44 protein-coding genes (1 of these 44 running past the window's edge) are annotated in these 57,671 nt (G+C 65.1%); 29 read left to right on the forward strand and 15 right to left on the reverse strand.

What is annotated here, in order from left to right; all coding sequences use genetic code 11:
- The 9 genes from BMX85_RS28645 to BMX85_RS28675 all read left to right on the forward strand — a co-directional run.
- The coding region (locus BMX85_RS28645; RefSeq protein WP_090327646.1) for a type VI secretion system Vgr family protein at nucleotides 1–2,418 on the forward strand (2,418 nt) is incomplete at its 5' end.
- Nucleotides 2,415–4,145 (forward strand): hypothetical protein, encoded by a 1,731-nt coding sequence (locus BMX85_RS28650; RefSeq protein ID WP_090327649.1) that lies wholly within the window; start codon nucleotides 2,415–2,417, stop codon nucleotides 4,143–4,145. The genes BMX85_RS28645 and BMX85_RS28650, both read left to right, overlap by 4 nt.
- A 5-nt stretch (nucleotides 4,146–4,150) precedes the next feature.
- On the forward strand, nucleotides 4,151–5,176 hold the full coding sequence (locus tag BMX85_RS28655; RefSeq protein WP_090327651.1) for a PoNe immunity protein domain-containing protein: 1,026 nt from the start codon (nucleotides 4,151–4,153) through the stop codon (nucleotides 5,174–5,176).
- Nucleotides 5,177–5,352: 176 nt separating this feature from the next.
- Complete coding sequence (locus BMX85_RS31245) at nucleotides 5,353–6,018, forward strand: type VI secretion system Vgr family protein (protein WP_229210714.1); 666 nt, start codon at nucleotides 5,353–5,355, stop codon at nucleotides 6,016–6,018.
- 127 nt (nucleotides 6,019–6,145) lie between these two features.
- Nucleotides 6,146–6,727: a DUF2345 domain-containing protein gene (locus tag BMX85_RS31250; RefSeq protein ID WP_229210722.1), complete on the forward strand. Its 582-nt coding sequence runs from the start codon at nucleotides 6,146–6,148 to the stop codon at nucleotides 6,725–6,727.
- On the forward strand, nucleotides 6,724–7,980 hold the full coding sequence (locus BMX85_RS28665) for a hypothetical protein (RefSeq protein ID WP_090327654.1): 1,257 nt from the start codon (nucleotides 6,724–6,726) through the stop codon (nucleotides 7,978–7,980). Before BMX85_RS31250 ends, BMX85_RS28665 begins: the two co-directional genes overlap by 4 nt.
- Nucleotides 7,981–7,985: 5 nt before the next feature.
- On the forward strand, nucleotides 7,986–8,309 hold the full coding sequence (locus tag BMX85_RS30290) for a hypothetical protein (protein ID WP_143068093.1): 324 nt from the start codon (nucleotides 7,986–7,988) through the stop codon (nucleotides 8,307–8,309).
- 14 nt (nucleotides 8,310–8,323) lie between these two features.
- Nucleotides 8,324–9,301: a PoNe immunity protein domain-containing protein gene (locus tag BMX85_RS28670; protein WP_090327659.1), complete on the forward strand. Its 978-nt coding sequence runs from the start codon at nucleotides 8,324–8,326 to the stop codon at nucleotides 9,299–9,301.
- Between the two features lie 120 nt (nucleotides 9,302–9,421).
- Nucleotides 9,422–9,688, forward strand: coding sequence for a Wadjet anti-phage system protein JetD domain-containing protein (locus tag BMX85_RS28675; RefSeq protein WP_177196906.1), 267 nt, complete (start codon nucleotides 9,422–9,424; stop codon nucleotides 9,686–9,688).
- A 36-nt stretch (nucleotides 9,689–9,724) separates the two neighbouring features.
- Here the strand turns inward: BMX85_RS28675 and BMX85_RS28680 are convergent, their stop codons facing one another.
- Complete coding sequence (locus tag BMX85_RS28680; protein WP_090327818.1) at nucleotides 9,725–10,723, reverse strand: hypothetical protein; 999 nt, start codon at nucleotides 10,721–10,723, stop codon at nucleotides 9,725–9,727.
- Nucleotides 10,724–10,987: 264 nt separating this feature from the next.
- Between BMX85_RS28680 and BMX85_RS28685 the strand changes: the two genes are divergently transcribed.
- Entirely contained in the window at nucleotides 10,988–11,728 is a 741-nt protein-coding gene (locus BMX85_RS28685; protein WP_229210715.1) for a substrate-binding periplasmic protein, read from the forward strand.
- Between the two features lie 4 nt (nucleotides 11,729–11,732).
- Here BMX85_RS28685 and BMX85_RS28690 read toward each other — a convergent pair whose 3' ends face one another.
- Genes BMX85_RS28690 through BMX85_RS28725 form a run of 8 tightly spaced genes read right to left on the reverse strand, consistent with a single transcriptional unit; the run spans nucleotide 11,733 to nucleotide 18,101 of the window.
- The gene (locus BMX85_RS28690; RefSeq protein WP_090327669.1) at nucleotides 11,733–13,010 is read right to left on the reverse strand and encodes an NAD(P)/FAD-dependent oxidoreductase; all 1,278 of its coding nucleotides are present in this window, start codon (nucleotides 13,008–13,010) and stop codon (nucleotides 11,733–11,735) included.
- Nucleotides 13,007–13,330, reverse strand: a complete 324-nt coding sequence (locus BMX85_RS28695) for a c-type cytochrome (protein WP_090327673.1) — start codon at nucleotides 13,328–13,330, stop codon at nucleotides 13,007–13,009. The genes BMX85_RS28690 and BMX85_RS28695 overlap by 4 nt, the downstream gene beginning before the upstream one ends.
- Before the next feature lie 26 nt (nucleotides 13,331–13,356).
- Nucleotides 13,357–14,130: a sulfur oxidation c-type cytochrome SoxA gene (gene soxA / locus BMX85_RS28700; RefSeq protein WP_090327678.1), complete on the reverse strand. Its 774-nt coding sequence runs from the start codon at nucleotides 14,128–14,130 to the stop codon at nucleotides 13,357–13,359.
- Entirely contained in the window at nucleotides 14,127–14,453 is a 327-nt protein-coding gene (soxZ, locus tag BMX85_RS28705; RefSeq protein ID WP_090327682.1) for a thiosulfate oxidation carrier complex protein SoxZ, read from the reverse strand. Before soxZ ends, soxA begins: the two co-directional genes overlap by 4 nt.
- The gene (locus BMX85_RS28710; RefSeq protein WP_090327687.1) at nucleotides 14,453–14,902 is read right to left on the reverse strand and encodes a SoxY-related AACIE arm protein; all 450 of its coding nucleotides are present in this window, start codon (nucleotides 14,900–14,902) and stop codon (nucleotides 14,453–14,455) included. Before BMX85_RS28710 ends, soxZ begins: the two co-directional genes overlap by 1 nt.
- Nucleotides 14,899–15,393: a sulfur oxidation c-type cytochrome SoxX gene (soxX, locus tag BMX85_RS28715; RefSeq protein ID WP_229210716.1), complete on the reverse strand. Its 495-nt coding sequence runs from the start codon at nucleotides 15,391–15,393 to the stop codon at nucleotides 14,899–14,901. The genes BMX85_RS28710 and soxX overlap by 4 nt, the downstream gene beginning before the upstream one ends.
- 12 nt (nucleotides 15,394–15,405) lie before the next feature.
- Entirely contained in the window at nucleotides 15,406–17,601 is a 2,196-nt protein-coding gene (locus BMX85_RS28720; RefSeq protein WP_090327693.1) for a xanthine dehydrogenase family protein molybdopterin-binding subunit, read from the reverse strand.
- Nucleotides 17,598–18,101, reverse strand: coding sequence for a (2Fe-2S)-binding protein (locus BMX85_RS28725; protein ID WP_090327697.1), 504 nt, complete (start codon nucleotides 18,099–18,101; stop codon nucleotides 17,598–17,600). The genes BMX85_RS28720 and BMX85_RS28725 overlap by 4 nt, the downstream gene beginning before the upstream one ends.
- Before the next feature lie 186 nt (nucleotides 18,102–18,287).
- On the opposite strand from BMX85_RS28725, the gene BMX85_RS28730 reads away from it, so the two are divergent.
- A complete protein-coding gene (locus BMX85_RS28730; RefSeq protein ID WP_090327701.1) occupies nucleotides 18,288–18,914 on the forward strand; it encodes an OmpW/AlkL family protein in 627 nt (208 codons plus the stop codon).
- A 9-nt stretch (nucleotides 18,915–18,923) separates the two neighbouring features.
- Here the strand turns inward: BMX85_RS28730 and BMX85_RS28735 are convergent, their stop codons facing one another.
- Nucleotides 18,924–19,847, reverse strand: coding sequence for a LysR family transcriptional regulator (locus BMX85_RS28735; protein WP_090327705.1), 924 nt, complete (start codon nucleotides 19,845–19,847; stop codon nucleotides 18,924–18,926).
- Nucleotides 19,848–19,961: 114 nt separating this feature from the next.
- Here BMX85_RS28735 and BMX85_RS28740 point away from each other — a divergent pair, with 114 nt between their 5' ends.
- The 3 genes from BMX85_RS28740 (at nucleotide 19,962) to BMX85_RS28750 (ending at nucleotide 22,686) form a co-directional block, all read left to right on the forward strand.
- Nucleotides 19,962–20,558, forward strand: coding sequence for an NADPH-dependent F420 reductase (locus tag BMX85_RS28740; protein WP_229210717.1), 597 nt, complete (start codon nucleotides 19,962–19,964; stop codon nucleotides 20,556–20,558).
- A gap of 88 nt (nucleotides 20,559–20,646) precedes the next feature.
- Nucleotides 20,647–22,251 carry a methyl-accepting chemotaxis protein gene (locus BMX85_RS28745; protein WP_090327713.1) on the forward strand — a complete coding sequence of 535 codons (1,605 nt, stop codon included), beginning with the start codon at nucleotides 20,647–20,649 and terminating at the stop codon, nucleotides 22,249–22,251.
- A gap of 21 nt (nucleotides 22,252–22,272) precedes the next feature.
- Nucleotides 22,273–22,686 carry a hypothetical protein gene (locus BMX85_RS28750; RefSeq protein ID WP_090327716.1) on the forward strand — a complete coding sequence of 138 codons (414 nt, stop codon included), beginning with the start codon at nucleotides 22,273–22,275 and terminating at the stop codon, nucleotides 22,684–22,686.
- Nucleotides 22,687–22,708: 22 nt separating this feature from the next.
- On the opposite strand, the gene BMX85_RS28755 is transcribed toward BMX85_RS28750, so the two are convergent.
- The 3 genes from BMX85_RS28755 to BMX85_RS28765 form a co-directional block, all read right to left on the reverse strand.
- Nucleotides 22,709–24,337 carry a methyl-accepting chemotaxis protein gene (locus BMX85_RS28755; protein ID WP_090327721.1) on the reverse strand — a complete coding sequence of 543 codons (1,629 nt, stop codon included), beginning with the start codon at nucleotides 24,335–24,337 and terminating at the stop codon, nucleotides 22,709–22,711.
- 209 nt (nucleotides 24,338–24,546) lie between these two features.
- Complete coding sequence (locus tag BMX85_RS28760; protein WP_090327725.1) at nucleotides 24,547–24,906, reverse strand: DUF4148 domain-containing protein; 360 nt, start codon at nucleotides 24,904–24,906, stop codon at nucleotides 24,547–24,549.
- Nucleotides 24,907–25,063: 157 nt separating this feature from the next.
- Nucleotides 25,064–26,062 (reverse strand): aldo/keto reductase, encoded by a 999-nt coding sequence (locus BMX85_RS28765; protein ID WP_090327728.1) that lies wholly within the window; start codon nucleotides 26,060–26,062, stop codon nucleotides 25,064–25,066.
- A 104-nt stretch (nucleotides 26,063–26,166) separates the two neighbouring features.
- Here BMX85_RS28765 and BMX85_RS28770 point away from each other — a divergent pair, with 104 nt between their 5' ends.
- Together BMX85_RS28770 and BMX85_RS28775 are read left to right on the forward strand one after the other, a co-directional pair.
- Entirely contained in the window at nucleotides 26,167–27,075 is a 909-nt protein-coding gene (locus BMX85_RS28770) for a LysR family transcriptional regulator (protein WP_090327732.1), read from the forward strand.
- A 30-nt stretch (nucleotides 27,076–27,105) separates the two neighbouring features.
- The gene (locus tag BMX85_RS28775) at nucleotides 27,106–28,848 is read left to right on the forward strand and encodes a M20/M25/M40 family metallo-hydrolase (protein ID WP_090327736.1); all 1,743 of its coding nucleotides are present in this window, start codon (nucleotides 27,106–27,108) and stop codon (nucleotides 28,846–28,848) included.
- A 396-nt stretch (nucleotides 28,849–29,244) separates the two neighbouring features.
- Here the strand turns inward: BMX85_RS28775 and BMX85_RS28780 are convergent, their stop codons facing one another.
- Complete coding sequence (locus BMX85_RS28780) at nucleotides 29,245–30,552, reverse strand: thioredoxin family protein (protein ID WP_090327740.1); 1,308 nt, start codon at nucleotides 30,550–30,552, stop codon at nucleotides 29,245–29,247.
- Entirely contained in the window at nucleotides 30,549–31,367 is an 819-nt protein-coding gene (nudC, locus tag BMX85_RS28785; RefSeq protein WP_090327748.1) for an NAD(+) diphosphatase, read from the reverse strand. The genes BMX85_RS28780 and nudC overlap by 4 nt, the downstream gene beginning before the upstream one ends.
- A gap of 206 nt (nucleotides 31,368–31,573) precedes the next feature.
- Between nudC and BMX85_RS28790 the strand changes: the two genes are divergently transcribed.
- From BMX85_RS28790 to BMX85_RS28850, 13 genes are all read left to right on the forward strand, one after another.
- A complete protein-coding gene (locus BMX85_RS28790) occupies nucleotides 31,574–42,745 on the forward strand; it encodes a beta strand repeat-containing protein (RefSeq protein ID WP_229210718.1) in 11,172 nt (3,723 codons plus the stop codon).
- A gap of 251 nt (nucleotides 42,746–42,996) precedes the next feature.
- The gene (locus BMX85_RS28795; RefSeq protein ID WP_090327757.1) at nucleotides 42,997–46,209 is read left to right on the forward strand and encodes an O-linked N-acetylglucosamine transferase family protein; all 3,213 of its coding nucleotides are present in this window, start codon (nucleotides 42,997–42,999) and stop codon (nucleotides 46,207–46,209) included.
- 14 nt (nucleotides 46,210–46,223) lie between these two features.
- Nucleotides 46,224–47,114, forward strand: a complete 891-nt coding sequence (locus BMX85_RS28800; RefSeq protein ID WP_090327760.1) for a glycosyltransferase — start codon at nucleotides 46,224–46,226, stop codon at nucleotides 47,112–47,114.
- Nucleotides 47,111–47,533 (forward strand): sugar 3,4-ketoisomerase, encoded by a 423-nt coding sequence (locus BMX85_RS28805; protein ID WP_090327764.1) that lies wholly within the window; start codon nucleotides 47,111–47,113, stop codon nucleotides 47,531–47,533. Before BMX85_RS28800 ends, BMX85_RS28805 begins: the two co-directional genes overlap by 4 nt.
- Complete coding sequence (locus BMX85_RS28810) at nucleotides 47,530–48,636, forward strand: DegT/DnrJ/EryC1/StrS family aminotransferase (RefSeq protein ID WP_090327767.1); 1,107 nt, start codon at nucleotides 47,530–47,532, stop codon at nucleotides 48,634–48,636. Before BMX85_RS28805 ends, BMX85_RS28810 begins: the two co-directional genes overlap by 4 nt.
- Nucleotides 48,633–49,376 carry an N-acetyltransferase gene (locus BMX85_RS28815; protein ID WP_090327771.1) on the forward strand — a complete coding sequence of 248 codons (744 nt, stop codon included), beginning with the start codon at nucleotides 48,633–48,635 and terminating at the stop codon, nucleotides 49,374–49,376. The genes BMX85_RS28810 and BMX85_RS28815 overlap by 4 nt, the downstream gene beginning before the upstream one ends.
- 21 nt (nucleotides 49,377–49,397) lie before the next feature.
- Nucleotides 49,398–52,211, forward strand: coding sequence for an O-linked N-acetylglucosamine transferase family protein (locus BMX85_RS28820; RefSeq protein WP_090327774.1), 2,814 nt, complete (start codon nucleotides 49,398–49,400; stop codon nucleotides 52,209–52,211).
- 117 nt (nucleotides 52,212–52,328) lie between these two features.
- Entirely contained in the window at nucleotides 52,329–53,102 is a 774-nt protein-coding gene (rfbF, locus tag BMX85_RS28825) for a glucose-1-phosphate cytidylyltransferase (protein ID WP_090327782.1), read from the forward strand.
- Nucleotides 53,099–54,178 (forward strand): CDP-glucose 4,6-dehydratase, encoded by a 1,080-nt coding sequence (gene rfbG / locus BMX85_RS28830; protein ID WP_177196907.1) that lies wholly within the window; start codon nucleotides 53,099–53,101, stop codon nucleotides 54,176–54,178. Before rfbF ends, rfbG begins: the two co-directional genes overlap by 4 nt.
- 32 nt (nucleotides 54,179–54,210) lie before the next feature.
- A complete protein-coding gene (gene rfbH, locus BMX85_RS28835) occupies nucleotides 54,211–55,536 on the forward strand; it encodes a lipopolysaccharide biosynthesis protein RfbH (protein ID WP_090327790.1) in 1,326 nt (441 codons plus the stop codon).
- A 2-nt stretch (nucleotides 55,537–55,538) separates the two neighbouring features.
- A complete protein-coding gene (locus BMX85_RS28840; protein ID WP_229210719.1) occupies nucleotides 55,539–56,507 on the forward strand; it encodes an NAD-dependent epimerase/dehydratase family protein in 969 nt (322 codons plus the stop codon).
- Nucleotides 56,508–56,523: 16 nt separating this feature from the next.
- On the forward strand, nucleotides 56,524–57,330 hold the full coding sequence (locus BMX85_RS28845; protein WP_090327795.1) for a transketolase: 807 nt from the start codon (nucleotides 56,524–56,526) through the stop codon (nucleotides 57,328–57,330).
- On the forward strand, nucleotides 57,327–57,671 hold the start of the coding sequence (locus BMX85_RS28850; protein ID WP_090327798.1) for a transketolase family protein. The gene runs 582 nt beyond the window's last position; 345 of the gene's 927 nt are visible here — the first part of the coding sequence; it begins with the start codon at nucleotides 57,327–57,329; its stop codon lies beyond the right edge, outside the window. The genes BMX85_RS28845 and BMX85_RS28850 overlap by 4 nt, the downstream gene beginning before the upstream one ends.

Below are 57,671 nucleotides of genomic sequence, written 5' to 3' on the forward strand. Positions count from 1 at the left end.
GACCACAGCGGCAGCTTCAAGCCCAACGCCCAGGCCAGCATCGCCTTCAGCCAGCCCGGCGCGACGATGCGGGAGGACACGCTGGACCGCTGGCGTACCGAGCTGCGCCTGCAAACCAACGCCATCGAGCTGAGCAGCTGGGACTACCGCTCGCTCGACACCCGCCCGGTCGGCGCCGCCAGCGCGGACGGCGGCGACGGCGCCCCGCTGGTCAGCCGCGACGCGCCCGGCGCCTACGCCTACCAGTCGCGCGAACAAGGCCAGCGCATCGCCGACAACCAGTTGCAGGCGTTCGAGGCCGGCAAGGAAATCCACGTCGGCGCCGGCACCGTGCGCACGCTCGCGCCGGGCACCACGTTCGCCCTCACCGGCCAGGCCCAGTTCGATCTGGCCGGCAGCGACGACGAGCGCAGCTTTCTTGTCGTCCGCACTGTGCATCTGATGCACAACAATCTCAGCGCGGACCTGAAGTCCAGCCTGATGCAGCGGCTCGGCGAAGGCCTGCTCGATGCGCTGATCGGCAAGGAGGAGAGAACGAGCCTGCACGCGGTAGGCAAGGCCATCGGCGAGCGGCCTTTGTACCGGGTCCGCATCGACGCGATCCGCAGCAACATTCCTTACCGCTCCAGCGGCACGGACGCCCACGGCCAGCTGCTCCATCCGCGCCCCACCATCCACGGCCAACAAACCGCCATTGTGGTCGGCCCGCCAGGCGCGCCGATCCACACCGACCGAGATCATCGCGTGAAAGTGCAGTTCCACTGGCAGCGCGGGGCGCAAAGCCACAGCCGCCTTCAACACCCCATGCCCGACGGCCATACCGGCGCGCCCGGCGACGACCAGGCGGGAACGTGGGTGCGCGTGGCCACGCCGATGGCGCCGGTCGCCGGCGCCAACTGGGGCAGCAGCGCCCTGCCCCGCATCGGCCAGGAAGTATTGATCGATTTCCTGGAGGGAAACATCGACCGGCCGGTAGTACTTGGCACCGTCTACAACGGGCGCGGCCAGGCCGACGCCCAGCACAATCAGGTGGCCGGCGGCGCCGGCGTGGCGACCGGCAACGCGCCGGCGTGGTTCCCCGGCGAGGGCGGCGGCCACGCGCACCCAGCGGCGCTGTCGGGCATCAAGACGCAGGCGATCCAGTCAAGCCAGGGTGGCAGCGGCGCCTACAACCAGTTGGTGTTCGACGACAGTCCTGGACAATCGCGCGTGGGTCTGCAGCGCCACGCCACCGCGCACCAGGGCACGGCCGAATTGAACCTCGGCCACTTGCTGCATCAGAGCGACAACCAGCGGCTGAAGGCGGCCGGTTTCGGCGCCGAGCTCAAGACAGAGCACAGCATCGCCGTGCGCGCCGGCAAAGGCGTGCTGCTGTCGACCGACGCGCGTGGCAGCGCCACCGGCAGCCAAATGGACTCGAAAGAGGCCATCACCCAGCTGGAGGAAAGCTTGCAGCTGCAAACCGACCTCGACGAGATGGCGCAGAAGCACAGCACGCTGACGGCCGGCGGCAAGGCGCCCGCGCCGGGGCCGGCCAAGCCGCTGCCCGCCATCGCCCAGCTCCAGCGCAGTATGGAGGTGCTGGGCGCGGTGGAGTCGGACGTGACGGCCTACAGCGAACCGCATCTGCAATTGAGTTCGCCTGCCGGGATCGCAGCGAACACGCCGGCCAACGCGGTGCTTGGCGCCGCCGGCACGAGCCTGACCGCCGGCCACGATATCAATTTCGCGTCGCAGCGCAACAGCTACGCGAGCGTGAAGGAAGGCATCAAATTCTTCACCTACGGCAAGGCGACCAGCGCGCAGAAACCCAATCAGGAGATCGGCATCCGCCTGCACGCGGCCAGCGGCAAGGTCAGCAGCCAGAGCCAGGCCGACGAGACCAGACTCACGGCCGACAAGGCGCTCACGGTCACCAGCACCGCCAAGGGCATCACCGTCGCCGGCAAGCAGCATGTGCGGATGACCGCGCAAGGCGCCCATCTCAAGCTTGAGGGCGGCAACATCGAGCTGCACGGGCCGGGCAAGATCGAGTTCAAGGCCAGCATGAAGGAGTTGACGGGGCCGATGAGCGCGTCCCCGACGCTGCCGGCCTTGCCCAAAGCGGGAAACATCAACCAGGCGATCGAGTTGAACCTGCATTACGGCGACCTGGAGCCGGTTCTGAACGCTCCGTACAAGATCACCTTCGCCGATGGCACATCGCGCAGCGGCAAGCTTGATGCGAAGGGGCATGCCCGTCTTGAAAATGTCCCGCCAGGCGAGTACCACGTCGAATACGGTGAAGATGAGCGGCCATGGAAAGCACCGCCGCTGACGCCCGATCCTCAGCTTCTACAAGCACGGCAACAGAAAGACCAAGCAGCCGCATTGCTGGAAGCGGCAAGGAAAAAAAATGAAACAGGCGGTATGACATGAGCCAGGGCTTTGTAGACGACGTCGTCGAGTTTTTCAAGGATTTGATCCTGGGCGACTTTGAACAGGATCAAGGCAAGGCCGCCATGATCGTGGGCGGGGCCATCTCCCTGATTCCGGTGGTCGACCAGATCATGGACGTGCGCGATGTGTCGGGCATGATTTATCGCGTCGGCAGAAAGGGCGTAGCGCGCGCTGACAAAGATGACTGGATCGACATGGCGCTGGCCGCGTTCGGCTGTATTCCCGAAGTCGGCAGCCTGTTCAAGACGATCGTCAAGCCCATACGCAAATACCGCAAAGAGGCCGGTGCCGCCGCAGCCGGCGGCAACGTGATGATCGAGGCCATGCTCGGCAAAGGAAAGGGCGCCGCGATCAAATTCATGAAGACGTTCCAATGGGCTCAAAACACCGAGTTGGCCATCCAGACGGCGATGGGTGCGCTGGACAACTGCGTCGCGCTACTGACTATCCTGTCGACACCGCATTGGTGGTTGCCCACGGACTTGCAGCATCTGGCACGTGACCTGAAACCGCAAGTCGAGCGCGTGCGCGGGCCGCTCAAAGTCGGCATCGCACAGGGTGCTCAAGCGCTGCAGGACATGATCAAAGACATGCTGGGCGAGGACGCGCTGTGGGTAGCGAAGAAAGTGGCGACAGCGGCCACGGTGGTTGGCAATCCCGCCGCCAAACGGGATCACCGGACAGGCGCTGCACATCCCCACAGCGCCACGCCTCATCCGAGCTCGACCAGATCGGCGCGGAGCGGTTCCACAACCACCACGGCAAAAGCAAAGGAAACGACGTCGCCGGGCAAAGGCAAGGAGCACAAGCCGGTCGCCGACTCCAGCCGTCAAAGCACCGACGGCGGCAGCGCGCCTGTCAAGCATACTCAGCGGCCGATACGGCAACTGCTCTCTAAACTAGAGTTCGGACCAAAAGGTTTAATCGGCGAGCATATGGCCGATTATTACCACATGGAACATGTGCTGGGCAAAGCCGGTGCTTGGCCACATGGCAATATTCACGGCCAATGGCGGTCAAATTATCCGCGCATTGTGGGGCCTAATAATAAAGACGAACGTCCAAGCGAACTGGTCCCAGAAGACCTTGCAAAAGTACGCGTGCACGGCGTCGACACAATCTGGCAAACTAACGAAAACACTTATCATTTTATTGAAGCCAAGTTCAGCGAAAATGCCTATAGTTTGCATTACCGCCTCCAAAAAAACATAAAAAATGGAAGCATCCCTGAGCCGCCGGCCACGCTCAACGACAGGGAGCAGCTGTTGTGGAGCTTACTCGCTGAACCCAAAAAGGGCACGCAAATGGGAAAAGGATGGATTGTAGCAAGCACTAAGACAACCTCAATGCAATCGATTAGCAATTTAAAAAATCGCTGGGTGTACCTTATGTTTGCTCTTCCTTCCACTACCAATCCCTTCGCCAACGCTGTGCACGTGAGCACGATGAAGTTGAGTGTCGCGCCTGGCGCTGGGGATCATCTTGCGGCAATGTTTGAATTAATATCTTCAAATGATTATTACAATATAGAAATTCATAACAAGCACAAGGGGACTCATGGGATATCGGAAACATTTCATTATGCCGAAATAGATCGAATTGCTAAAGCTCGCACCAACGTCAAATTAAAATCGAACAATACAGCTTCCCAAGAAAAAGCCCTGGAAGCCAAAAAGCCAAGCCCGGTTAAGAAAAGAAAGATTTGAAAATTATGAATAATACACCTTTTCATGAGCGCCGCCGACAGCAATTTTTATACGAAGAGCTTTATGAGAAGACGCGCGCAAATCAGGTTAAATTAATCAATGGCCAACTAGAAAACAAACTAACTGCGGAGACGGCTGAAGACCATTCTATCGTTCATCGATTTTTATATTTGGAATCGTTCTGGATCTGGATGCTCGACTACACCGCAGGCGTTCCAATTAGTGAACTGGCACCACGAATAATTGGCATAGTGGACGCGTTCGAGGAATGGAACAATATCCATCAACCATTCTTAAAGGAGGCGGCGCTGGAGTTCCCGGAATACGGTTCCTACGAATACCACGCGGCACCGGATTTCTCCATCTTGTTCGATTATGAAGATACCCTCCAGCTCTTGAGTATTGCCATATTACTGCGTGATCTACGCGCAATCAAACGCATAATTCACATACTACGCAGCCACCGAGGACAAGATGGCTTGTTTGAGCAATTAATTGGTGGATATATTGAGGATGACATTGCGCTGTCTTCGTGCGTGCTCGGGGACCCGTACGACATCCTATTGCAAGTTTTCTACGAAGAGGACGAACAAAAAACACTCGACCTGCTTAATAGGTATCTCGAGCAATGGTATTCCGCAATGAAGGATCACCCACGCTGGTACGACGAGCATCTCAATATCAATAAGGAAGGCTACGCAGGCTACTATGGCTACTGGGCGTTTGAAGCGGCCGCAGTGGTCTACCTCCTAGACCTGAATGACAGTCAAATCAACCATTTAGTCTATCCAAAAGACTTAGTGGATTATGCTCGAACATTGCGGGAGCAAGACCGCTACACGAGCTTGGACACCGAAACCCCAACCCGCCCTGGCCGTGTCGAGGGCGGCCAGCCGTGCGCCCAAACAGGTTTTTGGGAAACGCCGGCTAAATCAAATAGTCGCAGGCACTTCAAGCAAGGCGACATCATGCCCGTGTTTGAAAATTCGGAATATGGGTACACGATCTGGCAGTGGAGTGAGGAGCAATAGCACTCGAAAGAGATAGCGGGAAAAATGGCAAAAAGAACCATTGATCCACAAAAAGATCTGCCATTTCATAAGCGTTCGACGGCAATGTCACCGCCAGTCCGGTGGTGCTCGGCAGCGTCGACAACGGACATATCCGAGCGGCCGCTCAGCACAATCAGGTGGCCGGCGGCGCCGGTGTGGCGACCGGCAACGCACCCGCGTGGTTCCCCGGCGAGGCCGGCGGGCATGCGCATCCGGCGGCGCTGTCGGGCATCAAGACGCAGGCGATCCAATCGAGCCAGGGTGGCAGCGGCGCCTACAACCAGTTGGTGTTCGACGACAGTCCTGGACAATCGCGCGTGGGTCTGCAGCGCCACGCCACCGCGCACCAGGGCACGGCCGAGTTGAACCTCGGCCACCTGCTGCACCAGAGCGACAACCAGCGCCTGAAGGCGGCCGGTTTCGGCGCCGAGCTCAAGACCGAGCACGGCGTCGCCGTGCGCGCCGGCAAAGGCGTGCTGCTGTCGACCGACGCGCGTGGCAGCGCCACCGGCAGCCAGATGGATTCGAAAGAGGCCATCACCCAGCTGGAGGAAAGCGTGCAGCTGCAAACCGATCTCGACGAGATGGCGCAGAAGCACAGCACGCTGACGTTCGGCGGCAAGGCGCCCGCGCCGGGGCCGGCCGAGCCGCTGCCCGCCATCGCCCAGCTCCAGCGCAGCAAGGACTTGCTGGGCGTGCTGGGCGCGGTGGAGTCGGACGTGACGGCCTACAGCGAACCGCATCTGCAATTGAGTTCGCCTGCCGGATCGCAGCGAACACGCCGGCCAACGCGGTGCTTGGCGCCGCCGGCACGAGCCTGACCGCCGGCCACGATATCAATTTCGCGTCGCAGCGCAACAGCTACGCGAGCGTGAAGGAAGGTATCAAATCTTCACCTACGGCAAGGCGACCAGCGCGCAGAAACCCAATCAGGAGATCGGCATCCGCCTGCACGCGGCCAGCGGCAAGGTCAGCAGCCAGAGCCAGGCCGACGAGACCAAACTGACGGCCGACAAGGCGCTCACCTTCGCCAGCACCGCCAAGGGCATCACCGTCGCCGGCAAGCAGCATGTGCGGTTGACCGCGCAAGGCGCGCACCTCGAGCTTGAGGGCGGCAACATCGAATTGCACGGGCCGGGCAAGATCGAGTTCAAGGCCAGCATGAAGGAGTTGACAGGGCCGATGAGCGCGACACCATCGTTGCCGGCCTTGCCGCAGGCGGCCGATCTTGATAACTCGATCGAGATCCTGTTCCATTACGACGACCTGGCGCCCATTCCCGGCGCCGCCTACAAGGTCACCTTCGAGAATGGCACCGTGCGCGAAGGCAAACTCGATGACAAGGGGCACGCTTTGCTGACCGGCACGCCACCGGGAGAGTATGTAGTCGAGTACGGCGACGATCCGCGTCCGTGGAAGCCGCCCGAGGAAGAAACGCCGGCGTATAAGAAGCCGGACTTCAAGGCCGCGATGGATGCGGAGATGGAACGCGAGCGCAAATTGCGTGAGCAAAGTCAGGGGTGGGTATGAGTCTCGTCGACGATTGCATGAAATTCCTCGAAGACCTGATCATGGGCGACTTCAACGAGGACCAGATGGTGTCGGCCCAGATCATTGGCGGCCTGATCTCGTTGATTCCCGTGGTCGACCAGGTGATGGACGTGCGCGATGTTTCGGGCAGCCTGTACCGGATCAACAAGCAAGGCGGCTTCGCCAAGGCGACGATCGATCAAAAGATTTATCTGGGCTTCGCCGCGTTCGGCGTGGTGCCGGAGGTGGGCAGCGCGTTCAAGACCGTATTCAAGCCGCTGTACAAGGAACGCAAGGCGCTCAAGGGCGCGGTCAACAGCGGCGTGGCGATGATCGAACGCATGCTGTCGAAGAAAAAAGGCGGCGCGCTGGCGTGGGTCAAGGCGCTGGACTGGGCCGGCAACACCCAGGCGGCGATCGTGCAGGCGAACATGGCGCTGGAGAGCTGCATCGCGCTGCTCGACTATATCGGCCAGGGGCATTGGTGGTGCCCGGACCATATGGAACAATTGGCGCGCGACGTTTCGCCGGGGATCAAGAAAATGCGCGGGCAGTTAGCCGGGCCGATACGGGAGGGGTCCGGGTATATCAAGGCGTTCATCACCGATCTGTTGGGGCAGCATGCGGCGGCCGTGGTGATGACGGTGGCCAGCAATGCTGGGAGTATTCCGCGTGGTGGGCATCATGGGGCCGGGGCCAGTGGGGCCAGGGGCGCCAGCGCTAATAACCATTTGCGGGTGGCCGACAAGCCGCGACTGAATGGGCGTACCACTACCGGTAAAATCGCCAACGTGGTGCAGCGCACGGCTTTTCAGGCTTACAAGGGATTGGAGAACGCCGCTAAAGGCTTGCCGGGCGAGCATATCGTCGACCACCATGTTATCGAGCACAAGGGCTGGGGACTTAGCTGGAACCGGCATGACATGATTGGAGGCCCTGGCAAAAAAGCCGCCGGTTGGCAAAGCGAATTCAAGAAATTAAATGACAACGAGGTACCGCTGTATCTGTGTACACCTAGCGTACATGTGCTGACCAACGGTATCGACTCACTTTGGCTAACCAATCGTCCAAGGCCACACCAGTTCGCCGTGGTGGAAGCGAAGGCAAGCATGAGTCCGGCCGCGAAGCTGTTGAGTATGCTGGGAGAAGCCAAAGGGAGCGCTGGTAATTCAGGAGGAACAGTCGATCGAAAAAAAAGAACGGATCACCAAGCGGCAACGCATCTGCCCGAGGTCCCAAAGCGGGCATGGTGATGCAGATGAGCCGCACATGGATTCTGGACCGCATCGATAAGGATTTTTATCGATATAAAAGCCAGATTTCTAGAGGTGGATCGAATTATTCCCGCCATGTATTTCTCGTCTCCCCACTCCAAGCATCGGAGCACATTATCGCAATGGAAAAAATCATTCAGAACGGTCTTGTCAGCAATCCGGTGGGAGCGCAAAAATATGCGAAGGAACACAACCGCCATGATGTTCAAAGAGAATTCGGCGAAGGCGATCTTGATGCGGCAGAGGCCGAATACAAAACTACTGGCAAGCCAAGCAGACGTAAAAAGTCCAAAAAAACTAAAAAATAACAAGGAATAACTACATGAGAAAACTAGAATTCGCGGAAAAGCGCCGGCAGGTTTATCTTGACGAAGAGAGCTACCTCAACACGGTGGCCCAGCTAGAGGCTGAGAATACCATCGAGTCCCCAAAAGATTTGCCTCTCATAGACAGATGCCGAGATCTGCAGCTGTCAGCATTGGATAGCTGGACAATTTTTCAATTGCGTTATACGGCGGGGGAAAGTCTAACGGCATTAGCCAATTCCCTGGACAATATCGTGCTGGGATACGAGCGCTGGATCGAGTGTTTGGATGATCTTCCAGACGGTGACTACCGGCCACCGTTCATCATGAACGATATGATCGACACATATGTCGATTATCTAAATATGGCAGCGGTCGCAATCCTATTGCGCAGGGAGGATTTAGTGCCGAGAATTTGCGCGTTCAATGAAGGAACTGATTTTGATCGCGTTGACGCCGTCCTAGAAGAGCTTTTCAAGCATTTCCTACCAGATCGTCCATGGCTTGACTATCTACTGTGGAAAAAACAGTATGAGAAGCTACTGGATGTAGTCGACAGCGATACCCCGGAAGAGATGGCAACAGAAATGCGCCAGTATGTGAAAAAATGGTATTCCAGTATGAAAGGAAAAGCGCATTTTTGGGGGAAGCATGAAAAGATAAAACCAGAATTTACACCGTATTTCGGATATTGGGCCATGTGCGCCGGGGTCTTCACTTATCTCTACAATATTGACGACTCATCCTACCGTGACGAGACGGTGTATCCTAAAGACCTTGTCGATTACGCGCGCAGCATCGCGAGCAACGATGCAACGCAACAGACCAACACGAAGCCGTCACGCGTAGGGGGTGGTGAACCCTGTCCGAAGTCAGGCCAGTGGTTTTCGCCGGCAAAAGCGGCAAGCCAAGCGCACTTCTCCGCAGGCACCGTCATGCCAGACTTCCCGGATGCACAGTATGGCCTGACGATTTGGCAGTGGATCGGACCGTGAGAAAATCGATGAGGCGTCAAGGCCTTACAGGTAGGGCAACCAAGGCGGTCAGCCGCTAGACACAACACCATGCAAAATATAAGTGGCGGGTGGCGGGTGGCGATAGCGCGGGTGTGGCGGATGTTGGATGAAGCGACGATGTTGCGATTTTCGACGTTGTGGACGGAGGAGCAAACGCAGCATGCGGCGGATGATTTTTCCGCGCTGACAAGGGAGGAGCGCGCCGTCTGCGGCGCACTGCGCAAAAATACGTGGGGGCAAAAGCTGCGGTTGCAGCCGGAGCGGATCGGTTGGGATGTCGCGTGGCCAACGCTAAAAGAAATGGTTCATTCATCGATGATGGCCGTCGACCGCCAGTCCGTCCGTGATCCACGTAGGGCGGATTAGGCGGCACGCCGTAATCCGCCACGAGCCGCCAACAACTTACTTCGTGACACGCTCCCAGCCAGCCCGCACCGCTTCCTTGAACTTTTCCCAGTTCGACTGCGGATAGGTGTTCTCCCAGGTCGTGCGCAGCTCGGGCTCGGCGTGCTCCCACGGCTTGTCCTTGTACGACGGGCTGCCGGCCATCGATTCGCCATACTGATACGCCGGGTTGTATTCCTGGTACGTGCCGCCGGTGTACGTCTTCTCCCAGTGCGAGCGGAAATATTCGTCGCCGTCGCTGTCGCCGCGCAGGATGTTCAAACTATCCTGGTTGGCTTTGCTGTCAAGCTCGTCAACACGCTCGCCACGCAGGATATTCAGGCTGTCCTCGTTCGCGCCGGCGGCCACATCGCGCGGATAAATCCGCATGCCGCTGCGCTGCACCGTGCGCTGTCCCTCGGCCAACGGGTCGCCGGTGAACGGGCCGTCCGGCGAGATCATCTCGCCGCGCTGCAGCGAGCCTTGCGTCAGCATGCCCTGCTCGGAGCGGACGAACTCGACCGCCTCCTCGCGCGGACGGATGCCGTGCGGCTCGGGCGCGCTCTGCAGCGCCGGCTCCGGCGTGCTTTGCAGCGCGCCGTACGACGTCTGCTGCATGCCGGTGCCGCTGCGCAGGATTTCCGCGCCGGTCCAGCCGCTGGCGCGCCACATGGTTTCATGCTCGTCGATGTCGATCGGGTTGAAATCCTCGACGATGTCGGCGGCCAGGTCGGCCTTGGCTAGGTCCTCGGATTCGACGGTGAGCACCGTGTGTCCACGGTTTAACGCTTCCGCGTAGACGTGGCGGTCGGCGTGCTCACGTCCTATCAGGTCGCTGAACATCTGCTTGATGTTGCCCAGGATCGACGCGTCGTCGTCGATGCGCGCGCGGCCGGCGGCGCTGCCGGAATCGGTGATCTGGATGCTGCCGCGATCGAATCCATTCAAGATCAGTTCTTCCTGAGCTTGGGTGGCCTCGGCGCGGGTTTCAAATACGGCTGCCAATGTATGGGTCATGATGGGCTCCTCGGTTAAACGCATGGGGTCGATACGAAAAACCAGTCTACGTGGTAAGCGGCAAACTCAGCGCCCGCTTGCCTCTAGGAAAACCCTGCGCCATTTTTGCGTAAGGGCAAACGGCACTGGCCGCCACGGCGACGCTGTCGACTGTCATCGGAGAAGTTCACGGCGGCGATCAGCGAAGGCTGGGATCGCATGACATCCTGATAAGGTCGCGTCGGCTTTATAATGGGGAAATACTTTCATTCAGGATAACCGGACATGCTGAAAACCGCCCAGCGCATAGCGGCCACGTTGTTGACGATGTTGCCGCTATGCGCCTCGACCACCGCGCACGCCGCGCCGGGGGAGTACATCATGATCGCGCCGCTGGACCAGGCCATGCCGATCGTGCGCTTCGAGAACGGCATCCTGACGGGCGGCATCCTCAAGGACCTGGGCGACGCCATGGCCAGGCGGCTGGGGCGGCGCGCGGTCTATCTCAGCGTCGACGTGCCGGGCGTCAAGCAGGTGCTGACCAGCGGCCGCGCCGACGGCATGTGCTACGTGATGCCGTTCTGGATCGACGGCGACTACAACTGGAGCACGCCGCTGCTGCCGGACACCGAAATGGTGGTCGCGCGCGGCGACGCGCCGCAGATCGCCTCGCTGCGGGCCTTGCGCAACAAGCCGGTCGGCACGGTCGGCGGATACCGCTATCCGCGCATCGAGCAGGTGCTGGGCAACGGGTTCAAGCGCGTCGATGCGCTCACGATCGAGCAGAACATCCAGCAGATCTTGGCCGGCAAGACGCAGTACGCGGTCATCGGCGAGACCACGATGTCCTACCTGCAGCGCCAATATCCGGCGCTGCATTTGCGTCCGGAGCTGGTTTTTATCAATTTCAAGGCGCAATGCGCGTTCTCGCGCAAGTCGCAGGTGCCGTTCGAGCAGGTCAATAGTGTCATTGAGACCATGCTCAAGGATGGCAGTATCGAGCAGATTTTGGCCCGTTACCGGTAAGCCGTCACGCGCCCAGGGTATCGGCCCAGATGTTGCGCGCCCAATTCATCGCGTACTCGCCTTCCAGCGCGCTAGGACCTGTCGACACGCCTCCCGAGCCTGACACCACCAACAGCGTCTTCTGCTCCGCGCTGTAGGCGTGAACCGAGGCGACATGGATCACATCCTTGTCCGACACGAAGCTGTAGCAGGTATTGGTCAGCATCGGATGCGGGTCGGGGGCGCGGCCGTTGAGCATATCCACCACCGCCGCCGCGCACACCTTCGCATGCTGATTGGCCATGTGCGCCGACTTGGGCATCAACGGCGACACCTGGATAGCATCTCCCAGCACGTGGATATTCTTCGACTGCGTCGATTCGAAACTGAGGAAGTCCACCCCACACCACCGGCCGTTGGCGTTCGCCAGGCCGCTGCGCACCGCGATCGTCCCGGCCCGCTGCGGCGGAATCACATTGAGCACATCCGCCCGCACCCGGTCCCCCAGTTCCGACACCGCCGTGCGCGTGGCCGCGTCGATATCGGCGGTTCTAAACGATGGCCGGTATTCGATGATGCCGCCATACCGCTCCTTCCACACCTTCTTGAACAGCGGCCCCTTGGACACCACATCGTCATTGGCGTCCAGGATCAGCACTTTCGATTTCGGTTTATAGCGGCTGAAGTAAAAAGCGATCTGCGAGGCGCGCTCGTACGGCCCCGGAGGACAGCGATACGGCGCCGGCGGAATGGTCACCGCGAACACGCCGCCGTCGGGCATCGCCGCCAACTGCGCACGCAGCGCGACGGTTTGCGCGCCGGCCTTCCACGCATGCAGCACCGATTCGCGCGCGCCGGGCTTCAGCATGCCGGACAGCTGGTCCCACATGAAGTCCACGCCCGGCGAGACGATCAACCTGTCGTAGGACAGCGTCCGCCCGCCGGCCAGCGCCAGCGTGCGTTGGTCCGCGTCGATCGCCGTCACCGTATCGCGCAGCATGCGCACGCCGTGCTTTCCGGCCAGCGCTTCATACGACAGCGACAAATCGGCGATGCCGCGCGATCCGCCCAGCACCAGGTTCGATAGCGGACAGGAGATGAACCCGGCATCCGGTTCGATCAGCGTGACGTCGATCGCGCCTTCGCTCCACATGCGCACATAGCGGGCGGCGGTGGCGCCGCCGTAGCCGCCGCCGACCACCACCACCTGCGGTCTGGCCTGGCCGCCGATGCCGGCGCAACCGGCGGTCGAAGCCAGCAAGGTGCCGGCTCCGGCGGCCTGGATGAATTGGCGGCGTTTCATGGCGTCGCCTTCTTCTGCGCGGCGAAGAAAGCCGCCAGCAGCTCGATCTGTTCGTCCGTGTAGCCCTTGGCGATTTGCGTCATGATGGTCGACGGACGGGTACCGGATTTGAAGGCCCGCAGGCTGGCGGCCAGATTTTCGCGGGGCTGCCCGGCCAGGGCGGGCAGGGTTGCGAAATTCGGCGCGTTTTTGGTGTCGCCGTTGGTGCCATGGCATGCGGCGCAGTTGGCGGCGAGGCGCGCACCGGGGGAGATCGTCGCCGCGCCCGCGTTGGCGACGGCCAGCGCCAGCCCCATTACCGTGAATATCCTCAATAACATCGCCACTCCCGTAAAAATAGAATACATCATGGCCTCACCCCCGGCGTCTCCACCTTCATCCCCTTGTCGCGCACGGCCAGCCAGGCCTCCAGATCCACCAGCTCCCGCGCGCCGAATGCCGGCACCTCGGCGCGCACGCCGCTCATGCAGTTGCGCAGGCGGCGCTGCAACGATCCCATCGCCTGCCACTCCAGCCGGTAGATCGGATACGCGGCCGCATGCGCCTGCGGTATCGTGCTGCCGGCCAGGCGTCCGCCCGCGCGCTGATCGTGACACTGCGCGCACGACAAATTCAACTGCCCGATGCGCTGCACATACAAGTCCTTGCCACGCGCGGCCGACGCCCTGGTCCCGGCATCCTGCGGCGGCGCCACCGGCATGCCGCGCGATTGCAGCGCGACGTAGGCCTCCAACCCGAGCAGCTCTTCGCTCTCCGCCCGCAGCGCCGGCGCCTGCTGCTTACGCTCGCGGCAGACGTTGATGCGCTGGGCCAGGTTGAGCGTCGTCTTGCTCCCGGCGTGAAAGGCCGGGAAACGCGCCGCCACGCCGCGCATGCTCTGATTCGCCTCGCCGTGGCAGCTGGCGCATGACTTGCCGCTCTTGCCGGCGGCGGCGCCCCACTGCGCCTCGCCGCCGCTGATCCACAGCATGGCCGGATTGAGCGTGTCGTCGCGCTGCATCGCCTGCGTCGATGCGCTCATGAACTCACCGCCGGAGCGGCGCGCATCCTCGGCGCCGGTCGCGCCCAGCATCAACATGCCCGCGACGCAGCACAACGCGCCGCCCAGCCGCCGGCTCATGCCGGTGCCACCGTCAAATTCATCTTCTCCGTCTGGGCGAAACCGTTATCGCCCTCCCACGCGAACTCCAGCGTCCCCGTCTCCGTGGCGATGGTGAAAAAGCTGATGTACGGGTTGGCGGACACCGCCTGGTGCAGCTCGGCGCCGAAAATCTGCTCGCCGTTGTAGCGGCAGACAAACTTGCGGATGATGTCTCGCGGGATAAGCTTGCCGTCCGCGCCGGGGCGATACCCGGTCTCCATCGGATGCCCGATCAGCGCGCGGATCTCGATGATTTCACCGCGCCTGGCCGTCGCCGGCATGTGGATCAAAGCGCGCGCCATCAGGGAGCCTCCCCTTCGATGCAGGCCGCCAGCGCCACGATCACGCTCACGGATTTGGACCGGTAGCTGCCATCGCCCATGCGCGCCACCGCCGTCAGCTTCTGCGAGGTCGCCAACCTGATGCGCGTGGACACCTGCGCCTTGCCGGCGCGCGGGCCAAGCGTGAACACCGCCACGTCGGTCTGCGGATTGCGTTCGTTGAAAATGGCGATCGCGCCGACATGGTCGGCCGCGCTCATCGCGCTGTCCACCGAAACCGTCACCGGCACCGCGTTGCCGTTGTCGATCAGTTGCGCGATATCGAATGTCATCTTGCCTTCGGCCGGCTTGACGCCGCCGGTGAAGGCATTGATCGCCGCAGCCATTTCATCGGTGGTGGCGAAGGCCGGGCGCACCAGCGCCAGCATCGCCAGCCCGGTGCCGGCGGCAAGCATACCGCGACGCTTCATGGTGTTTGCTCCTTCAGTGTCAGCAGCCAGGCCACGACGTCCTCGATCTGCTGCGCGGTCAATATCGTCTTGTCCTGAAAGGCCGGCGCCACGCGGTTCAGGCCATCGGTTTTGTAATAGGAAGGCATGATCGTCATCGGGTTGAAATGGCTGGCGTCGACGATGCGCAAGCGCAGCTGCGCCGCGTTCCAGCGCCGGCCCGCGCCTTGCAGGTCCGGCGCCAGATTGCCCTGAAAACGTTCCTCGGGAATCGGACCGGTATGGCATAACAGGCAAAGGCTGGCCTGGCGGCTGGCCACCAGCGCGCGGCCGCGCGCCGGGTCCCCGGCGACCGCGCCGGCCAGCGGCGCCGGGATGCCGTCGGCGGCGATCACGTAGCCGGCATCGGCGGCGGCAGGCCGCGCAAAGGTCAGCGCGGCGAGGGCGACGACGGCATTGGCCGAGGCCAGCGCCAACCAGCCCCCGGCGCCTCCGCCTACCCGCGCAGCCACGCCGCCACCTTGTTACGCCTTCTTCAAACTATGGTTTTTCAGCGGCAGGTCGCGTATCCGCTTGCCGGTGGCGGCGAAGATCGCGTTCAACACCGCCGGCGCGGCCACCGCGATGGTCGGCTCGCCCACGCCGCCCCAGAATCCACCCGACGGCATGATGATCGTCTCCACCTTCGGCATTTCGTCGAGCTTGAGCACCTGGTAGGTGTCGAAGTTGGACTGCTCCATCTGCCCATCCTTCAACGTGCACTCGCCGTACAACGACGCCGACAAGCCATACACGAACGAGCCTTCGATCTGCGCCTCGATCTGCTGCGGGTTGACCGCGTAGCCAGGATCGGTCGCCGCGACGATGCGCAAAATCCTGACCTTGCCGGTTTTTTGGTCGACCGATACCTCGGCACATGCGGCAACGTAGCTGCCGAAGCCCATCGTCTGCGCCAGGCCGCGATAGACGCCCTTCTTCGCCGGCTTGCCCCAGCCGGCCTTTTCGGCCACCGCGTTCAGCACCGCCAGGTGCTTCGGATGCTCGGCCATCAGCTTGCGTCGCAGCGCCAGCGGGTCCTGCTTGGTGGCGAAGGCTATCTCGTCGAGGAAGCATTCGAGGTAGATCGTATTCTGGTTCAGGTTCACGCCGCGCCAGAAGCCGGCCGGCACCGGCGGATTGCGCATCGCGTGATCGACCAGCAGATTCGGGAACGAATAGCCGATCGACGCCTCCGGTCCCGGCGCGTTAAGCCCCTGGAACACCACCGGGTCCTTGCCGTCCTTGATGGCCATGCCCAGCGACGCGAGGATCGACTGCCCGGCGATGCGCATGTGCAGGCCGGTGATATTGCCCTTGGCATCGAGGCCGGCGGTCAACTTGCACTGGGTGATCGGATGGTAGCGGCCATGCAGCATGTCCTCTTCGCGCGTCCAGATCAGCTTCACAGGTATGCCCGGCATCTCCTTCGCGATCTTCACCGCCTGCGTCACCCAGTCGTGCGAGGCGCCGCGCCGGCCAAAGCCGCCGCCCAGATGCATCTTGTAGACGTCGCACTTGGCCGCCGGCAGGCCAGCCGCCTCGGACGTCGCGGCCAGCGCCGCCTCGCCGTTTTGCGTCGGCGTCCACACTTCGCAGCGCTCCGGCGTCCACAGCGCGGTCGCGTTCATGGTCTCCATCGTCGCGTGGTTCTGCCACGGGTATGAATACACCGCCTCGATGGTGCGCGCGGCGGACTTGATGGCCGCCCTGGCGTCGCCGTTCGAGTTGCCGACCACCGCGTCGGGCGCGTCGAGCGCCGCCTTCAGCGTCGCCGCCACGTCCTTGCTCGACAAATTCGCGTTGGGCCCCTTGTCCCATTCGATGGGCAAGGCGTCCAGCGCGGACTTGGCGCGCCACCAGGTGTCGGCCACCACCGCCACCGCGCTGTCGCCGACCTTGAACACCTTCTTCACACCGGGACGCTTTTCGATCGCGGCCGCGTCGAAGCTCTTGACCGTGCCGCCGAACACCGGGCAATCCTTGATCGCGGCGTTGAGCAGGCCCGGCATCTTGATGTCCATGCCGTAGATTTGCGCGCCGGTGGTCTTGTCCACGGTATCCAGGCGCGCCAGGCGCTTGCCGACCAGCTTCCAGTCCTTCGGGTCCTTGAGCATCACTTCGGCCGGAGGGCTCAGCTTCGACGCCGCCTCCGCCACCTTGCCGTAGCTGATGGAGCGTCCGCTGGCCTCGTGCGTGATCACGCTGACGGCGGCCACGCATTCGGACGACGGCACCTTCCACGCATCGGCCGCCGCCTGCACCAGCAAGGTGCGCGCGGTGGCGCCGCCCTTGCGGACCAAATCGTGCGATTCGCGGATGCCACGGCTGCCGCCGGTGGAGAAGCTGCCCCAGATACGCTTGCGCGCCAGGTTCTGTCCCGGCGTTGGATATTCGGTGGTGACTTTGCTCCAGTCGGCGTCCAGTTCCTCGGCCACCAGCTGCGCCAGGCCGGTCAGCGTGCCCTGGCCCATCTCGGAGCGGGCGATGCGGATCACGATGGTGTCGTCCGGCTTGACGACCACCCAGGCGTTGACCTCCGGCGTGCCTTTGGAGGACGCCGGCGCGCCCTGCGCCACCGCGTCGAACGGGATATGGAACGCCACCACCAGGCCGCCGGCGGCCGCGCCCTTCAAAAAGCCGCGGCGCGAGACCGAGCCTGGCAACACGGAGATGGCGCTCATGCCTTGCCCCCTTCCACGTGCTCGATATTGAGGCCGGCGCTTTTCGGATCGCCGCCCTTGACCACCACATGGATCGCCGCGCGCACCCGGTTGTAGGTGCCGCATCGACAGATATTGGTCATCGCCATATCGATGTCGGCGTCGGTGGCCTTCGGCTTTTCGCGTATCAGCGCGGCGGCGGCCATGATCATGCCGGACTGGCAGAAGCCGCACTGCGGCACATCCAGCGCGGCCCAGGCCTTCTGGATCGCGTGCGAACCGTCCTTGGACAAGCCCTCGATGGTGGTGATCTTTTGTTCGGCGGTGACGGTGGACACGGGCCGCACGCAGCTGCGCGTCGGTTCGCCGTCGATATGCACGGTGCAGGCGCCGCATTGCGCCACGCCGCAGCCGTACTTGGTGCCGGTCAACCCCAGTTGTTCGCGTATGACCCACAACAGCGGCGTGTCGTCCTCCGCCTCGAATTCGCGCACCGCGCCGTTGACGTTCAATTTAGCCATGCACTTCTCCCTGGATTTGATTGCCCCACTACACCGCTGGTGATACTACACCCACTACATTAACTCTGCATCATCAACGAAATATTTCCATTCTTGACTTGGATCAAAGTTTTTCATGCTCCAGATCAATAGACTTTGAATCGTTACTGAGTGACTAAACCAAGACGACATCAAAGAGGAAGTGAAATGAGCAAGACCAAAGCAATCGCAGCAGCAGTACTGGCCACCCTGAGCCTGACGGGTGTTGCAATGGGCAGCGCCGCGGCGCAAGAATCGCCGTGGCTGGTGCGCGTGCGCGCCGTGCATCTGAACACGGCCGACAAGTCGGATCCGGTCGGCGGCGCCGGCGCGTCGGACCGCCTCACCGTCAGCAACGAGACCATCCCCGAATTCGACGTCTCCTATTTCTTCACGCCCAACCTGGCGGCGGAACTGGTGCTGACCTATCCGCAAAAGCACGACGTCTATCTGGACGGCACCAACATCGGCACCTTCAAGCACCTGCCGCCATCGCTGCTGGTGCAGTACCACTTCACGCCGGACGCGCCGCTCAAGCCGTACGTCGGCGCCGGCGTCAACTACACCACCATGTCCAAGGTGCGCCTGCTCAATGGCGCCGCCAGCCTGGAACACGACAGCGTCGGACTGGTGCTGCAAGCGGGCGTCGACTACGCGATCGACAAACAATGGTCGCTCAACTTCGACATCAAGAAAGCGCAGATCCGCAGCGACGTCATGATCGGCGGCGTCAAGGCCAGCCGCGTCAAGGTCGATCCGCTGATGATCGGTGTGGGTGTCGGTTACCGGTTTTAAATCGCGAGCCTAGAGCGCCGAATAGCGTTCCGCCATTTTCTGTTCGCGGAACGCTTGCGTCATAAAATCCACGAATGCCCGCGTCTTCGCGGGCATCAGTTTTTGGCTGGTGAAGTACAGCGAGATCGCGCCGATATCGAGATACCAGTCGGGCAGCACGCGTTGCAGCTCGCCGCTCTCCAGGTGCGTCCCCAGATCGGTCATCACCAGCATCGCCACGCCCATGCCCATCAACGCCGCCGTGCGGATCGCATCGGGATCGTTTAAAAACACGCTTGGCCGCAGCGGCGCCGACATCCCGTCGCCGGCGCGGTTGCGCATCTCCCACGCCTTGGCCCTGCCGCTCTGCGGCGAGCGCATGACGATCGCGTCGAGGTCCGCCAGGTCGGCGGGCGTCACCGGCGCCTTGCGCCCCTTCATATATGCCGGCGACGCCACCACCACGCCGTGGGCCGGCATCAACTCCCGCGCCACCACGCCGGGCGCCAGCTCGAAACCGCCGCCGATCGCCGCATCGAAGCCGCCGGCCACCAGGTCGACGCGGCGATTCTCCACATTGATGTCCAGGGTGAGCGCCGGATAGCGCGCCATGAACGCCGGCATCAGCGGCAGCACGTGGCGGCGGCCGAAGCCGGGCGCCATGCTCAGTTTCAGCACCCCGGCCGGCTCGCCCGCCTTGGCCGTCACCTCCGCGATCGCGCCCTGGATGCCGTCCAGCCCCGCGCCGACGGAATTCAAAAACCGTTCGCCGGCCTCGGTCAGGGTCAACCCGCGCGTGGTGCGCTGGAACAGCCGCACGCCGAGGTTGCGCTCCAGCTGCGCCACGTTGCGGCTGACGGCGGCCGGCGTCAGCGCCAGGCGCCGCGCCGCCGCCGAAAAGCTGGACGATTCGGCGCTGCGGACGAAGGATTCGAGGTTGGACAGCGTTTCCAAGGCATGCTTTCAACGTTTGCTTGAAGCTGATACTACCAAGCTATGACTACCCGTAGCAAGCGACGGCGGCCATACTGGATTCATCGACACCCGATCAACGAAAGGAAGCACAACATGAACATCTCCATCATCGGCGCAGGCGCCATCGGTTCCGCCATCGCACGCAACCTGTCCAAGGCCGGCATCGCCGCCACCATCGCCAACAGCCGCGGTCCGGAATCGCTGGCCGAACTGCACGCGGAGCTGCCGAACATCCGCCCCGTCGCCATCGACGAAGCGGCCAAGGCCGACGTGGTCTTCCTCGCCGTGCAGTGGAGCCGCATCCCCGACGCCGTGCGCAGTCTGCCGGCGTGGAACGGCCGCATCGTGATCGACGCCAACAACGCGCTCGAAGTGCCGTCGTTCAAAGCGGTGGACCTGGGCGGCCGCGCATCGAGCCTGGTGCTGGCCGACCTGCTGCCCGGCGCCCGCGTGGTCAAGGCCTTCAACCATCTGGGCGCCGCGCTGCTGCAAAGCGATCCGCGATCGGAGGGCGGACGCCGTGTGCTGTTCTACTCGGGCGACGACGCCGACGCCAAAAAAACCATCGGCCGGTTGATCGACCAGCTGGGATTCGCCGGCGTCGACCTGGGCACGCTCGATGGCGGCGGACGCCTCGCGCAGTTCCCCGGCGGCCCGCTGCCGGTGCTCAATCTCGTCAAATTCGGCTAACGTTGCTGGACCACGACAGCGCATTCCTTTCAGGGGCACGGACGGGTATATTGAAAGAATTGCCCCCGTGAACTAAAGGATTGCCGCCATGACCCTCGACCACGTAAAAATCGGAACCCGCCTCGGCGCCGGTTTCGCCATCGTTTTGGCGCTGCTGGTCGCCGTCCTGGCGCTGGGGCTCAGTTCCATGAGCCGCATCGGCAGCAGCACGCAAGACATCGTCGAAGACAAGAACGTCAAGATGGAAGCGGCCAACAATATGGTCGACAGCGTCCGCGACATCACGCTACACCTGACCAATATCGTCGTGGTTCCGAGCACGCCGGAAGTCAACGCCCAGTTGCAGAAAATCGCCGAAGCGCGCAAGAAGTACGGCGAGGCGAAAAAGATCCTGTCCGCGCGCGCCACCGACGCCAGGGAAAAGGCCATGCTGGCCAACCTGGAGGCGCTGATCGCCGACGGCGCGGCCAAGAACAACAAGGTGATCGAGCTGCGCAAGGAAGGCGAAATCCAGGACGCCACCGCCTACCTGACGCAGACGGCGGCTCCCGGCCTGCAAGCGGTGCTCACGGTACTGAACGACATCCTGTCCCATGAAAGCGCGCAGGCCAAACAGGCCGGCGACGACGTCGCGGCGGTGGTGCGGTCCTCCGAGCTGCTGCTGGTGGGCCTGGGCGTGCTGGCCGTGGCGTTGGGCGCGGCCGTGGCCTGGTTCATCACGCGCTCGATCACGGTGCCGCTCAACGCCGCGGTCGACCTGGCCGAGACGGTGGCCGCCGGCGACCTGTCGACCCGCATCGAGGTGACCGCCACCGACGAAACGGGCCGCCTGCTCAACGCGCTCAAGTCGATGAACGACAGCCTGCTCAACGTCGTCGGCCAGGTACGGCAAGGCACGGACACCATCACCGTCGCCTCCAACGAAATCGCCGCCGGCAATATGGACCTGTCCTCGCGCACCGAGCAGCAAGCCAGCTCGCTGGAGGAAACCGCGTCGTCGATGGAGGAGCTGACCTCCACCGTCAAGCAGAACGCCGACAACGCGCGCCAGGCCAACACCCTGGCGCGCAGCGCGTCGGAGGTGGCCAGCAAGGGCGGCGCCATCGTCGCCCAGGTGGTCGACACGATGGGATCGATCAACGCCTCGTCGCGCAAGATCGTCGACATCATCTCGGTCATCGACGGCATCGCCTTCCAGACCAACATCCTCGCGCTGAACGCGGCGGTGGAGGCGGCGCGCGCCGGCGAGCAGGGTCGCGGCTTCGCGGTCGTGGCGTCGGAGGTGCGCAACCTGGCGCAACGCTCGGCGGCGGCGGCCAGGGAGATCAAGGAACTGATCTCGGCCTCGGTGGCCAACGTCGACGACGGCTCCAAACTGGTCAACGAGGCCGGGCAGACCATGGGCGACATCGTCGACAGCATCCAGCGCGTGACCGACATCATGGGCGAGATCACCTCGGCCAGCCAGGAACAGACGATGGGGATCGAGCAGATCAACGTCGCCATCACGCAGATGGACGAGGTCACGCAGCAGAACGCCGCGCTGGTCGAACAGGCGGCGGCCGCGTCGCAGAGCATGCAGGAGCAGGCGGAGGCGCTGGCGCGGGTGGTCGGTTTCTTCAAAACCGGCGCGGCGGCGCCGGCAATGCGGCTGGCGGCGCCGGGGACGGCTATAATGTTGCAAACCCGATAGCACCCGACCGGAAACCCGCCCATGCGCAAGATACTGATAGTACTGATGTCCCTGATGCTGACGGCGTGTGTCGACGATAGCGCCTCGTACTACCCGGAGAGCGGCAACAGCGAGCATGTGATGACCGTGCACCGGACCCAAAAATACTTCTGGAGCAGCGACAGCAGCGTGGAATTGATCATGCAGCATTTGCCGCAGTGCCTGCGCAGGATCGAGCTGTCGGACATGCCGGCCGACGATGTCGAGATCGAGTTGCTGTCCGGCGGGGATAACGTGTGGACGCTGCGCGCCGGCGGCGAAATGTGGCAGATCGAGACGCAAACCTGCACGCAGTATCCGAATGTCAAAGGCGACGGCGGGGAATTGATCGGCGTGTTCCGCGTCGACGGGGGCAAGCTGGTGTTCGAAGCGGCGGTGCTGGAACCGGCGCAATAACCCCCGAGACGTCGGGCGGCGCTTAGCGCGACAGCGCCATCCGGCGCGGGGCCGGCTTGGCCGCCGGACGCGGCTGATGGCTCGCCACGCTCTGCTGCTGGTCGCCGCTCAACTTGAACCGGCTCACCAGCTCGGCCAGATTGCCGGCCTGCTCCTGCATGCTGCCCGCCGCGGCGGCCGCCTGCTCCACCAGCGCCGCGTTCTGCTGCGTGACCGAATCCATCTCCGTGATCGCCGTGTTGACATGGCCGATGCCCGTGCTCTGCTCGCTCGACGCGGCCGTGATCGCCGACATGATCTGCGTCACGCGCGACACGCTGGCCACCACCTGATCCATCGTCGTGCCGGCCTCCGCCACCAGCGCGCTGCCGGCGCTGATGCTGTCGACCGAAGCGTTGATCAGCTCCTTGATCTCCTTGGCCGCGCCGGCCGAGCGCTGCGCCAGGTTGCGCACTTCGGACGCCACCACCGCAAAGCCACGGCCCTGCTCGCCCGCACGCGCCGCTTCGACGGCCGCGTTCAACGCCAGGATGTTGGTCTGGAACGCGATGCCGTCGATGACGCTGATGATGTCGACAATCCGCGTCGCCGAGGCGTTGATCGTGTCCATCGTCTGCACCACCTGCGAGACCACCTTGCCGCCTTTTTCGGCAACCGCCGAGGCCGACATGACCAGCTGGTTGGCTTGCACCGCGTTGTCGGCGTTCTGCGTGACGGTCGAGGTCAACTCCTCCATCGACGCGGCCGTCTCTTCCAGCGAACTGGCCTGCGATTCGGTGCGCGCCGACAAGTCCATATTGCCCGAGGCGATCTCGCCCGAGGCGGTGGCGATGGTGTCGGCGCTGCGGCGGATCTCGCCGATGGTCTCGGCCAGCCGCGCCTGCATCGACTTCATCGCGAACAGGATGCTGGCGTCGTCGGTGGCGTGGGTCTTGATCGACGCGCTCAGGTCGCCGCCGGCGATTTCCAGCGCCACTTTGCTGACGTAGTCGGGGTCGCCGCCGATGGTGTGGCGCAGGCTCTTGTTGACCAGGCTGACGATGGTCCACAGCAACAGGCACACGCCCGCCAGCAGGCCGGCCGACTTGAGCAGCGAGGCGCGGAAGGCGATGTCGATGTCATCCATGTAGACGCCGGTGGTCAGGTCCCAGTTCCACGGGCCATAGTGCTGCACGCGGCTCATCTTGGGCACCGGCACGGTGGTGTTCGGCCGGGTCCACCAGTAGCGCACGAAACCGGCGCCGTCCGGCGAGGCGCCGGCGGCCTGGATGTCGCGGTACAGGTAGGTACCGTTCGGGTCCTTGAAATCGACCATGTCCTTGCCGTCGTTTTCCGCCTTGAACGGGTTCATCAGCGAGACGGTGCCGCTGGTGATGGTGATATAGCCGTCCTTGCCGTAGCGCAGCCCCTTGATCAGCGCCAGCGCCTGCTTTTGCGCTTCTTCCTTGGTCATGGTGCCGTTGGCGGCCTTGTCGCCGAACTGCTTGACGATGCTCAGGCCGGCGTCGTCGATGTGGCGTAATTCGTTGCTGCGTTCTTCGATGCGCAAGTTGCGCGTCTGGATCGTCTCGTACAGGAAAATCGCGGTGATACAGAGCAGGCTGCAAATCAACGGCACCCACAGCTTCTGCTGGAAAGACAATTTGTTCATGGAAGTCTCCTGTTTTCTACAGGAAACTATACCGAAAAATGTTAAATGCAGGGCGTGATAACGCTACCCTGTTGTTTATTTGGGAATTAGAGATTAACAACTCAGCAATAAAAACGGGCGCGGCGATTTTTATCGCTGCGCCCGTTCGCTGACTGGTGAAGATCGGTGGGCAGGCGGCCGTCGCCGCGCCGCCGCCGGCGGCCGGCTACTTACTGTGTCGTGTTGCCTTTGGCGCTTTTGGCGGCCATTTGCGCCTTGACGTTGGCCTTGCGGTCGCTCGGCGTCATGTAGGCGACGTCGTCATACGCTTCGTTGCGGTCCAGCCGGCCAGCATCGCGGGCGGCGATGGTTTCGGCTTTGACGTTGTCGCGGCTCACGGTGCTCGTCGGCACACTGGCGAACGATTGGGTGATGGTGCCTTCGTTCAGGTCGAGCTGGCCGGCGGCGCGCGCCGCGACGGTCTCGGCGATGACTTGTTCCCGGGTCAACTGGCCCGAGGGTGCCTGGGCGAAAGCGGCGCCGGCGGCAACCAGCAGCGAAACCGATGCGATGATGGATTTGACGTTCATTTTATTGCTCCTTATCTGATTAGCGTAATGCTCCGGAGAGCGCTTATCGGCCGGTGCTGCGTTGTTTGTCGATAAGTCATCTTAGTATTAAAAATTCAGATAAAAAAGTGCAATTTTCCGGTCAAACCCATCCGATTATCCGATCATCAGGCGGAAATCAGCGCTTTTCGCTGTCGAGCGAGACGGCCGCATGGGCGTTGTAGCGGTCGCCGGCGGCGGCGTCGGCGGGCACCGCCCGTTCCAGCCGCGCCAGGTCCGCCGCCGACAGCCGCAGCGCGTTCGCGCCCAGCGCCTCCGTCAGGCGGGCGCGGGTGCGGGCGCCCACCAGCGGGACGATGTCCTCGCCCTGCGCCGCCACCCAGGCGATCGCCACCTGCGCCACCGACACGCCGAGTTCGTCGGCGATGGCGCGCACTTTCTCCACCAGCGCCAGGTTGTGGTCCAGGTTGCCGCCCTGGAAGCGCGGGCTGGCCTGGCCACGGAAGTCGGCCTCGCCGGCGCGCTGCTTGCTCCAATGCCCGCTGATCAGGCCGCGCGACAGCACGCCGTAGGCGGTGATGCCGATGCCCAGTTCGCGGCAGGTTGGCAGGATGCCGTCCTCGAGGCCGCGTGAAATCATCGAATATTCGATTTGCAGATCACTGATCGGATGCACCGCGTGGGCCCGGCGCAAGGTCTCGCTGCCGACCTCGGACAGCCCGATGTGGCGCACGTGGCCGGCCTTGACCAGTTCGGCGATGGCGCCGACGGTGTCCTCGATCGGCACCGACGGGTCCAGCCGCGCCGGGCGGTAGATGTCGATATGCCCGACACCGAGCCGCTTGAGGCTGTAGGCGGCGAAGTTCTTCACGGCCGCAGGACGGGCGTCGTAACCGACCCAGTTGCCGGCCGGATCGCGCATCGCGCCGAACTTGACGCTGATGTTGACGCTGTCGCGGCCGCCCGCTTGCAGCGCTTCGTGCAGCAGCAACTCGTTGTGGCCCATGCCGTAGAAATCGCCGGTGTCGAGCAGCGTGACGCCGGCGTCGAGCGCGGCGCGGATGGTGGCCAGGCTCTCGGCGCGGTCGGCCGGGCCGTACAGGTCGGACATGCCCATCAGCCCCAGGCCCAGTTGCGAGACTTGCGGGCCGGTGCGGCCAAGTTTGCGTGTTTGCATGATGTGCTCCTCAGGTGGATAAGCGGAACAACCATTATGCTATTATCGATAGAAGTAATAAACAGCTATAAATCCATTACTTCATTCGAATAGCGATAACAATCATGGATCAGATCAAGGCGATGCAGATCTTCCGCGCGGTGGCGGACTGCAAGAGTTTCACCCAGGCCGCCGTGCGGCTCAACCTGCCCAAGCCGACGGTCACCAACGCCGTGCAAGCCATCGAACAGCAGCTCGGCGTGCGATTGCTACAGCGCACCACGCGCAAGGTCAGCCTCACGGCCGAGGGCGCGCAATATCTGGCGCGCTGCACCGCGCTGCTCAACGACCTCGAGGACATGAACGGGCTGTTCGCCGGCGACGGCCGCCTGCTCAGCGGCGCGGTGCGGGTCGAGCTGCCGGAGCGGCTGGCGCACCTGATCGTCATTCCGGCGCTGCCCGGTTTCCTCGAGCGCCATCCGAACATCCAGGTGCGGCTGGGCTCCGGCGACCGTTTCGCCGATCTGGTCGGCGAGGGCATCGATTGCGCCGTGCGCGGCGGCACCTTGCGCGACTCCACCCTGGTGGCGCGGCGCATCGGCAACCTGCAACAGGTCAACCTGGCCTCCCCGGCGTATCTGGAACGCCACGGCCGGCCGCGGACACTGGACGATTTACAACACCACTACGCGGTCAATTTTTTTTCCAGCCAGACCGGGCGGGACATGGACTGGGAATATGTCGACGCCGACGGCGCCGAACGCACGCTGGCGATGCGCAGCCAGGTCTCCGTCAGCGGTACCGAGGCGTACATCGCGGCCTGCGTCGCCGGGCTGGGCCTGATCCAGGTGCCCAGCCAGACCATCCTGCCGCTGCTCGCATCGGGTGCGCTGGAGGAGGTTTTGCCCGCGTGGCGGCCGGCGGCGATGCCCCTCAATATCGTGTATTCGCACAACCGCCACCTGTCGCCGAGGGTGCGGCTGTTTGTGGATTGGTTAATTAGTGTCATTGAGCAACAAAATGTGTCAGAATGAGGCCATCCTCCCTTAACAAAAGTTATTTTCATGAAACTGCTCCTGTCGACGGCGCTGCTGGCCAGTTATTCATGCGCCAGCCTCGCGGCAACGCCCCCGGCGCCCGGCACGCCCACCGCCCGGGCGGCGGCCGCGTCGGCAGCGGCGGCGGCGGCTTCCACGGCCCGCATGCTGCACGGCGCGCGGCAGCAGATCGACGCCGGTAGCTGGCTCGAGCACGTCACCACGCTCGCGTCGGACGACTTCGAGGGACGCGCGCCGGGCACGCGCGGCGAACAGCTCACCATCGACTACCTGCAGCAGCAGTTCAGGAAACTGGGCCTGGAGCCGGGCAATCCGGACGGCACGTATCTGCAACAGGTGCCGACGGTCGGCATCTCCAGCCACCCGACGATGAGCTACGCCGCCAGGGACGGAGCGGTCACGCAGCTCATCTTCGGCGACGACTACGTCGCCTGGTCGGCGCGCGCCGAGCGGCAGATCGACGTCACCGACTCCGAGCTGGTCTTCGTCGGCTACGGCGTGCAGGCGCCGGAATATCGCTGGGACGACTACAAGGGCGCCGACCTGAAAGGCAAGACCCTGGTCATGCTGATCAACGACCCGCCGTTGCCGGACCCCAAGCAGCCCAAGCGGCTCGACCCGGCCGTGTTCGGCGGCGCCGCGATGACCTACTATGGCCGCTGGGCCTACAAATATGAAATGGCGGCCAGGATGGGCGCGGCCGGCGCGTTGATCGTGCACGAGGCCAAGCCGGCCGCCTACCCGTACGAGGTCGTGCGCAACAGCTGGAGCCGCGAGAACTTCGCCATTTTCGACAAGGCGCCGGACCCGGACTTTCCGGCCGTGCCCGGATGGTTGCAGTTCGACCGCGCGCGCGACGTCTTTAAGGCCGGCGGCTTCGACTTCGAGACGCTGAAAAAGCAGGCGCTATCGCGCGACTTCAAGCCGGTGCCGCTCGGCGTCAAACTCAAGGTGAGCGAACTGAACGCCTGGCGCGAAGTCGCCTCGCACAACGTCGTGGCCAGGATCGCCGGCTCCGACCCGCTGCTCAAGCACGAAGTGATCGTCTACAGCGCGCACTGGGACCACTTCGGCATCGACGAAACCCTGCCGGGCCCGCGCACGCAGCAAATCTTCCACGGCGCGCTCGACAACGCCGCCGGCGTCGCCACGCTGCTCGAGATCGCCAAGGCCTACAAGGCATTGCCGGTCGCGCCCAAGCGCACCATCGTCTTCCTGGCGACCACGGGCGAGGAGCGCGGCCAGCTGGGCGCCAAATACTACACGCGCAACCCGCTGTATCCGATCGACAAAACGCTGGTCAACATCAACTTGCAGGGCATGAACGTCTGGGGCCGCACGCGCACGGTGGAATTGCGCGGCATGGGCCAATCGACGGCGGACGACGTGGTGGTCAGCGTCGCGCGCGGCCAGGGCCGGGCGGTGCGTCCGGACAGCAACGGCGAGTACGGCAATTTCTATCGCGGCGACCAGATCGAATTCGCCAAGGCCGGCGTGCCGGTGGTGTACCTCAGCGACAGTCTCGACTTCATCGGCAAGCCGGCCGGCTACGGCCGCGAAAAGCTCATGCGCTACAGCGCGCAGCAATACCACACGGTCAACGACGTCGTCGATCCCAAGTGGGACACGCGCGGCGCGGTGGAGGACATCGCCCTGCTGTTCCAGACCGGCTACCACATCGCGCAAAACAAAGACGTGCCGCAATGGAAGCCGAACGCCGAGTTCCGCCGCAAGCCAGCCCCGCGTTAACCCCCGGGGTCAGTGCCGACATTCGGACAAACCGGAAGATATGCGGAACTTCTTGGCACACTGGAAGTTCCGCAATGTCCGAATGTCGGACCTGACCCCGAAGGTTGAGGTTGCGTTAAAACCCGGGGTCAGTGCCGACATTCGGACAAACCGGAAAATATGCGGAACTTCTTGGCATACTGGAAGTTCCGCAATGTCCGAATGTCGGACCTGACCCCGAAGGTGACCCCGAAGGTTGAGGCTGCGTTAAAACCCGGGGTCAGTGCCGACATTCGGACAAACCGGAAAATATGCGGAACTTTTTGGCACACTGGAAGTTCCGCAATGTCCGAATGTCGGACCTGACCCCGAAGGTTGAGGTTGCGGGCTACGCGGTAGCCGAGATCGCGCCTGCCTTTACGCAAGCCATTTCTCGTCACGCAGCTTTTGTAACTGAGCCAGGTTGCGTTGCTCGAAGGCGTCGGCGCCGGCCGCGGCGATATCGGCCCGCAGGCCGCGCTCGGCCTGATCGATGCGCGCGGCGTCGTGCGGCGACAACTCCAGCAGACTATTCAGATACGTCACGCCCCACTGCAAGCGCGTCGCCGGACCGGCCGCCGCGTTCCATGCCTTGTCGTACCAGTCGGCCGCCGCCGCCATGTCGCCGCGCCGCTTGGCGGCTGTCGCCAGGCTGAGCATGAAGTAGTAGGGCGAATGGGAGCGCGGCAACTCCGCCAGCAACACCTGCTCCGCTTGCGCCGACAAACCCGCATCGTTCAACGCGCTGACCGCCGTGTTGACCAGGGTGTGCCGCTCATACGGATCGGTCGATTCCGCCAGCGCCGCTTCCACCCGGTCGCGCACCTGCTGCTGCAAACCCTGCGTCGATGTGAGCAAACGCGTCAGCCGCATTTGCAGCCGCACCGCCGCCAGCCGGTCCGGCGCGCCGAGCCAGAAATCGTCGGCCCATCGCGCGGCCATGCCGCTGAGAACAGCGGCCAACTCCTCGCGCCGGCCGGCGAACTTGATCAGGTTGACGCCGCTGTTGCAGAGGATATCCATGTTGGCGCGGGCAAGGCGTGCATCCGAAAAAATCGCCATCAGCACGTCGGCGTTGGCCGCCGCGTCGACACCCTTGCCGGCGGCGGCCAGTTGCGCATGCAGGCCAAGGCGCGCGGCCGCGTCGGCATCGTCGCAGACGCGCACCAGCGCCAGCAAGGTCGCGGCCAGTTCGCGCCCGGCCAGCAAACGCCCCTCGTCGGTATCCCACGAATAACGGCTCAGCAACGACCATTCATTGGCGCCGATCTGGCGCGCGCCGGACAAGGCCGCCGCAAGCGCGTCGGCGGCGCTGGAACCAGACGCATGCACGGCCAGCGCCGTATCGAACGCGTCAACGAACAATTCGCCGTCGAGCTCGCACGGCAGGCGCGTGATCTCGCCGCCGCCGGGCGCGAACAGCACCAGGGTCGGATAGCTGCGCAGCCCGTATCGCGCGGCCAGCGCCTGCGCGCCGGGCGTGTCGCCGTCGAGATGGCAGCACAACACCGACGCCGAGCGCCGCACGAATTCATCGCGCGCGAAGATGTCCGATTTGACGCGGTTGCAGGGCGGGCACCACACCGCGCCCCAGTACAGGAAGAGCGGACGTTGTTGCGCGCGCGCCAGCGCGAAGGCCGCGTCCAGTTCGCCGGCGTGCCGGACTTCATTCCATGCGATGCTCATGCTTTTGGACGGTGGGCATTCAATAATTTGGCCGCGATCGACACGGTCACCGGCGAATCGGGCCACACGTCGTCCGGCCCGAACCAGCGCGCGTCGGAAATCTCCGTCTGGTCGACGCGGATTTCGCCGTCCAGATAGTCGGCGGTGTAAGCGATCATCAGCGAATGCGGGAACGGCCACGACTGGCTGCCGAAGTACCGCAGGTTGTGCACGCGCAGCCCGACCTCCTCGAACACCTCGCGATGGATGGCCTCCTCGATCGATTCGCCCGCCTCCAGGAACCCGGCCAGCGCCGTGTAACGCTTGGCCGGCGAGTTGGTGTGCATCGCCAGCAGCACCGAGTCGCCTTTGCGGATGAGCACCATCATCGCCGGCGAGATGCGCGGATACGCAGTCATGCCGCAGCCCTGGCATTTGTAGCAGCGCTCGCCAGTGAGCCGCTGCATCGGCGTGCCGCAGGCGCCGCAAAAGCGATGCGTGCGCGCCCATTCGGCCAACTGGAACGCCCTGCCCGCCAGTCCCAAAAAGCCATCGTCGACCGCGCCGAACAGCGAGCGCAGCCCGTGGTAGCCATGCTCCGCGTCCACCGGCAGCGGCTGGTCCAGCCACGCCAATTGATAGTAACGCCCCTCCCATGTCCCTAGCGAATGCACGCGTTCGGCCGGCAGATCGAGCGCCGCGACCTGCCCGGGGTCCGGCAAACCCAACGTGGCGTTGTGCAATAGCAACTCCCCTCGGTGGAACACGAAAGTGAGCGCACGGTCGTGCTGTTCGGGATTAATCAGCGGAATAAAAGTGGCGGGCGTGAGCAGCATAGAGGGAACAAGAAAGGTTACGCGCGAACCCTTATCTTACAGTGTTTCTTATTTGCTTCTTTTGCCTGCCCCATCGTCTTGACAAGGTGGCGATGGAAACAACGCCAAGCGATTGTTTTTAGACCAAGATTTACGATGCATTTGCCCGTCTTTTCCCTCAATCAGGGTAATTGCCGGTAAGATATATTTCCGTCAGGAGATAAATTATGCCATCGATAGTACCTGGATTCACCACCGACCAAATCGTCAGCCTGCAGCCGAGCCAGATGGCGCTGCTGACGACGGCCGAAATTGCCCTGCTTACGACAACCCACATGACAGTGCTGTCGACTTCGCAATTGGCCGCGATCGGCACCGCCCAGTTACGCGCGCTATCGACGCAGAATCTGCGCGTGCTCAGCACCGATCAGATCGGCAACGGCTTCACCACCAAACAAATCCAGGCGCTGACGACCGGACAAATGATCAGCCTGACGGACGATCAACTGGTGCACGGCTTGACCACGGACCAGTTCGCCGCTTTGGCGACGGTGCAGGTCGCCGCGCTGACGACCGCGCAAATCGCGCTGGTCGAGGCCGACGACATCGCCGCGCTGCAAACACGCCAGGTGGTCGCGCTGAACACGGCGCAACTGCGCGCGCTCGGTACCGCCCAGATCGCCGCGTTGACGTCCAGCCAGACCGCCGCCCTGCAAACCCGCCAGTTGGCCGCGCTCAGCAACAGCCAGCTGGCCAGCATCGACACCGACGACATCAGCGCCCTGACCACGCTGCAGCTGGTCTCGCTCGGCACCGCCGCGCTCGGCGCGCTGACCACCGGCCAGATGGCCGCGCTGCGCACCGCGCAAAGCAGCAGCCTGTCGACCGTGCAGATCGGCGCCCTGGCCAGCGAACAGCTGGCCGCGCTCGGCACCGCCGGCTTCGCCACGCTGAAAACCGCGCAGATCGCCGCGCTGACCACCAAACAGTTCGCCGCGCTCAGCACCGACCAGATCGTCGCGCTGACCACCGCGCAAACGGCCGCGCTGACCACCCTGCAACTGGCCCAGATGAGCAGCGACCAGCTGGCCGCGATGGAAACCCAGGACTTCGCCGCGCTCAAGAGCCAGCAATTGAACGCGCTCGGCACCGCCACCACCAGCGTCCTCAGCACCGATCAGATCGCCGCGCTGACGACCGCCCAGGTGGCAGCGATGGGCAGCGCCCAGTTGCGCGGCCTGAGCAGCGACCAGATCGCCGCGCTGGGCACCCATCAAGTGGCCGCGCTGACCACCGCGCAAATCATCGTGCTGGGCTCGGCGCAGGTCGCCGCGCTCGAGACGCGCGACATCGCCGCCATGAAAACGGCGCAGGTCGCCGCCCTCACGACGGCGCAGCTCAACGCGCTGGGCGCCGACCAGATGGCCGCGCTGACCACCGCGCAGGCGGCCGGCCTGGGCACCGCGCAACTGGCGTCGCTGGGCACCGCGCTGCTCGCCGCGCTGGAAACCCGGGACCTGGCCGCGCTGCGCACCCACCAGATCGCCGCGATCTCGACCCAGGGCATCGCCGCGCTGGGCACCAGCCAGGTCGCCGCGCTGACGACCGCGCAGATCGCCGCGCTGAAGACGGCGCAACTGGCCGCGCTGGGCACCGACCAGATCGCCGTGCTGAACACCGCCCAGGCCAACGGCCTGAGCACGCAAAACATGGCGCTGTTGTCGACCTTGCAGTTGGGCGCGCTGAGCACGGCCAACCTGGCCTCGCTCAAGACCCAGCAGCTCGCCGCGATGGGCACCGGCCTGATCGCCGCGCTGGGCACCGACCAGATCGTCGCGCTGAAAACCGCACAAGCCAACGCCCTGAGCTCGCTTCAACTGTCGGCCTTGTCGAGCGACCAGTTGAACGCCATGGAAACGCAGGACCTGGCCGCGCTGCGCACCCAGCAGCTGGCCGGCGTCGGCACGGCGAATATCGCCGCGCTCGGCACCGCCCAGGTCGCGGCGCTGACGACCGCCCAAGTCGCCGCGCTGTCGACGCAGCAGACCGCCGCCCTCGGCACCGACCAGATCGTCGCGCTGACCACCGGCCAGGCCGGCGCGCTGACCAGCCGCCAGATCGGCGCGCTCAGCAGCGATCAGGTCGCCGCCATCGAAACGCGCGACCTGGCCGTCATGAAAACCAGCCAGATCGCCGCCCTGGGGACCGGACAGTTCGCTGCGCTCACCACGCAACAGGTCGCGGGCCTGACGTCGCAGCAGGCGGCCTCGCTGCTGACCCAGCAAATCGCCACCCTCAACAGCGACCAGATCGCCGCGATGGAAACGCAGGACCTGGTCGCGCTCAAGTCGCAGCAAGCGGCCGCGCTGTCGAGCGGCGCCGTCGCCGCGCTGACGACGACCCAGTTCGCCGCGCTCGCCAGCACCCAGCTGAGTAATCTCACCAACAGCCAGCTCGCCGCGCTGACGACCGACCAGATCGTCGCGCTGACGACCGCCCAGACCGCCGCGCTGAGCACCCGCGCCATCGCCGCCCTGTCGACCGACCAGCTCAACGCGCTGCAAACGGTCGACTTCGCCGCGCTGAAGACGGCGCAGATCGCCGCGCTGACGCCGACCCAGGTGGCCGCGCTCAACACCGACCTGATCGTCGCGCTGACGACCCAGCAGGCCGCCGCCCTGAGCGGCCCCCAGCTGCAGGCGCTCACCACCGGCCAGCTCGCCGCGATGGAAACGCGCGACTTCGCCGCGCTCAAAACCAGCCAGTTGCTCAGCCTGGGCACCAAAGCCATCGCCACCTTGACGGTCGGCCAGGTCGCCGGGCTGCAAACCGCGCAGATCGCGCAACTGAGCTCGGACCAGATCCAGGTGTTGAACTCGGACCAGCTGGCCGCGCTGACCACGGCGCAAGTCAACGCCTTCAGTACCGCCCAGATCGGCTACCTGCTGACCGCGCAAATCGCCGTGCTGACCACCGCCGACTGGGCCGCGCTCAAGTCGTCGCAGCTGAACGCGCTGAGCGCCAACCAGTTCGCCGCCGTCACCACCGACCAGATCGTCGCATTGACCACCGCGCAAGCCGGCGCGCTGTCCACCCAACAACTGGCGCTGCTGTCGACCGACCAGCTGGTGGCGATGGAAACCCAGGACCTGGTCGCGCTCAAGTCGCAGCAAATCGTCGGCCTCGGCACGTCCAGCGTGGCGGCCCTGGGCACCGACCAGCTGCAAGCGCTGAAAACCCATCAAATCGCCGCGCTGACCAGCAAGCAGCTGGCGGCGCTGACGACCGATCAGATCGCCGCGCTGACCACGGCGCAGGCGAGCAACCTGGGCACCGCGCAGGTGGCTGCCCTGTCGAGCGACCAGTTGCTCGCGCTCGAGACCGCCGACGTGGCCGCGCTGAAGACGGCACAACTGGCCGCGCTGGGCACCGATCAAACCAGCCTGCTGGGCACCGACCAGATCGTCGCGCTGACCACCATGCAGGTCGCCAGTCTGAGCACGCGCCAGCTGCAGGCCTTGACCAGCGCCCAGATCGCCGCGATGGAAACGCGCGACCTGGCCGCGCTGCGGACGGCGCAACTGGCCGGCCTGAGCACCGCCAACCTCAACGCGCTCGGCGCCGACCAGGTGCAGGCGCTCACCAGCGCCCAGCTGAACGGCCTGGGCAGCGCCCAGCTGCGATCGCTGAACAGCACGCAGATCGCCGCGCTGAGCACCGCGCAGGTGACCAGCTTGTCCACCACGCAAGTCGCTTTGCTGAGCAGCGAGCAATTGCTGGCCTTGGGCACTGGCGTGCTGGCGCTGATGAAGACGGCGCAAATCGCCGCCGTCCACACCGCGCAGATCGCCGCCCTCAACAGCGACCAGCTGATCGCGCTGACCACCACGCAAGTAAGCGCGCTGTCCACCCAACAAGTCGCCGCCCTCGGCAGCGACCAATTGAACGCGCTGGAAAGCCAGGACTTCGCCGCCCTGCGGACGGCGCAGATCGCCGCGCTGGGCACCAGCCTGATCGCCAGCCTCAGCACCGCGCAGGCCGCCGCGCTGACCAGTGCCCAGGTCGCCGGCCTGAGCACGGGCCAGCTCGTCGCGCTCGGCACCGACCAACTGCAAACCTTCGCCACCGGCGACATCGCCGCGCTGAGAACCGTGCAAGTGGTGGCGCTGACCACCGGCCAGGTCGCCGCGCTGACCAGCGACCAGTTCCGTTCGCTGACGGCCGCCCAGATGGCGGTGCTCGGCAGCGACCAGTTCCGCGCCCTCGGCACCGACCAGATCGCCGCGCTGAGCACGCTGCAGGCGGGCAATTTGACTACCGCCCAGGTGCACGCGCTGACCGCCGGCCAACTGGCCGCGCTGGAAACGCAAGACCTGGCCGCGTTCAAGACCCAACAAGTCGCCGCGCTCGGCACCGAACAGTTGGTGCTGCTTAACAGCGACCAGATCGCCGGCCTGACCGTCACGCAAGTGGCCAACCTGACCAGCCAGCAAGTGAGCGCGCTGGTCACCGGCCAGATCGTCGCGTTGGAAACGCGCGACCTGGCGGCGCTGCGGACCGCGCAACTGCAAGTGCTCAACAGCGCCCAGCTCGGCGCGCTGTCCACCGACCAGTTGCAGGGCATGACCGCCGCCCAGTTGGCGTCGCTGAGCACGTCGCAGTTCCAGAGCCTGTTGACTTCGCAGATCACCTCGCTGACGACGCAACAGGTCGCCGCTCTGGCCACCGGCCAGATCGCCAGCCTGACCAGCAACCAGCTGACCGCGCTCAACACCGATGAAATCAGCGCGCTCAAGACGGCGCAGATCGGCGCGTTCAACACCGCCCATATCGCGCTGCTGAGCACCGACCAGGTCACGGCGCTGACCAGCGGGCAAGTCGCCGCGATGTCGACCAGCCAGCTGTCGTCGCTGAACTCGGACCAGATCCACGCGCTGGGCTCGGAAGACTTCGCCGCCCTGAGCGCCGCGCAATTGACCGCGCTTGGCGGACTGAGCAACCTGAGCACCGATCAGATCCAGGCACTGACCCAGAACCAAATCGCCGGCCTCACCACCGACCAGGTCGCCGGCCTGACCACCGACCAGGTCGTTGCGCTGACCACGCGCCAGATCGGCAGCATCAGCACCGCCGGCATCGCCGTGTTGAGCAGCGACCAGCTGCGCGCGATCGAACTGGAAGACGTGGCCCAGCTAAAAGTCACGCAGATCGTCGCGCTGAGCACCGTGCGCATCGCCCAGCTGACCAACGACCAGATCACGGCGCTGACCACCGCACAGGTCGGCGGCCTGGCGACCGCCCAGATCGCCGCGCTGACGACGGCGCAAATGCAGGCGTTGACCACCGCCGAGGTGGTGTCGCTCAAGACCGCGCAAATCGCCGCGCTCGGCAGCGACCAGATCGCCGCCCTCGTCATCGACCAGGTGCAGGCGCTCGGCTCGGGCCAGCTCAACGCCCTCGGCAGCGCGCAGTTGCGCGCGCTGACCGCCGACCAGATCATTCAGCTGACGACGCAACAATACGCGCAGCTGGCCACGGCGCAGGTGGCCGCGCTGAGCACGCAGCAATTGGGCGCCATCGAACTGGAAGACCTGGCCGCGCTCAAGACCGCGCAAATCGCCGCGCTGGGCACCGACCAGATCCAGTCGCTGACGGTCGACCGCATCGCCGCGCTCACCACCGCGCAAACCCAGGCGCTGGGCAGCAACCAGCTGCTGGCGCTGACCACGACGCAAATCCAGGCGCTGACCACCGACGAGTTGCTGGCCCTCAAATCCTCACAGATCGCCGCGCTGGCCAGCGACCAGCTCAACGCGCTGCTGGCCGACCAGTGGCAAAGCCTGGGCTCGAACCAACTGAACGCGCTCACCACCGCCCAGTTGCAGGCGCTCAGCGACGACCAGATCATCCAATTGACGACACGCCAAGTCGCCCAGCTGGCGACCGCGCAGATCGCCGCGCTGAGCACCGCCCAGTTGAACGTGATGGAACTGGAAGACCTGGCCGCGCTTGTCAGCAACCAGATCGCCGCGCTGGGGACCCGGCAGATCAGCCAGCTCGGCCTGGCCCAGATCGACAACCTGACCACCGCGCAAGTGGCCGCGCTGACCAGCAATCAACTGGTCGCGCTCGGCACCGACCAGGTGCGGGCGATCGCCACCGACGACCTGCAAGCGCTCAAAACGTCGCAGGTGCAAGCGCTGACCACCGTGCAATTGACCGCGCTGACCGTCGACCAGCTGCAAAACCTCACCACCGCCCAGCTCGACGCGCTGACGTCGGCGCAGGCGGTCTCGCTGACCACCGACCAGATCGCCGCGCTGACCACCTTGCAAATGGACAACCTGGCCACCCGCCAGTTGGGCGTGCTCGGCAGCGACCAGATCGCCGCCATCAGCACCGACAACTTCGCCACCTTGTCGAGTGCGCAACTGGGCGCGCTCAACAGCGCCCAGTTCGCCGCGATCACGACCGACCAGATCGTCGCGCTGAGCAGCGTGCAAACGGCCGCGCTGAGCACCGCGCAAGTGGCCGCGCTTGGCAGCGACCAGCTCAACGCGTTGGAGACGGCCGACTTCGCCGTGCTCAAGACGTCGCAAATCGCCGCCTTGACCACCGCCAACGTCGCCGCGCTGACAACCGACCTGGTTAGTACCTTGGGCACCACGCAAATCGGCGGCCTGAGCACCGGTCAGATCGCCGCCTTCAACACCGACCAGATCAGGGCGCTGGGCACGGCGCAAGTCGGCGTGCTGAGCACCGCGCAAATCAGCGTGCTCAACACCGACCAGATCGCCGCGCTGAGCACGATGGACTTCGTCGCCCTGCACAGCAACCAGCTGGCCGCCTTCACCACCGACCAGATCGGCGCGCTGACCGCCGAACAGCTCAACGCGCTGTCGACCAGCGCCGTCGCCGGCCTGACCACGCAGTTGCTGGGCGCGCTGACGACCTTGCAATTGAGCCTGCTGGAAACCGCCCACGTGGCGGTGCTGACCTCGGTGCAGTTGCCGTCGCTGAACTCGGCCCAGTTGGCCGCGCTCAACACGGACCAGTTCGCCGCGATCAACACCAGCGCCATCAAGAACCTGCAGGCGCCGCAATTCGCCGCCCTGACCACCGACCAGATCGTCGCCCTGACCACGGCCCAAATCCGCGCGCTGGGCAGCACGCAGCTGACCGCGCTGGGCAGCGACCAGGTGGCCGCGCTGGAGACGGTCGACCTCGCTGCGCTGTCCACCGCGCAAGTGACGGTGTTGGGCACCGGCCAGTTGCAAGCCCTGCTGACCGACCAGGTGGCCTCGCTGGCCACGGCGCAAATCACCGCGCTGACCACCGACCAGATCGCCGCCGGCCTCAATACCGACCAGATCGCCGCGTTGACCACGGGACAAGCCGCGTCGCTGGCCACCAACCAGGTGGCGGCGCTGACGACGGCCCAGGTCGTCGCGCTGGAAACGGCCGACTTGTCGTCGTTCACCACGCGCCAGATGGTCGCCCTGACCAGCCGCCAGATCGGCGTGCTGAATAGCGATCAGCTCAACGGACTGACCACCACCCAACTGGCGGCGTTGACCACCAGCCAGATCAACACCGGCCTGGGTTCGGCCCAGCTGGCCGCGCTGGATGCGGACCACATCAGCTCGCTGACCACCGCGCAACTGGTCTACGGCCTGAGCAGCGACAGCATCGCCGCGCTGACGACCGACCAGCTCGTAGCCTTGCGCACCGCGCAAACCTCGGTGCTGAACAGCAGCCAGGTGCAGGCATTGACCACCGACCAGATCGTTGCGCTGAGCACGGCGCAAGCGTCGACGCTGACCACGCAGCAAGTCGCCGCGCTGACGACCGTACAGATCGTCGCGCTAGAAACGGCCGACCTGTCGTCGTTCACCACGCGCCAGATGGTCGCCCTGACCAGCGACCAGATCGGCGTCCTGAATAGCGACCAGCTCAACGGACTGACCACGACCGAACTGGCCGCCTTGACCACCAGTCAGATCAGCAATGGTCTGAGCACGGCCCAGCTGGTCGCGCTGGACGCCGACCACGTCAGCTCGCTGACCACCGCGCAACTCGTCTACGGCCTGAGCAGCGACAGCATCGCCGCGCTCACGACCGACCAGATCGTCGCCTTGCGCACCGCGCAAACCTCGGTGCTGAGCAGCGGCCAGGTGCAGGCATTGACCACCGACCAGATCGTTGCGCTGACCACGGCGCAAGCGTCGACGCTGACCACCCAGCAAATCGCCGCGCTGACGACCGCGCAGATCGTCGCGCTGGAAACGGCCGACCTGTCGTCGTTCACCACGCGCCAGATGGTCGCCCTTACCAGCGACCAGATCGGCGCCCTGAACAGCGACCAGCTCAACGGCCTGACCACGACCGAACTGGCCGCCTTGACCACCAGCCAGATCAGCAATGGTCTGAGCACGGCCCAACTGGTCGCGCTGGACGCCGACCACGTCAGCGCCCTGACCACCGCGCAACTCGTCTACGGCCTGAGCAGCGACAGCATCGCCGCGCTCACGACCGACCAGATCGTCGCCTTGCGCACCGCGCAAACCTCGGTGCTGAACAGCAGCCAGGTGCAGGCCTTGACCACCGACCAGATCGTGGCGCTGAGCACGGCGCAGGCGTCGACGCTGACCACGCAGCAAGTCGCCGCGCTGACGACCGCGCAGATCGTCGCGCTGGAGACGGCCGACCTGTCCTCGTTCACCACGCGCCAGATGGTCGCCCTGACCAGCGACCAGCTCGGCGTATTGAACAGCGACCAGCTCAATGGCCTGACCACGACCGAACTGGCCGCTTTGACCACCAGCCAGATCAGCAACGGCCTGAACACGGCCCAACTGGCCGCGCTGGACGCCGACCACGTCAGCTCGCTGACAACGGCGCAACTCGTCTACGGCCTGGGCAGCGACAGCATCGCCGCGCTGACGACCGACCAGATCGTCGCCTTGCGCACCGCGCAAACTTCGGTGCTGAACAGCAGCCAGGTGCAAGCGCTCACCACCGACCAGATCGTCGCGCTGAGCACCGCGCAAGCGTCGACCCTGACCACGCAACAGGTGACCGCGTTGACGACGGATCAGATCGTCGCGTTGGAAACGGACGATCTGGTCGCCCTGAGCACGCGCCAGATCGCCGCCATCAACACGGTGCAAGTCGCCGCGCTAGGCGCCGGACAACTCAATTCGCTGACCCTGGCGCAACTGGCCGCCTTCGGCACCAGCCAGCTGGCCAACGGCCTGCAAACGGCGCAGGTGGCCGCGCTCGACATCGCCCACATCGCCGCGCTGAGCACTGCCCAGCTGGCCTATGGCTTGACCATCGACAACCTGCTGGCGTTGACCACCGACCAGATCCGGGCGCTGGGCACCACCCAGATCGCCGCCATGACCACCGCCCAGGCCAGCAGCCTGAGCACCGATCAGATCGCCGCGCTGGCGACGGCGCAAATGACCGGCCTGTCCACCGCGCAGATGCAGTGGCTGACGGCCGAGCAGTTGGCCGCCATGAGCGCCGGCCAGGTCGCCGCGCTCGACACCCAGGACGTCGCCGCATTGACGGCCGGCCAGTTCATCGGCCTGAGTACCGCCCAGACCGCCGCGCTGACCACCAACCAGGTGCGCGGCCTCAAGACGGCGCAGATCGCCGCCATCGACGGCGCCCAGATCACCGTCTTCAGCACCGACCAGCTCGCCGCGCTGAGCACCGCGCAGGCGGCCTCGCTCAGCGTCACCGCCGTGATCGCGCTGTCGACCAACCAGATCGGCGCGCTGGCCACCGCCAACGTCGCCGCCCTGGGCACCTTGCAAGTTGCCAGCCTCGACGTCACGCAGTTGCCGGGCCTGAACACAACGCAGGTGCAGGCGCTCACCAGCGCCCAGCTCGGCGCGATGACGGCCGACCAGCTGTACGCGCTGAGCACCAGCCAGATCAGCGCCTTGCGTACCGCACAGATCGGGTACCTCAACACCACGCAGCTGTCGGCGCTGTCGAACGGCCAGATCCAGGCCCTCACCACGGAGCAGGTCGCCAGCATCAAGCTGAGCCAGGTCACCGCGCTGACGGTCGACCAGGTCGCCGCCTTCGACACCACCCAGCTGCAAGCGCTGACGACGGCGCAAATCCAGACGATGACGTCGACGCAGCTCAACGCGCTGACCGGCACCCAGGCCGCCGCGCTGACCACCTTGCAGATGGGCGCGCTGAAGAACGCCCAGATCGCCGCGCTGACGATCGACCAGATCAACGCCTTCACGCCGACGCAACTGGCGGCCTGGACCACCAGCCAGCTCGGTTCGCTGACGGTGACGCAGATCGGCTACCTGTCGACCGCGCAAATCGCCGGCCTGACCAACACGCAAGTGGCCGGCCTCAAGGCGAGCCAGTTGCAGGTCTTCACCACCGACCAGATCGCCGCGTTCACGGCGGGGCAGATCCCGTCGCTGACCACGGCCAATCTGACCGCGCTCAGCATCGCGCAGGCGGACGCCCTGACCGGCGCCCAGGTGGCGGCCATGTCGGTCACGCAAACGATGGCGCTCAACGCCGCCTCGGTCAACTACGCCACGCCGCTGGTGCTGGACCTGGACGGCAACGGCGTGCGCACCGTCAGCATCGCGGCGGGCGTCCAGTTCGACATTCGCGGCGACGGCCAGGCCGTCCACACCGGCTGGGTCGACAACCAGGACGGCCTGCTGGCCCTGGACCGCAACGGCGACGGCGTCATCAACGACGGCGGCGAGCTGTTCGGCAGCGCCACGACCCTGGCCGACGGCAGCAAAGCGGCCGACGGCTACGCGGCGCTGGCCGCGCTCGACAGCAACGGCGACGGCAAGATCAGCGAAGCCGACGGCGCGTTCGGCGCGCTGCGCGTCTGGGTCGACGGCAATTCGGACGGCGTCAGCCAGGCCGACGAGCTCAAGACGCTGGCGCAACTGGGTATCGCCACGATAGCCACCGGCGCCAGCAACGCGCTGGCGCAGCAAAACGGCAACGTCATCGGCCTGACGTCGAGCTACACCGGCACCGACGGCAGCGTGCACGACAGCGCCGACGTCTGGTTCCTGGCGCAAAAACAGGCAGCATCGGCAACACCGGCCGCCTCGCTGCAACAGCAGGTCAGTGGCCTGAGCAACGCCTTGTCGAGCTTTACCGCTGCCAATCCGGCAACACCCGGCGCCCACGATGCGGCACAAACGCAACAGCTGACCGCGTTGAGCGCCGCCGGCGCGGGCGCCGAAAACAGCGTGCAAGCGATGACGGACGCGCTCAAGCAGTACCACGCCGGGCAGGGTCTGCAAGGCGCCGCCGGCGCGCTCACCAACACGCGCCGCGAGCAGGCCGGCCACAGCGCCACCAGCTGGTTTAGCGTCCCCGACCGCTAACCCCACCCGGGGGTCAAGTCTGTCATTAAGACACGCTCACAACCGTATCTGCACGATACGGCGGAGCCTGTGTCCGAATGACAGACTTGACCCCGGAGTTGTTTATCCGTTGAGCAGAGGTGGTTTTACATTCTTGCTCCTGAGCCAAAAGTTGCCCCGTATCCAGCGACAAAAGGTATGATAGTGCCTACCTTTTGTGGCTCTGCGGGCCGTTCGCCGCGTGCCGGACCGATCCAACTTTAAGCCCAGCCATGACCGCTCAAGCTCCTGTCGCATCCGCTCCCTCCGATACCAGCCCGCTGGGCAATGTGATGGCCCTGGCCGCCAGCGGGGCGCTTTCCATCGGCGACCTGTTCGGCGCCGCCGCCGTGCTGCAGGAAAGCGGCCAGCTGCCCGCCGCGATCGCCCTGTACCGAACCTGGATCCTGCACACGCCGTCGCCGCTGGTCTACGCGGCCTGCTTCAACCTGGCCGTGGTGCTGTCCAATAGCGGCGACGATGCCGGCGCCGAGGCCGTGCTGCGCCAGGCCATCGCGCACAATGCGAACTTCGTCGAGGCCCGCCTCAACCTGGGCACCCTGCTCGAACGGGTCGGCCGCCCCGAGGAGGCGCTGGCGATGTGGAACTCCATCCTCACCGACGTCGAGCCGGATATCAAGACCAATCCGACCCTGCACGTGCAAACCCTGAACAACCTCGGACGCCTGCTCGAGATCCGCAAGCGCTACCCCGAGGCCGAGAAGATGCTGGCCCTGAGCCTGGGCATCGATCCGCAGCAGGCCAACGTGATGACCCATTGGGTGCACCTGCGCCAGAAGCAGTGCGAGTGGCCCGTCTACAGCGGCCTGGAACACATCTCGGTCAGCACCATGATCGACGGCACCTCGGCGCTGGCGATGCTCAGCGCCTCCGACGATCCCGCCCAGCAGCTGGCCGCCGCGCGCCGCTTCGTCAACGAGAAGGTCAACGCCGCCGTCGCCCCGCTGACCGGCGCCCATGGCTATGGCCACAGCCGCCTGCGCATCGGCTACCTGTCGTCCGACTTCTGCTCGCACGCGGTCTCGATCCTGACCGCCGAACTCTATGAGCTGCACGACCGCAGCAAGTTCGAGGTGTATGCCTTCAGCTGGAGCCGCGAGGACGGTTCGCCGATCCGCGCCCGCGTGGTCAAGGCGATGGACCACTACATCCGCATCGACGCGCTAACCGACGAACAGGCCGCGCGCACCATCCGCGCCCACGAAATCGATATCCTGGTCGACCTGCACGGCCTGACCCTGGGCGCGCGCCCGAACATCCTGGCCTTCCGCCCGGCGCCGGTGCAGCTGACCTACCTCGGTTTCCCCGGCAGCACCGGCCTGCCCGGCGTCGATTACGTGCTGGCCGACGAATTCCTGATCACGCCCGAGATGACCAAGGACTTCACCGAAAAGCCGCTGTACCTGCCCGACACCTTCCAGATCAACGACCGCCAGCGCGCCATCGCCGCCAAGCCTACCCGCGCCAGCGTCCACCTGCCGGAGGACGCCTTCGTCTTCTGCTCGTTCAACAACAACTTCAAGTTCACCCCCGACATGTTCGGCACCTGGATGAACATCCTGCGCCGGGTCCCGAACAGCGTCCTGTGGCTGGTGGCCGATTATCCGGAAGTGCGCGAGAACCTGTACCGATACGCCGAGGAAGCCGGCATCGACCGCAACCGCCTGATCTTCAATACCCGCGCCGTGCCGGCCGAATACCTGGCCCGCTACCAGCTGGCCGACCTGTTCCTCGACACCTTCCCGTTCAACGCCGGCACCACCGCCAGCGACGCGCTGTGGGCCGGCCTGCCGCTGCTCACCTGCGCCGGCCACACCTTCTCGTCGCGCATGGCCGGCAGCCTGCTGCGCGCGGTCGACCTGCCGCAGCTGATCACCCATAACTTCGCCGATTACGAAGAGAAGGCGGTGGCGCTGGCCAACGATCCTAACCGCATCGCGTCGATGAAGCGCCAGCTGGTGGCCAACCGCATGACCTGCGCGCTGTTCGACACGCCGCGCTTCGTGCGCAACCTCGAGACCGTGCTGCAGCAGGTGGCCAAGCCGGCCGCGCCGCGCATGCCCGCGCCGCAGCACGCGGTGCGCCCGTCCGACGATCCGTCGCAGAACGCGGCGTCCGAACCGGTGCGCATCGACCAGATCCCGATCATCAGCGTGTCCTACAACTCGCCGGACCTGATCGAGGCGCTGCTGCGCACCCTGCGCCAGTTCTACACCAACCGCGTCTACATCATCGACGGCTCCAACCCGGACGTGGCCGAGAAGATCCGCGCCATCACCGACGGCTTCGAGAACGTCGAGTTCATCCCGTTCGGCTACAACATCCACCACGGCCCGGGCCTGCGCTGGGCGATCAACCATCTGGGCCTGTCCGGCGAGGTGCTGTTCCTCGACTCCGACGTCGAGATTATCAAGGGCGGTTTCATCGAATCGCTGCACAGCCATCTGCGTCCGGGCATGTACGGCGTCGGCACCATCCAGCCGGTCAACGAGCAAGGCTACGATCGCGCCGACGGCGTCGTGCGCTACCTGCACCCGGCCTGTATGCTGACCAATATCGAGGTGGTGCGCCAGTGGCCGATGCCGATCAAGCACGGCGCGCCGATGATCTCCACCATGCTGGCGATCCACCAAGCCGGCGCCCATGATCTGATCGGGAGCATCGAGTGGGTGCGCGAGGACTTCGCGCCCAAGCCGCCAAAGCGCAACTACATCAAGCATGACTGGCAAGGCACCGTGATCCGCACCGGCGGCTACCACTACGACCTGCCCAGCGCCACCACCGTGGTCAACACCGACCTGCTGCAGTTCATGCCGCCGGAGGCGCGCAAGATCGTCGAGGTGCATTGCCGCGACGGCGCCTTCGCCAAGGCCTACAAGGCGCGCAACGCCATCGTCGACTACACCGGCATCGAGGCCGATCCGGCGCCCGCCCAGGCGGCCCGCCCGCATTGCGATTTCGTCTTCAACGTTGAAATCGAACACGCCGGCCCGGATTTGTGGGACCACGTGCGCGGCGCCGATTGCTGGGTGCTCGACGAGGCGCTGGAGATGATCGACGATCCGTGGACCCTGCTGCAGAAAATCCGCACCAGCATCGCGCCGGGCGGCAAGATCGTGGCGACCATCCGCAACTTCCAGCACTGGAGCATCCAGGCGCGCATGAACGCCGGCGACCTGCGCTACGGCCCGGCGGGACTGGAGAAATCGCGCAAGCGCATCTTCACGCGCGGCGCCATGCTGGAGATGTTCCAGCAGGCCGGCTTCCAGATCAGCGGCGGCAGCGCGCGCATCGTCGACGAGCCGGCGCGTGAAAAATACCTGCCGGCGATCCGGCTGATGGCCGGCGCCAGCGGCATCGATCCGGTGGTGGCGGTGGAAGACGCGCTGCCGTGGCAGTACATCGTAACGGCAGTCGCCGCTTGAGCAGGGAACGCACTATGAGTTTGCCATTAGTTAGCATCGTCATCCCGTCGTATAAAACCGGCCATTTCGAGACCTGCCTGCGCTCCGCGCTGGGCCAGAGCTATCCGAACATCGAGATCCTCGTCAGCGACAACTGCCCGACCGAGGCGATCAAGGAGATCTGCGCCAAGTACGGCGGCCACCTGATCTACCAGCGCAATTCGGCGATCCGCGAGCAGAACGTGCTCACGGCGCTGTTCGCGGCCAAGGGCCAGTTGATCAAGCCCCTGTTCGACGACGACGTGCTGCACCCGTTCTGCATCGAGCGCATGGTCGCGACGATGAACATGGATCCGGAGATCCAGCTGGTGTTCTCGGCCTCGCAGGTGATCAACGTCGACAACGAACGCACCGAGACGCGCCGTCCGTATGAGGCCAGCGGCAGCATGCCGGCGCGCGATATGCAGCGCAGCATGGTGCTGGGCATGCGCAATTTCGTCGGCGAATTCAGCTCCATCATGTTCCGCCGCGAGCGGCTGTGGGAAATCGGCCGCCACCTGTTCAAGTACCACCACCACGATTGCACCCTGGGCCTGGCCGACGTCGCCGCCTATTTCAACCTGGCGCGCGACGGCAAGGTGTTCTACATCGACGAGGAGCTGTCCTACTTCCGCCACGACCGCCGGCTGGAATCGAACTCCAACCCGAACAGCAACCCGAACTTCGGCTACTGCTTCTCCGACTACATCGACCTGCTGATCGAATCGGCCGACATCGGCATCGTCGCGCCGGAGGAACTGGCGGTGATGGCGCCCACCGTCGACGAGGTGTCGGCGCGCCTGGGCGGCGTGTTCCCGATGATGGCCACGTCCCAGCAGCGCTTCCACGCGGTGCTGGCGGCCAACCGCGGGGGAGCGCAGTCATGATGGACCAGTGCCGGCTGATCGACCTGCCGCCGCACCACGACGTGCGCGGCAACCTGTCGGTGATCGAGGGCGGCGTGCATATCCCGTTCGATATCAAGCGCGTCTACTACCTGTATGACGTGCCGGGCGGATCGGCGCGCGCCGGCCACGGCCACATCGAGCTGCAACAGCTGTTCGTGGCGATGTCGGGCAGCTTCGACGTGATCGTCGACGACGGCTTCGAACGCAAGAAATTCCAGCTCAACCGCTCCTATTACGGTCTGTACGTGCCCGGCATGATGTGGCGCGAAGTCGAGAACTTCTCGTCCGGCGCGGTGTGCGTGGTGATGGCCTCGACCCTGTACGACCCCAAAGACTACTATCACGACTACGACGAATTCGTGGCCGCGGCAAACCACCATAAGCGAGTGTCACCATGAGCGTTCCCTTCCTCGACCTGAAAGCCATCAACCTGTCGCAAGCCGACGAACTGGAGGCGGCGTTCAAGCGCGTGCTGCACTCCGGCTGGTATGTGCTGGGCGCCGAGACGTCGGCTTTCGAAGCCAGTTTCGCCGCCTACTGCAAGAGCAGGCACGCCATCGGCGTGGCCAACGGCCTCGATGCGATCTTCATGATCCTCAAGGCCTACGGCGTCGGCCCGGGCGACGAGGTGATCGTGCCGTCCAATACCTTCATCGCCACCTGGCTGGCAGTCAGCGACTGCGGCGCCACGCCGATCCCGGTCGAGCCGACCGCCGACGGCTTCAACATCGATCCGGCGCTGGTGGAGGCGGCCGTCACGCCGCGCACCAAGGCCATCCTGGCGGTCCACCTGTACGGCCAGACCGCCGACATGGACCCGCTCAAGGCGCTGGCGGCCAAACATGGTCTGAAACTGATCGAGGACGCCGCGCAGGCGCACGGCGCGCTGTATCGCGGCGGCGTGGCCGGCCAGTTGGGCGACGCGGCGGCCTTCAGCTTCTACCCGGGCAAAAACCTGGGCGCGCTGGGCGACGGCGGCGCCGTCACCACCAGCGACGACGACCTGGCCGACAAGGTCCGCACCTTGCGCAACTACGGCTCCAAGGTCAAGTACTACAACGAGGTGCCGGGCTATAACTCGCGCCTGGACGAGGTGCAGTCGGCGCTGTTGAGCGTCAAGCTGCCCAAGCTGAACGCGGACAACGCCCGCCGCCGCGCCATCGCCGCCATCTACGACCGCGAACTGGCCGGCATCGCCGGCCTGGCGTTGCCGTTCGTGCCGGAGTGGGCGGAGCCGGTATGGCACCTGTACGTGGTGCGCCACGCGCAGCGCGACGCGCTGGCCAAGGCGCTGGCCGAACAGGGCATCGGCACCATCGTCCACTATCCGGTGCCGCCGCATCTGCAGCCGGCCTACGCCGATCTCGGATACGCCGAGGGCGCGTTCCCGCTGGCCGAGGCGATCCACCGCGAGGTTCTGAGCCTGCCGATCGGCCCGACCATGAGCGACGAACAGGCGCTCGAAGTGGCCGCCGCCGTGCGTAAATTCTGCACCGTATGATCCATCCCAGCGCGATCATTTCGCCGAAAGCGAAACTGGGCGCCGACGTCGGCGTCGGCCCCTTCACCATCATCCACGACAACGTGGAGATCGGCGACGGTTCCGTCATCGACGGCTATTGCGAGATCGGCTATCCGACTCCATTGGCCGAGGGCCAGCCGCTGGTGATCGGCAAGGGCGCGCGCATCCGCTCGCACTCGGTGTTCTACGAGGGCTCGCGCTTTGGCGACAAGCTGGTGACAGGCCACCGCGTGGTGGTGCGCGAGAAAACCGTGGCCGGCGTCGCCTTCCAGATCGGTACCATGAACGATATCCAGGGCGACTGCCAGATCGGCGACTACGTGCGCTGCCAATCGAATGTCTTCATCGGCAAAATGTCCAAGGTCGGCAATTTCGTCTGGCTGCTGCCGTACGTGGTGCTGACCAACGATCCCCACCCGCCCAGCAACGTGTTGATGGGCGCCGAGATCGGCGACTACGCGGCCATCGCGGCGATGTCGGTGATCCTGCCCGGCGTGAAGGTCGGCGAGCGCGCGCTGGTGGCGGCGCACAGCAAGGTGCACCGCGATGTCGCACCCGGCACCGTCGTCGCCGGCAATCCGGCCGCGTTCCTGTGCGACGCCAGCAAGATCCGGCTCAAGGACGGCACCAACGCCCCGGCCTATCCTTGGACCACCCACTTCAAGCGCGGCTACCCGGCGGACATCACCGACGGCTGGGACGCGGGCCCCACGGCCTGACCGGCCGGCGAACGGACGCCCATGACCCGTCAACTGCACGCAGCCATGGCCGCCGGCAATCTGGCGGAGGCGGGCACGCTGGCGCTGGCGCTGGCGGGACTGGGCGAGCTGTCCGTCATGGACCTGATCGGCGTGGCCGGCCTGCTGGCCGCGCAAGGCAGGACCGAGCAGACCATCGCGTTGTACACGCTGTGGCTCGAACGCTGCGAATCCCCCCTCGAGTATGTGGCGTGGTACAACCTGGCGGTGCTGCAGGCGCAAGGCGAGGACGACGCCGGCGCCGAACGCGCCTACCGCAAATCGCTCAAGCTGCGCCCCGGCTTCACCGAAAGCCAGCTCGGTCTGGGCGTGCTGCTGGAGCGCAAACGCCAGCCGGAAGCGGCGCTGGCATTGTGGCGCGAGGCGCTCGACCTGCTGGAGGCGCTGCCGCCCGTCGCGCCGGCGGCGGCGGCGCTGCAGGTACGCCTGCTGAACAACATCGGCAGGCTGGCGGAGGCGCGCGGCGACCCGGCGCAGGCCGAGGACGCGCTGCTGCGCAGCCTCCAACTCGATCCCAAGCAAAGACTGATCGTGCCGCGCTGGCTGGACCTGCGCCTGAAGTTGTGCGCATGGCCCGTGCACGGCTTCGTGCCCGGCGTCGGCGAGACGGCCTTGCGGCACCACACGTCGGCGCTGGCGATGCTCAGCCTCGACGACGATCCGGCGCGGCAGCTGGCCTGCGCGCGGCGCGAGGTGGCGGCCCGCCTCCCGTCCGCGCCGGCGGCGCTCTCCGGCCCGGATGGCTACGCCCACCGCAAGCTGCGCGTCGGCTACCTGTCCGGCGGCTTTGGCGCCCATCCGACCGGACGCCAGATCGCCGAGCTGCTGGAGCTGCACGACCGCGACCAGGTCGAAGTGTATGGCTTCTGCTGCAGCGCGGAGGACAATTCGGCGCTGCGCCAACGCCTGCTGCGCGCCTTCGACCTGCATGTGCCGATCGGCCCCTTGAGCGACGTCCAGGCGGCGCAGGCGATCCGCGCCCACGAAATCGACATCCTGGTCGACCTGCACGGCAGGCTGCCGGGCGGACGGCCGGGCATCCTCGCCCATCGGCCCGCGCCGGTGCAGATCGGCTGGCTCGGCGCGGCCGGCACCAGCGGCGACGGCTGCGTCGACTACGTCCTGGCCGACAGTTTCGTGCTGCCACCCGAACTGGCCGGGCAGCATAGCGAAAAACCGCTGTATCTGCCGCAGTGCTTCCAGCCGCAAGACCGCCAGCGCGCGCTACCTCCACCACCGCCGGCCGGCGCGCGCGCGCAATACCGCCTTGCCGACGACGCCTTCGTGTTCTGCTGCTTCGGCGCGGCCGAACATATCGTGCCGGAGCGCTTCACCACCTGGATGCGGATTTTGCACGCGGTGCCGGACAGCGTGCTATGGCTGCAAACCGACAGCGAACAGGTACGCGACAATCTGCGCCTGGCCGCGCTGCAGCGCGGGATACCGAGCGACCGCCTGCACTTCGCCGGCGCCGGCGAGCGGCAGGCGGCCCGCTACCAGGCGGCCGACCTGTTCCTCGACACCGGCCCGCACAACGCCGGCGCCATCGCCGGCGACGTGTTGTGGGCCGGCCTGCCGTTGCTGACATGCGCCGGCCGGACCTTCGCCAGCCGCGTGTGCGGCAGCCTGCTGCAGGCGGCCGGCCTGCCGGAACTGATCGCGCGCACGGAAAAGCAGTACGCAGCCAGGGCGATCCGCCTCGCCACCCACCCGAAGGAACTGGCCCGCCTGCGCAACCGCCTCGCGAAAAACCGCACCGGCGCGCCGCTGTTCGACACGCCGGCGCTGGCGCGCGACCTCGAACTGCTGTACCTGCGCGTCGCGCGCGGCACGCTAAAACGCGGCAGGCGCAAGGCCGCACAACAAGCCGCCGACGCCGCACCGCCGCTGGTGAGCATCCTGATCCCGGCCGACGACCCGCTGCCGCTGGAAGCCACGCTGGCCAGTGCGCTGGCGCAAACCCACGCCAACTGCGAGGTGATCGTCAGCGACAGCAGCCCGCATGGCGCCTGCCGCGCGCTGCTCAAGCCCCATCTGAAGGCACACCGGCGCCTGCGCTACAGCCACGCGCCCGGCCTCGGCGCGCTCGACAACCTCAATCACTGCCTGGCGCTGTCCCTGGGCGCCTACATCGCGGTCGCCCCGCCCGGCGACACGCTGGCGCCGGAGAAGATCGCCGTCATGCTGCCCTGCTTCGTCGACCACCCGCACGTCGGCGTGGTGGCCTGCTGGCGCCAGCCGCTCGCGCCGGACGGCCAGCCGCTGCCGGCGGCGCCGCTGTTCGCCGCCGACATCGTGGTCGACGGCGCCTCGCTGTCCAACATGCTGCTGGGCGGCGACGGTGGCGGCGCGGCGGCCATGTGCGCGCCCGGCGCGCTGCTGCTCAAGCGCGCCACGCTGGGCGACGCGTTCGGGCGCTACCGCGAGCGCCCCTACCGCGAACGCGCCAACGTCGCCACCGCCCTCACCGCGCTGCAGGCGGGCCATTACGTCTACCTGCCGCGCGCGCTGTCCACCTTCCGCCCCGCACCGTCGGCGCCGGCGGCGGCCGCGCCCACGCCGGCGGCGACGCTGGACAGCGCGCTCGAAGGCCTGCAACTGCTGCATCAAGCCCACCAACAAGGCCACGACTTCGGCGCGCCCGGCGCCTTCAAACGGCTGTTGTCGACGCGTCTTTCCGAAATGAACACACTCATTTCCACACATCATCTAGCGCTGGCGAGCAGCGCGCAACACCGGCTCGATGCGGTGCAACGCGCCATGCGAATCGGCTACCAACTGCTGCTCACGCCATAGTGTGGTAAATCCTCCATCGCCGGGTCTGCGGCAGCAAAATGCCTGTTCTTTTCCTTTAAAATAGCCCGGGCGCAATAGATAATGTGATCTGCGTCAACATCACAATCCGGGGATAGCATGAAAGCAGTCATATTGGCAGGCGGGCTGGGCACACGGCTCAGCGAAGAGACGACTGTCAAGCCCAAGCCGATGGTCGAGGTCGGCGGCAAGCCGATCCTCTGGCACATCCTGAAAAGCTACTCCGCCCACGGCATCAACGACTTCGTCATCTGCTGCGGCTACCGCGGCTATGTGATCAAGGAGTTCTTCGCCAACTACTTCCTGCACACGTCGGACGTCACGTTCGACCTGCAAAAAAACAGCATGGAAGTGCACGAACGGTTTTCCGAACCCTGGAAGGTGACCTTGATCGACACCGGCGCCGACACGCTGACCGGCGGGCGCCTCAAGCGCGTGCGCCAGCACGTCGAACACGACGAGGCGTTCTGCTTCACCTACGGCGACGGCGTGTCCGATGTCGACATCGGCGCCTCGATCGCCTTCCACAAACAGCACGGCAAGCTGGCCACCATGACGGCGGTGCAGCCGCCGGGCCGCTTCGGCGCGATCGACATCGACGGCCAGCGCATCGTCAGCTTCAAGGAAAAGCCGCAGGGCGACGGCGCCTGGGTCAACGGCGGCTACTTCGTGCTGTCGCCGAAGGTGATCGACTACATCGCCGACGACAGCACCACGTGGGAAAAGGAGCCGATGGAACAACTGGCCAACGAAGGCCAGATGGACGCCTTCCACCACCACGGCTTCTGGCAGCCGATGGACACGCTGCGCGACAAGGTGCTGCTCGAAGACCTTTGGCAAAGCGGCAAGGCGCCGTGGAAGCGATGGCCATGAATCCCTCCTTCTGGCAGGGCAAACGGGTTTTCCTCACCGGTCACACCGGCTTCAAAGGCAGCTGGCTGAGTTTATGGTTGCAGCAGCTGGGCGCGCACGTCACCGGCTTCGCGCTGGCGGCGCCGAGCCAACCGAGCCTGTTCGACACGGCGCGCGTGGCCGACGGCATGACCTCGATCATCGGCGACATCCGCGACGGCGCCGCGCTGCGCGACGCCATGCTCGAAGCGCGGCCGGAGATCGTCATCCACATGGCGGCGCAGGCGCTGGTGCGCTACTCGTACGCCAATCCGGTCGAGACCTACGCCACCAACGTCATGGGCCTGGTGAACTTCTTCGAAGCGGTGCGCAACACGCCGGGCGTCAAGGCGGTGGTCAACGTCACCAGCGACAAGTGCTACGAAAACAAGGAATGGGCCTGGGGCTACCGCGAGAACGAAGCCTTCGGCGGCTACGACCCGTACAGCAACAGCAAGGCCTGCGCCGAACTGGTGACGGCCGGCTACCGCTCGTCGTTCTTCAACCCGGAAAAATACGCCGAGCATGGCGTGGCGCTGGCCTCGGGCCGCGCCGGCAACGTGATCGGCGGCGGCGACTGGGCCGAGGACCGTTTGATCCCCGACATGGTGCGCGCCATCGCCGCCGGCAAGCCGGTGCGCATCCGCAGCCCGCACGCGATCCGCCCGTGGCAGCACGTGCTGGAGCCGCTGTCGGGCTACCTGACGCTGGCCGAGCACCTGTACACCCACGGCGCGGCCTATGCCGAAGGCTTCAACTTCGGCCCGCACGACATCGACGCGCGCCCGGTCGAATGGATCATCTCGCGCCTGTGCGAGAGCTGGGGCGACGGCGCCAGCTGGGAGCTGGACCGGGCGCCGCAACCGCACGAGGCGCACTACCTCAAGCTCGATTGTTCCAAGGCGCGCGCGCGCCTGCAATGGCAGCCGCGCTGGCACCTGGGCCACACCATCGACATGATCGTCGGCTGGCATAAAGCCTGCGCCGCGCACGGCGCCGACATGCGCGCCTTCACGCTGGCGCAAATCGACACCTATCAAAATACCGCATATCTTTAAGCGCATCTGCGCATACAACCAAGGCCGCAATCATGAGTGAAGCACAAACCAAAGAACAACTCCGCGAACAGATCATCAAGCTGGTGGGCGAATACGGCGCGCTGGCCAGCGTGCCGAAGGCCTTCGAACCCGGCGTGACGGTGATCCCGCCGGCCGGCAAGGTGGTCGGCGCGCCGGAAATGGAACTGATGGTCGAAGCTTCGCTCGACGCCTGGCTGACCACCGGCCGCTTCAACGACCAGTTCGAGGCCAGGCTGGCCAAGATGATCGGCGTCGACTTCCTGATCACCGTCAATTCCGGCTCGTCGGCCAACCTGGTCGCGTTCAACACCCTGACCTCGCCGAAGCTGGGACCGCGCGCGATCCAGCCGGGCGATGAAGTCATCGGCGTGGCCGCCGGCTTCCCCACCACCGTCAACCCGATCATCCAGTTCGGCGCGATTCCGGTGTTCGTGGACGTGGAGCTGGGCACCTACAACATCGACGTCACCAAGCTGGAAGCGGCCATCTCGCCGAAGACCAAGGCGATCATGCTGGCGCACACGCTGGGCAATCCGTACAACCTGGACGTGATCGTCGCGATCTGCAAAAAATACAATCTGTGGCTGATCGAAGACTGCTGCGACGCCCTCGGCTCGACCTACGACGGCAAGATGGTCGGCACCTTCGGCGACATCGGCACCATGTCGTTCTACCCGGCCCACCACATCACGATGGGCGAAGGCGGCGCGGTCTTCACCAACAACGCGGAACTGAAGATGATCGCCGAGTCGTTCCGCGACTGGGGCCGCGATTGCTACTGCCCGCCGGGCAAGGACAACACCTGCGGCAAGCGCTTCTGCCAGTGCTTCGGCACCCTGCCGGCCGGCTACGACCACAAGTACACCTACAGCCACCTGGGCTACAACCTCAAGATCACCGACATGCAGGCCGCCTGCGGCCTGGCGCAGATCGACCGCGCGGCCGGTTTCATCCAGGCCCGCAAGGACAACTTCGCGTATCTGACGGAGCGCCTGCAGTCGTGCGCCGAGTTCCTGATCCTGCCGGTGGCGACCGAAAATTCCGACCCGTCGTGGTTCGGCTTCCCGATGACGCTCAAGCCGGAAGCGAACGTCGCCCGGGTCGATTTGCTGACCTACCTGGACCAGCACAAGATCGGCACCCGCCTGCTGTTCGCCGGTAACCTGACGCGCCAGCCGTACATGATCGGCCGCAACTACCGCGTCTCGGGCGACCTGGCCAACACCGACCGCGTGATGAACGACACCTTCTGGATCGGCGTCTTCCCCGGCCTGACGCGCGAGATGCTGGACTTCACCGTCGAAAAACTGGAAGCCTTCTTCGGCGTGAACTTCTAACCATGATGCAGCGCGTCGCCATCCTCGGTGCCAGCAGCCAGATCGCCAGGGACCTGATCCTGTCGAACGCCCGCGCCGGCGCCGGACAGCATGATCTGCTGCTGTACGTGCGCGACGTGGCGGCGACCCGGCGCTGGCTGGACGGCCACGCGCTGGGGTTCGCGGTGGCGCCCTACGCCGACTACGGCAAGGCGCCGCACACGGCGGTGCTCAACTTCGTCGGCGTGGGCGACCCGCGGCGCGCCGCGCAAATGGGCGGCGACATCTTCGGCGTCACCCAGCAGTTCGACGACCTGGTGCTGAACGAACTGCGGCGCCACCCGGAGCGCCGCTACATCTTCCTGTCCAGCGGCGCGGCCTACGGCAGCACGTTCCCGCGGCCGGCCGACGCCGACACGCCGGCCGTGATCAACCTGAACGCGCTGGCGCCGCAGGAATACTATGCGGTCGCCAAGCTGCACGCCGAATGCAAGCACCGCGCGCTGCCGCAGCTGGCGATCACCGACCTGCGCGTGTTCAACTACTTCAGCCACACGCAGGACCTCGACGCCCGCTTCTTCATCACCGACATCGTGCGCGCGATCCGCGACGGCGCGACCTTGCGCACCTCGGCCGACACGATGGTGCGCGACTACCTGCATCCGCACGACTTCCACCGCCTGGTCGACTGCGTGCTGCGCGCGCCGGCCGGCAACCGCGCGCTGGACTGCTACAGCGCCGCGCCGGTCGAGAAAAGCGCGCTGCTGGCGGCCATGCGCGCGCGCTTCGGGCTGCGCTACGAGGTGGCGGACCCCGCCCAACAGGCCGGCGCCGGCGCCGGCAACGTCGTCAACGCCACCGGCGCCAAGCCTTACTATTATTCACTGAACCGGCAAGCCGCCGGCTTGGGCTATCAACCGGCGTACTCCTCGATCGAGGGGATCACCGCCGAAGCGGCGCTCATCCTCGAAGCGGGCGCCGCCGCGCCATAGAAAGAAGGATTCCCCCATGACAGCAGATTTCAGCGCAAACAGCATCCGCCGCACGGTGCTGGAAATGTCCTACGCCGGTTCGACCGTGCACGTCGCTTGCGCGTTCTCGTTGACCGAGATCCTGGCCGTGCTGTACCGCAAGCACCTGCGCTATCCGGACAACAACCCGGACCACCCGCGGCGCGACTACCTGATCCTGTCCAAGGGCCACGGCGTGATGGCGCAGTACGCCTGCCTGTACCAGAAGGGCTGGCTGGCCCAATCCGACCTGCAACGGTTTTACGCCGACGGCACCAAGCTCAAAGGCTTGTCCGACGCCCACGTGACCGGTTGCGAGGTGACCGCCGGCTCGCTCGGCCACGGCTTGTCGGTCGGCGTCGGCATGGCGCTCGCCGCCAGGCTCGACGCCAGCGACCAGATGACCTACGCCGTCGTCGGCGACGGCGAGATGAACGAGGGCCCGATCTGGGAGGCGCTGCTGTTCGCCGCCCACCGCAAGCTCGACAACCTGGTCGTCATCGTCGACGAGAACGGCTTCCAGGCGATGGGCCGCACCAGCGAGGTGATGGAGCTGGGCTCGCTGCGCGACAAGTTCGCCGCGTTCGGCTTCGAGGCCGTGGCGCTCGACGGCCACGACGAGGCCGCGCTCGACGCCGCCCTCGCGGGGTTCAAGGCCAACCGCGACGGCCGGCCCAAGGCCATCGTCGCACGCACCGTCAAGGGCAAGGGCGTGTCGTTCATGGAGGACCAAAACATGTGGCACTACACCCGCCTGAACGCGGACACTTACGCGGCCGCGATGGCCGAACTGGAACCGGTATGAGAGACGCTTTTTCCCGCGCCATCACCGCCGCCGCGCTGGCCGACCCCAAGGTGCTGCTGCTGACGGGCGACCACGGCTACGCGCTGTTCGACGAGTTCCGCGGCCGCTGCCCGGAACAATTCATCAACTGCGGCATCGCCGAACAAAACATGGTGGGCATGGCGGCCGGCCTGGCCAAGGCCGGCTACAAGCCGATCGTCTACGGCCTGGCCTGCTTCATCCCGGTGCGCGTGCTCGAGCAGATCAAACTGGACGTCTGCTACGAAGGCTTGCCGGTGGTCTTCATCGGCGACGGCGCCGGCGTCGTCTACAGCGCCCTGGGCAGCAGCCACCAGTCGACC

It is taken from the genome of Duganella sp. CF517 (assembly GCF_900110275.1).
Classification (GTDB): Bacteria; Pseudomonadota; Gammaproteobacteria; order Burkholderiales; family Burkholderiaceae_D; genus Rugamonas.

Bases quoted from the DNA above. Each gene is read 5' to 3' on its own strand.
- BMX85_RS28805 (WP_090327764.1), top strand. From the start codon at position 47,111: ATGATGGACCAGTGCCGGCTGATCGACCTGCCGCCGCACCACGACGTG.
- BMX85_RS28765 (WP_090327728.1), bottom strand. From the start codon at position 26,062: ATGCAAACACGCAAACTTGGCCGCACCGGCCCGCAAGTCTCGCAACTG.
- BMX85_RS28840 (WP_229210719.1), top strand. From the start codon at position 55,539: ATGATGCAGCGCGTCGCCATCCTCGGTGCCAGCAGCCAGATCGCCAGG.
- BMX85_RS28710 (WP_090327687.1), bottom strand. From the start codon at position 14,902: ATGAAGCGTCGCGGTATGCTTGCCGCCGGCACCGGGCTGGCGATGCTG.
- rfbG (WP_177196907.1), top strand. From the start codon at position 53,099: ATGAATCCCTCCTTCTGGCAGGGCAAACGGGTTTTCCTCACCGGTCAC.
- soxA (WP_090327678.1), bottom strand. From the start codon at position 14,130: ATGAGCCGGCGGCTGGGCGGCGCGTTGTGCTGCGTCGCGGGCATGTTG.
- BMX85_RS28815 (WP_090327771.1), top strand. From the start codon at position 48,633: ATGATCCATCCCAGCGCGATCATTTCGCCGAAAGCGAAACTGGGCGCC.
- BMX85_RS28670 (WP_090327659.1), top strand. From the start codon at position 8,324: ATGAGAAAACTAGAATTCGCGGAAAAGCGCCGGCAGGTTTATCTTGAC.
- BMX85_RS28755 (WP_090327721.1), bottom strand. From the start codon at position 24,337: ATGAACAAATTGTCTTTCCAGCAGAAGCTGTGGGTGCCGTTGATTTGC.
- BMX85_RS28775 (WP_090327736.1), top strand. From the start codon at position 27,106: ATGAAACTGCTCCTGTCGACGGCGCTGCTGGCCAGTTATTCATGCGCC.
- soxZ (WP_090327682.1), bottom strand. From the start codon at position 14,453: ATGGCGCGCGCTTTGATCCACATGCCGGCGACGGCCAGGCGCGGTGAA.
- BMX85_RS28845 (WP_090327795.1), top strand. From the start codon at position 56,524: ATGACAGCAGATTTCAGCGCAAACAGCATCCGCCGCACGGTGCTGGAA.
- BMX85_RS28770 (WP_090327732.1), top strand. From the start codon at position 26,167: ATGGATCAGATCAAGGCGATGCAGATCTTCCGCGCGGTGGCGGACTGC.
- BMX85_RS28680 (WP_090327818.1), bottom strand. From the start codon at position 10,723: ATGACCCATACATTGGCAGCCGTATTTGAAACCCGCGCCGAGGCCACC.
- BMX85_RS28790 (WP_229210718.1), top strand. From the start codon at position 31,574: ATGCCATCGATAGTACCTGGATTCACCACCGACCAAATCGTCAGCCTG.
- BMX85_RS28720 (WP_090327693.1), bottom strand. From the start codon at position 17,601: ATGAGCGCCATCTCCGTGTTGCCAGGCTCGGTCTCGCGCCGCGGCTTT.
- BMX85_RS28665 (WP_090327654.1), top strand. From the start codon at position 6,724: ATGAGTCTCGTCGACGATTGCATGAAATTCCTCGAAGACCTGATCATG.
- BMX85_RS28745 (WP_090327713.1), top strand. From the start codon at position 20,647: ATGACCCTCGACCACGTAAAAATCGGAACCCGCCTCGGCGCCGGTTTC.
- BMX85_RS28690 (WP_090327669.1), bottom strand. From the start codon at position 13,010: ATGAAACGCCGCCAATTCATCCAGGCCGCCGGAGCCGGCACCTTGCTG.
- BMX85_RS28650 (WP_090327649.1), top strand. From the start codon at position 2,415: ATGAGCCAGGGCTTTGTAGACGACGTCGTCGAGTTTTTCAAGGATTTG.
- BMX85_RS28750 (WP_090327716.1), top strand. From the start codon at position 22,273: ATGCGCAAGATACTGATAGTACTGATGTCCCTGATGCTGACGGCGTGT.
- BMX85_RS28810 (WP_090327767.1), top strand. From the start codon at position 47,530: ATGAGCGTTCCCTTCCTCGACCTGAAAGCCATCAACCTGTCGCAAGCC.
- BMX85_RS28800 (WP_090327760.1), top strand. From the start codon at position 46,224: ATGAGTTTGCCATTAGTTAGCATCGTCATCCCGTCGTATAAAACCGGC.
- BMX85_RS28820 (WP_090327774.1), top strand. From the start codon at position 49,398: ATGACCCGTCAACTGCACGCAGCCATGGCCGCCGGCAATCTGGCGGAG.
- BMX85_RS28725 (WP_090327697.1), bottom strand. From the start codon at position 18,101: ATGGCTAAATTGAACGTCAACGGCGCGGTGCGCGAATTCGAGGCGGAG.
- BMX85_RS28675 (WP_177196906.1), top strand. From the start codon at position 9,422: ATGTTGGATGAAGCGACGATGTTGCGATTTTCGACGTTGTGGACGGAG.
- BMX85_RS30290 (WP_143068093.1), top strand. From the start codon at position 7,986: ATGAGCCGCACATGGATTCTGGACCGCATCGATAAGGATTTTTATCGA.
- rfbH (WP_090327790.1), top strand. From the start codon at position 54,211: ATGAGTGAAGCACAAACCAAAGAACAACTCCGCGAACAGATCATCAAG.
- BMX85_RS28695 (WP_090327673.1), bottom strand. From the start codon at position 13,330: ATGTTATTGAGGATATTCACGGTAATGGGGCTGGCGCTGGCCGTCGCC.
- BMX85_RS28655 (WP_090327651.1), top strand. From the start codon at position 4,151: ATGAATAATACACCTTTTCATGAGCGCCGCCGACAGCAATTTTTATAC.
- rfbF (WP_090327782.1), top strand. From the start codon at position 52,329: ATGAAAGCAGTCATATTGGCAGGCGGGCTGGGCACACGGCTCAGCGAA.
- BMX85_RS28795 (WP_090327757.1), top strand. From the start codon at position 42,997: ATGACCGCTCAAGCTCCTGTCGCATCCGCTCCCTCCGATACCAGCCCG.
- BMX85_RS28780 (WP_090327740.1), bottom strand. From the start codon at position 30,552: ATGAGCATCGCATGGAATGAAGTCCGGCACGCCGGCGAACTGGACGCG.
- BMX85_RS28685 (WP_229210715.1), top strand. From the start codon at position 10,988: ATGCTGAAAACCGCCCAGCGCATAGCGGCCACGTTGTTGACGATGTTG.
- BMX85_RS28760 (WP_090327725.1), bottom strand. From the start codon at position 24,906: ATGAACGTCAAATCCATCATCGCATCGGTTTCGCTGCTGGTTGCCGCC.
- BMX85_RS28740 (WP_229210717.1), top strand. From the start codon at position 19,962: ATGAACATCTCCATCATCGGCGCAGGCGCCATCGGTTCCGCCATCGCA.
- nudC (WP_090327748.1), bottom strand. From the start codon at position 31,367: ATGCTGCTCACGCCCGCCACTTTTATTCCGCTGATTAATCCCGAACAG.
- BMX85_RS28730 (WP_090327701.1), top strand. From the start codon at position 18,288: ATGAGCAAGACCAAAGCAATCGCAGCAGCAGTACTGGCCACCCTGAGC.